Here is a 57,671-nt window from a genome sequence, read left to right on the forward strand (position 1 = left end):
TCCCGGATCGGGACACAGGGGGCCCAGAAGCAGCCCCTGCCCCGCCCACCTGAGAAAGCTCATCGGGCCGGGACAGAGCAGCTCCAGGGAACGCCCCCGCCTCATCCGCCTCGGCGGGCACACCGGAGCGGGACACAGCCGGCCCAGAAGCAGCCCCCGCCCCCTCGGTGGACACCCCAGTGCCAGGCAAGGCGTGTCCAGAGCTTCCCTCCGTCGCACCCTCCTCCCCGCTCACAACCGCACCGCGTCCTTCAGCTCCGCGAAGCGGCGTTCGCCGATGCCGTTGACCTCGCGGAGTTCCTCCACCGAGCGGAAGCCGCCATGCTCCGTGCGGTGGTCGATGATGTGCTGGGCCAGGACGGGGCCGACGCCCGGCAGGGTGTCCAGCTGCTCCAGGCTTGCCGAGTTGAGGCTCACCGGGCCGCCCGGCACGGCGCCCCCGCCCGCACCCGCCCCCTGTGCTCCCGGCGGACCACCGACCACCACCTGCTCACCGTCGATCAGCACCCGGGCCCGGTTGAGCGCCGAGAGATCCGTGCCGGGCTTGGCTCCGCCCGCGGCGCGCAAGGCGTCCGTGACCCTCGAACCGAGGGGCAGCCGGTGCACCCCCGGCTCCCGCACCCGGCCACTGATGTCCACGACGACCATGCCGGCGCCGCCGCTCGGCGCGGCTCCGCCCCCGAGGTCCTCCCCGCCCCCGGCACCTTCACCCACGCCCACGTCCGAGCCGACGGGTGCGGTCGGAGCAGCCCGTACGACATCAGGAGCACTCACCTGCTGAGGGCGGCCCAGCCAGAAATGCTGCAGGGCGAGCACCGCACCGAGCACGAGCAGCACCGCGAGCACGACCACATTGCGCCGCTCCAGACCGCAGCGCGACTGCGCCCACAGCGGCAGCCGCTCACGCAGCGCAAGCCCCCACCGCACACCGCGCGCCTCGCCAGCCTGCGCCTCGCCACTTCGCGCCTCAACGACCCGCGCCTCGCCACCCCGAACTTCGCCGGCCCGAACCTGACCACCCACACTCAGCCCAGAACCAACACCCACCCCACCAACCGCCCTGGACTCCCCAACCGCCCTTGACTCCCCACCCTCCTCGGAGCCCACACCCCCCACCGCGGCCACGGACGACGACGACCCCCGTACGCCTTCGTCCGCGGCCGGTCCCCGTACGCCTCCGTCCGCCGCCCCCCGTACACCTTCGTCCACGGCCGACCCCCGGCGTCGTACCGCCGTGGTCCCGGGAGTGCGCCGCAACTCGCGGGTACGCCTCGCGAGGAGCTCCGCCGCGTCCTGGTCAACCGCCCAGCGGGGAACAGCCGGACCGTCCCACCGCGGCAGCGCGGGCGGATCGCCCCCGGGCTCCGCCGCAGGCTGTGCGAAGAGCCGGGCCGCCCGCAGCCTCAGCTGCTCCGCGGCCACCTGCTCGCGCCGGCGCCGGCGCCGGACACGTCGATGGGCGGCCCGGCCGTCGGACGACGGGCCGCGCCCGGGACCACTGGTCGGAACAGGGCCTGAGGAGCCGTGGACGACTGACGAGTTGCGCGATGAAGAAGACATGCGGCGACCGTAGAGATCACCACCCCAGCAAGTGGATCTTGCTCAATTCCCGTGGATAACTTCCCGGTTGTGGAAAACCCCGCCACCCGTGCGAGTGACCCAGCAGCCCCCACGAGCCCTCAACGAGCGGAAACCACCACACCCAGCAACCCGGGCCCGGTGTGCGCCCCGATCACCGCTCCGACCTCGCTGACGTGCAGCTCCCCGAGCCCGGTGAGCCGCGCCTGCAATCGCTCGGACAGTGCCGCCGCCCGCTCGGGCGCCGCGAGATGGTGCACCGCGATGTCCACCCGCCCCGACCCGGCCCGCTCGGCGGCGATCTCCTCGAGGCGCGCGATGGCCTTCGAGGCGGTCCGCACCTTCTCCAGCAACTCGATCCGCCCGCCGTCGAGTTGCAGCAGCGGCTTCACGGCGAGCGCCGACCCGAGCAGCGCCTGCGCGGCACCGATCCGGCCGCCACGGCGCAGGTAGTCGAGGGTGTCCACGTAGAAGTACGCCGACGTGGACGCGGCCCGCTTCTCCGCGGCCGCCACCGCGTCGTCCACCGTGCCGCCCGCCTCGGCCGTCTCGGCGGCCGACAGGGCGCAGAATCCGAGGGCCATCGCGACCATTCCGGTGTCCACGACCCGTACCGGGACGGGCGCGTCCTTCGCGGCGACGACGGCCGCGTCGTACGTACCGGAGAACTCCGAGGACAGATGGAGCGAGACGATGCCCGTGGCACCGGACTCGGCGACCTTGCGATAGGTCCGCGCGAACGTTTCGGGACTGGGGCGCGAGGTCGTCACCGGGCGGCGCTTCTGCAGCGCCTGGGCCAGGGAGCGCGCGGAGATCTCCGTGCCCTCTTCGAGCGCCTGATCACCGAGGACCACGGTCAGCGGAACAGCGGTGATGCCGTGCCGTTCCATCGCCGGCTGCGGCAGATAGGCCGTTGAATCCGTGACGATCGCGACATGGCGGGACATGAGCTGGAGATTACCTGCCGGGGCCGGAGGGCGGCAGCCCGGCCCTCACCGTACCGGGCCTCGTCCCGCCATCGGCACCGGGCCCACCGGCGTCCTGCCTCACTCCGCCGTGCGGCAGACGCCTCACCCTGCCGTCCAGGCAGACCCTCAGACGTCCGGATTCACCCCACCGTCCAACCAACCAGGCCCTCAGACGTCCGGACTCACCCCACCGTCGAACCAAACCCTCAACCCCGCCCCTCCGGCCGGGCCTCCCGCCGGGGATCCTTCTGCCACGGATACGTGACCTGCGGCGCGGGCGGCTCGATCGCCTGCGGGCCCGCCTCTCCCCGGCCCTCCCCACCCTGACCGGCCCCGCCCCGACCCGCCAGATCCTGGTCGGGCCAGGTCTGCTCGGCCGGTGCGGCAGGCCCGTCGATCAGCGTCGGCTCGGGCCACGAGGGCGGCGCAGGGGCAGGAGTGGGCGTGGGAGCCGGCGTGGGAGCCGGCGCCGAAGCAGGCGACGGCACGGCAGCCCCGGCCTGCTCCCCCGTACGCGAGGAAGCCCCGGCCTGCCCACCCGTACGCGAGGAAGCCCCCGCCCCCGTACCGGAAGAAGCCCCCGCGCCGAAGGACCCCCCCGCCCCATACGAACCCCCCGGCTCCTCCCGAGTCCAATGCCGCAGCGCCCCCGCCTCCACATCGATCTGGGTCCTCAGCGCCTCGAACCCGTCGTCGGCGAACCGCCGCGCCCGGTCCTGCGCCGCGAACCGCAGGGAGTCCGCTGCCTCGGTGATCCGGTCCGTACGCTCCTTCAGCTCGGGGAGCTGCGCGCCGAGGCGGGCCTTGTCCGGCTCGCGCTCGAGGCGCTTGAGGTCGGCGTCCAGCTCCCAGCCGTGCACGCTGAGGCGCTCGAAGAGCCCCACCGACTCCTGCAGAGAGGCGTCTTCGGCGACCGCCGCGTGCAGCGCGTCCTGCGTGGCGCGCATCGAGGTGCGCAGTTTCAGGCGCAGTTGGGCGAGCTCGCCCGCCGGGCCGATCTGCGCGAAGGTCCGCGCCTTGAGCGTGGAGTCCTCCACATGGCGGCGCGCCTGCGTGATCGTGCGGTCGACGCCGCGCTTGGCGGCCTTCACGACCTTCACCGTGACGAACACCCCCAGTGCCACGAACAGCACGAAGAGCACCGCCAGTACGGCGAGTACTTCACCCATGAGGGGCTCCTAAGCATGAGGACGGGGGCTTCCTCCACCGTAAACGCCCAAGGGCAGGCCGAGGGTTCCTGAGAACCCCCAACCTGCCCGTAGGGGACATCCCTAAAGCGGCCGGCAAAAAGGCAACAACCTACGCCGGAACGATGTTCACCAGCTTCGGCGCCCGCACGATCACCTTCCGGATGCCGGCCCCGTCCAGCGCCGCGACGACCTTCTCGTCGGCCAGCGCCAGCGTCTCCAGCTCGCTGTCGGAGATCGTCGGCGGCACCTCCAGGCGCGCCTTGACCTTGCCCTTGATCTGCACGACGCAGGTCACGGCCTCGTCCACCACATACGCGGGGTCGGCGACCGGGAACTCCTGGTACACAACTGAGTCGGTGTGACCCAGCTTGCGCCACAGCTCCTCACCGACGTGCGGGGCCAGCGGCGCGATCATCCGCACCAGCTGGTCGGCGACCGAACGCGACACCGGGCCGCCCACCTTGGTCAGGTGGTTGTTCAGCTCGGTGATCTTGGCGATCGCGGTGTTGAAGCGCAGGCCCTCCAGGTCCTGGCGGACCCCGTCGATGGCCTTGTGCAGCACGCGCAGCGTGGCCTCGTCCGGCTCGGTGTCCGCGACCGTGACCTCGCCCGTCTGCTCATCGACGACATTGCGCCACAGTCGCTGCAGCAGCCGGAACTGGCCGACGACGGCACGCGTGTCCCAGGGCCGCGAGACGTCCAGCGGGCCCATCGCCATCTCGTACAGACGCAGGGTGTCCGCGCCGTACTCGGCGCACATGGCTTCCGGAGTCACCGCGTTCTTCAGGGACTTGCCCATCTTGCCCAGCTCGCGCTTGACCGGCTCGCCCTCGAAGAAGAAGCCGCCGTCGCGCTCCTCGACCTGGTCGGCCTGCACCGGGAAGCCGCGGCTGTCGCGGTACACGTACGCCTGGATCATGCCCTGGTTGAACAGCTTGTGGAACGGCTCCGCGGCCGACACATGACCCAGGTCGAACAGCACCTTGGACCAGAACCGCGCGTACAGCAGGTGCAGTACGGCGTGCTCGGCACCGCCCACGTACAGGTCGACACCACCGTGCGGCTTGGCGTCGCGCGGGCCCATCCAGTAGCGCTCGACGTCGGGGTCGACCAGCTGCTCGGAGTTGTGCGGGTCCAGGTAGCGCATCTCGTACCAGCACGAACCCGCCCAGTTGGGCATGGTGTTGGTCTCGCGGCGGTACGTCCGCACACCCGAGCCGTCGCCCAGGTCCAGCTGGACGTTGACCCAGTCCTCGTTGCGCGACAGCGGCGTCTCCGGGGAGGTGTCCGCGTCGTCCGGGTCGAAGGTGCGCGGCGAGTAGTCCTCGACCTCCGGCAGCTCCAGGGGCAGCATCGACTCGGGCAGCGCGTGCGCGACGCCGTCCTCGTCGTAGACGATCGGGAAGGGCTCGCCCCAGTAGCGCTGCCGGCTGAACAGCCAGTCGCGCAGCCGGAAGTTGACCGTGCCCTCGCCGATGCCGCGCTCGGCCAGCCAGTCGGTGATCTTCGCCTTGGCCTCGACGACGCCCAGGCCGTCCAGGGAGATCGCGTCGTTGGCGGAGTTCACCAGCTTCGCCTCGTACGAGGAGAAGGCGTCGTCCCACGTCGAGGGGTCCTGACCCCGGTCGTCCGAGGGCTCCACGACGCAGCGCATCGGCAGCTCGAAGGCGCGCGCGAACGCGAAGTCACGGGTGTCGTGCGCCGGGACGGCCATGATCGCGCCGGTGCCGTATCCCATCAGGACGTAGTCGGCGATGAAGACCGGGACCTGCTCGCCGCTGACCGGGTTGACCGCGAACGCGCCGGTGAAGACGCCGGTCTTCTCCTTGGCGTCGGCCTGCCGCTCGACATCGGACTTCGAGGCCGCGAACGCGCGGTACTTGGCGACGGCCTCGGCCGGCGTCGCATGCCCGCCGGTCCACACGTCGTGGGTGCCCTCGGGCCACTCGGCGGGGACGATCGAGTCGACCAGCTCGTGCTCGGGGGCCAGCACCATGTAGGTCGCGCCGAACAGCGTGTCCTGGCGGGTGGTGAAGACCGTGATCGCACCGGCGTCGCCGACCGGGAAGTCGACACGCGCGCCCTCGGAGCGGCCGATCCAGTTGCGCTGCTGCAGCTTGATCGCCTCGGGCCAGTCCAGCGCCTCCAGGTCGTCCAGCAGACGGTCCGCGTACGCGGTGATGCGCATGTTCCACTGGCGCAGCTTGGACTTGAAGACCGGGAAGTTGCCGCGCTCGGAGCGTCCGTCGGCGGTGACCTCCTCATTCGCCAGTACGGTGCCCAGGCCGGGGCACCAGTTGACCGGCGCGTCCGAGGCGTACGCCAGGCGGAACCCGCTCAGGACGTCGGCGCGTTCGGCGGCGCTCAGCTCGGTCCAGGCGCGGTCGGTGCCGGGCACGGCGCGCGTGCCGCTCTCGAACTGCGCGACCAGCTCGTCGATCGGGCGGGCCTTCTTCGCCTCCTCGTCGTACCAGGAGTTGAAGATCTGCAGGAAGATCCACTGGGTCCACTTGTAGTAGTCCGGGTCGATCGTGGCGATCGAGCGGCGCTTGTCGTGGCCCAGGCCCAGGCGGCGCAGCTGGGACTTCATGTTCTCCATGGCCGCCTCGGTGGACACCCGCGGGTGCGTACCGGTGGCGACGGCGTGCTGCTCGGCGGGCAGGCCGAAGGCGTCGAAGCCCAGCGTGTGCAGCACGTTGTACCCGGTCATGCGGTGGAACCGGGCGAAGACGTCGGTGGCGATGTAGCCCAGCGGATGACCGACGTGCAGACCCGCACCCGAGGGGTACGGGAACATGTCCATGATGAACTTCTCGGGGCGCCCGGCGATCTCGGCGTCACCGGCCAGTTCGCCCTTGGGGTTGGGTGCCTCGTACGTGCCGTTCTCGTCCCAGAAGTCCTGCCAGCGCGCCTCGATGTCCGCGGCCATCGCCGCGGTGTAGCGGTGCGGGGCTGCGACTTCGGCAGCCGAATTCGTCTCGCTCATGATCCTTAGGGCTCCATCGATCGTCTCTGCCGCGGTTTCGGACTGCGACGTACAGCCGAAATGAAAAAACCCCTCGCACAGGAGGGGACGCCGCGCTGATGCCGGTCCACGAATCGTCAGTGGCCGGTACTGATCAGCGCGGCTCGCTAAGCAGAAGGCGTACGGCACGCATGGCGTCAGGGTACCGCAGGGCCCGAGCCGCCCGCACCGGGCTTATGGGCGACCCCTGTGCTCGGTAAGCACGACCCGTTACGCCCGGTAAGCACCCTCGGCGGCCGAGATGCTCGTCACTTGATAACGAGGCAATAACTCAAACCCCACCGCGCCCGGTGGGCCGCGACCTAGCATGCGGCAGCGGGACTCACTTTCGAACCGTTCGGAGTCATCCCCATGAACCCTCTCACCCCCCATAGCCGCAAGATCCACTCGTTACCCGGTTCACCGGGGCCGGGCCGTGCGGCACGCGGCGCGGCGGTCGGTGCGGTGCTGCTCCTGATACCCGTCGTCGTGACCGTCGGCGGCGACAGCTTCCGCGCCGCGCTCGACTTCACGACCGGGGTGCTCTGCCTCGTCTCGTTGACCTGCAGCATCATCTGGGGCCTGGTCGCATCCGACCGGCTCTTCCTCTCGCCGAAGCAGCGGCTCCTCGCCCAGGGCGTGCACCGGGCGACCGCGATCGCCGCGCTCGGCTTCCTGCTTCTGCACGGCACCGTCAAGCTGGTCCTCGGCCATGTGTCCGCGATCGGTGCCCTCATCCCGTTCGGCCTCGGAGTGAGCGGCACGAACGGACTGATCGGCTTCGGCGCACTCGCCGGACTGCTCATGATCACCACAGGCGTCACCGGCGCCCTCCGCAGCTCCTTCGCCTCGCCTGCCCGGATCGCGGGCCGCTGGCGCGCGCTGCACATGCTGGCCTATCCCGCCTGGTGCTCGGCCCTGGTGCACGGTCTGTACGCGGGGCGTGAGGCGGCTTCCTGGGTCGTGGCGATGTACTGCCTGTGCCTGGCCGGCGTCACCGGCGCCCTCGCACTGCGCGCGGCGCCCCTGTCCGTCAAGCGCAAGGTGGCGCGGGGGGTCTTCGCCCTCCTGGACGCGCAACCCCGCGTCGCACCCGGCTCCACCCCGCGCCGCGGGGGACCGCTGCCCGGTATGGACGCGGCCGAGCCCGACTCGGCGGCCGCGCTGCTCCAACTCCCGCCCCTGCAAGGCGAGTTCACCCCTTCGCGGGAATTCCCCTCCTCGCTGGGAATCGACTCCCCGCAAGCCTTTTCGTCCTCGTACGGGCAGGAGGAGCGTCCCCGCCCCGGTGACGGCATGGCGGCCGCGTACCGCGCGGTCTCCTCGGCGCCCGGCGCCCGCCCGGTGCCGCTCCAGGAGGAGCACGGCGGCCGCTGGCCCGCGCCGTCCCCGCCGCCGCCCGGCGAGGCGGCACGCCCCGCCTCCCCCGCTCCGGCCGCCTCCGCCTCCCCCGCCCCGAGCGGCGAACCCCCGTACTACGCGACCAGCGATCCCTACGACACCGGCTCGACCCCCACGTACGGCTCGGGCCCCATCTCTCCGTACGACACAGGCCAGACACCGCTGTACCAAGCGGAGGCATACCGGCCCGAGGCATACCGCTCCGAGCCTCACAGGCCCGAGGCGTACCGACCCGAGGGATACCGGCCGGAGACGTACGCGGCCCCGGAGGCACCCGCGGAAGTACGGGCCGAGGCACCGACCGAACCCATCCTCTTCGAGGCACCGGCCGAACCCGCCCCCAACCCCTTCGAGGCACCGGCCGCAGGTGAGCCCTGGTCCGCGCCCGGTACCGCGGGAGGCCGTCGTTGAACGCACCCCTGCCCGACGTCCCCGAGGTCCGCGTCGTCGGACTCCCCCAGCTCACCTCGGGGTTCGACCTCGTGGAGCGGCTCGATCTGGCGATGCACCTCAAGGTGCACGGCCCGCTGGAACCCATGGGCGGCGAACGCCTCGCCCAGCTCGCCGACGACGTGATCCTGCGCGGCCGCGGCGGCGCGGGCTTCCCCTTCGCCAGAAAGCTGCGGGCCGTCGCCGATGCCGCGATCAAACGGGGTGTACGTCCGGTGGTGGTCGTCAACGGCAGCGAGGACGAGCCCGCCTGCCGCAAGGACACCGTCCTGATCAACCGCGCCCCGCATCTGATCCTCGACGGTGCCCTGCTCGCGGCCGAGGCACTCGGCGCCCGCACCCTGGTCGTCGGCGTGACCCGGGACTCCACCGAGTCCTCGATGGCCGCCGCGCTCGCCGAACGCGGCCTGTCCAACCGCCGCGGCGCCGCCCTGCGCGCCCGCGTCCAGCGCAACCCCGAGCGCATGGTGACCGGCGAGGCCTCGGCCCTGATCCGTTCCATCGACGGCGGACCCGCGCTGCCGCCGGGCCGCCGGGTGCGCGCCGCCGAGTCCGGTGTCGGCGGCGCGCCGACCCTGCTGTCCAACGCCGAGACCTTCGCCCAGCTCGCGGTCGCCGCCCGGATCGGCCCCTCGCGCTACCGCGGCACGGGCCTGTACGACGAGCCGGGTACCGTGCTGCTCACGCTCTCCGGGGCGGTCTCGCGCCCGATGGTGGTCGAGGTGCCGACGGGCGTCCCCCTCCGTTACGTACTGCAGCTGGCCGGCGCTCCCCCGCTCCCCCAGGGCGTCCTGACCGGCGGCTACCACGGCAGCTGGCTGAACGGGGTGGCCGCGCACGACGCCGTGGTCTCGCGGGCATCGCTCGACGCGCTCGGCGGAGCTCTCGGCGCGGGCGCGATCCTGCCGATCGGACCGGAGACCTGCGCGCTCGGCGAGGGACTGCGCGTCGCCCAGTGGCTGGCCGACGAGAGCGCGGGCCAGTGCGGGCCGTGCCGCCTCGGCCTGCCGGCGGCGGCGAGCGGTCTCGCGGATGTCCTGAACGGCGGCGGACCCGCGGCACTCGAAGCCCTGCGCGAGATCACCCGCGCCGTACAGGGCCGCGGCGCCTGCAAGCACCCCGACGGTTCGGCCCGCTTCATCGGCTCCACGCTCGCGGCGTTCAAGGACGACCTCGCGATGCATGTGCTCAGCGGCGGCTGCGGCCGCGAGATCCGCGGGGTGCTGCCACTGCCCATGCCGGGACGCACCGACCCGGGCACCCCCAGCGGTGAACGCCTGGTCGTCGACTGGACCCTGTGCCAGGGCCACGGCCTGTGCGCCGATGTCGTCCCCGAACTGATCACCCTGGGCCCCGACGGCTTCCCCTCGGTCTCGGACGCGGGCGTCCCCCTGGCCCTGCGCGGCCGCGCGCAGCGCGCGGTCCGCCGCTGCCCCGCCCTCGCCCTCCGCCTGGAACGCTCCACCGACCGCCCCGCCACCCCACCCCAGCGCGCGGCCCTGCCGAGCTCACCGGGCCGCAAGGCCCTGGAGAGCGGTTGGAGTTGAGGCCCGCCCAGGCTCCCTGGCCGACAGCCGGAAACAGCAAAGATCCCCTCCGGACCGTGGTCCGGAGGGGATCTTCTGCGATGTGGAGCTAAGGAGAATTGAACTCCTGACCTCCTGCATGCCATGCAGGCGCTCTACCAACTGAGCTATAGCCCCTTACTGTGTTGTCCGCTTCGGTTTCCCTCGGCGACGTCGACAACAGTACCGGTCACCCCGGTGCTCCACCAAATCGTTTGTCGCGGCCATGATCGAGCGCCGGGTGGAGTGCCCCGCAGCCGGTAACGTCGGGCGGCGTGACCATCCTGGGACGAACCGCCGCGCACACCGACGACGACGTGCAGCAGGACGCCAGACGCCCGCTGCTGCTCGCCGCGTTCGTGTGCCTTGTGTCGTGCACGGCGTTCTGGATCACGCAGCGGCTGGCCGGCGTGACGCTGCTCGACGTGATGGTCTACCGCGCCGAGGGCTGGACGGTCCGCAACGGCGGCGACCTCTACGCGATGCAGGCCACGGTCTCCAACCTCCCCACGACCTACCCGCCCTTCGCCGCCCTCCTGTTCACCCCGCTCACGCTGCTCGGCGTACCGGAGATGCGGACCTTCGCGACCGGCTTCAACCTGCTGCTTGTCGTCGCCCTCGTATATCTGGCGCTACGGCTCATCGGAAAAGAGGTCACGGGGAGCCGCACCAAGCGCCTCGCCTCCGCCCTGTGGATCTCCGCGCTGCTCGTGTGGTGCGAGCCGGTGTGGACGACGCTGCGGTACGGGCAGATCAATCTGCTGCTCGCGGTGTTCGTCCTGTGGGATCTCACCCGCCGCAAGGAGAACCGCTGGGCGGGCATCGGCATCGGGCTCGCAGCCGCGATCAAGCTGACACCGGCCCTGTTCGCCGTGCTCCTCGCGCTCACCGGACTCGTCGTGGCCGTGCGCCGGGTGCGCGCGGGACAGCCCTGGTGGAACGTCCATCTGCGCCGCGCGACCACCGCCACCTGCACGTTCCTCGCCGTCACCGTCGCGTCCGCGGTCGTCCTGCCGTACGACTCGAAGCGTTTCTGGACGGAGATGGTGTTCTCCGCGAGCCGCCCCGGCCAGGCCGAGGACACCGCGAACCAGTCGCTGCGCGGGGTGCTCGCGCGGCTGCTCGGCACCACCGACCCGGGCCTGTGGTGGGCGGTCGCGGCGGCGGTGGTGGCGGTCTTCGGCCTTGCGGTGGCGGTGCGTTCGCTGCTCGGGGACCGTACGGCATGGGCGGTCACCGCCTGCGCGGTGACCGCGCTCCTGATCAGCCCCGTGTCCTGGTCCCACCACTGGGTGTGGATCGTGCCGGTCCTGATCCTGCTGGCCTCGAAGGCCCGCACCCGCGCGCGGAAGGCGGCCACGGCGGCGGTCGCGGTGATCTTCTACTCGTACTCGCTGTGGTGGGTCCCGCACGCCGGCACCAGCACCACGGTGCGGCCCGAACTCGACCAGAACGCGGGCGAGTTCCTGCTCTCCGCCGGTTACGCGCTGGCGGGTCTGGCGTTCCTGGTGTTCCTCGCTCTACGGGTACGAGGCGGCGCGACCGGGACGGCGAAGGTCCCCGCCCAGGCCACCGAACCTCGAAGCGCTCAGGCCGTGGCGAACGAGTAGAAGCGCTTCAGGGTGCAGTGCTCGTCGAGCAGCCGTCCGTAGATCGGCTCGCCCTCCAGCTCACGGTAGGTCTCGATCGGGTCGCCCTTTATGATCAGCGCCCGCGCGCATTCCTCGCACCAGTACTGGTAGTCGGGGTTGACCGGTTCCATGTCGCGGACGATCGGCGTACCGCTGCCGCACCAGTCGCACTTTCTCCTGTGAGCGCCCATGTGTTCCGCTCAGCTCCAGCTGTGGCCGCAGGCCGTGCACACGTAGGAGATCCCGCCGTTGTCGCCGAGCACCTGGGCGACATGGGTGGAACCGCAGGACGGACAGATGAGTGCGACACGGGTCGCGAGGCAGCCCTGGGTCCCGGCCACGCCGAGGAGGTTTTCCTCCTCCTCGAGGCTGCTCCCAGGCATCGCGATTCTCCCTCCCGTGGGACCGCCGTCGTCCCCCGATCCCGGCCCGCTCGATTGTGCCACGGTCGTCCGGATGGGTCAGCGACGTACGCGTACCAGTCCGGACACGGCGCCCAGAAAAGCGGCCGCGGCCAGCGCGAACGCCGTGACGAGGAAGGCGTCCGCCGATCCGGCGGCCGTCACGGCGTCATGACTGAGGAACACCGCACCGAACACGGCGACCCCGGACAGCTGTCCCAGCTGAAGGACGGTCGCGAGCAGCCCGCTGGCGTCCGCCGCGTCCTCGGGCCGCACGGTGGCGAGCGCACGCGTGAACGTGGGGCTGTACGCGACCGACATCCCCGTGCCCACGCAGGCGAAGGCGAGCCACAGGCCGAGACCGCCGTCTCCGCCGTCGCGCAGCGCGAGCCCGAGCACGGCCGAGCCCACGGCGGTCAGCGCGAACCCGCCCGGAACGAGGATCCGCTGCAGCCCCGCCGGCCACGTGCGCCAGGTCAGGCCCACCACGCCGAACAGCACGGCGCCGGGTGCGAAGGTCAGCCCGGTGCGCAGGGCGCTCTGGCCGAGACCGCCCTGCAGATGCAGCGCGAGCACGAACATCAGGCCGGCGTTCCCGGCCATGATCACCGCGATCCGCGCGATCGCGAGACCCATCCCGGGCACCTTGAGCACCCGCTCGGCGATCAGCGGTGCGCCGCCGCGCCGGGCGAGCTTCCTCTCGTACGTCATGAAGAGGACGAACAGCACGGCGGCGGCGAGCAGCGAGAGCCAGGACCACAGCGGCCAGTCCTGTTCCTGGCCGAGCACCAGGGGCACGGTGAACAGCGAGACGGCCGCGGCGAGCAGCAGCAGGCCGGGCAGGTCGAAGCCGCGGGCGCGGACCGGCTTCGCGTCGGCGGGCAGCACGCGTGGGGCGAGCGCGAGGAGGGCCAGGCCGACGGGCACGTTGACGAGGAAGGCGGGACGCCAGCTCGCACCGAACAAGTCGGCGCTGACCAGCACGCCTCCGAGCACCTGACCGGCCGCGGCGCCGCCCGCGAGGACCGCCGCGTACACCCCGAGCGCGCGGGCCCGCGCCTCGCCCGTGAATGTGCGCTGGATCAGGCTGAGCACCTGCGGGATCATCACGGCCGCGCCCGCGCCCTGCACCAGGCGGAAGGCGATCAACTGGCCGGTGTCCTGGGCCAGTCCGCAGGCCAGCGAGGCGGCCGTGAACAGCGCGAGCCCGGCCATGTACATCCGCCGGTGCCCGAAGCGGTCCCCGAGCCGCGCTCCGGTGATCAGGAGGACGGCGTACGAGATGGTGTAACCGGCCACGATCAGCTGGAGGGCCGCACCGCTCGCGCCGAGCTCGGTGCGGATCGTGGGGGCGGCGACATTGACGATGAAGACATCGAGCAGGGCCATGAACTGCGCCGCGAGCACCAGGGCGAGGATCCGGCCGGGACGTGCCGGAGGACGGTTGTCGGTGGCTGCCGCTTTACTTGACTGTGCGGTGGTCGTCGTCATGGCTTCGAGCCTGACGAGGATGCGGTACCGGTAACGAGAGCCCGCTGATACGGGTACTGACAGCACCTGGCAGACCTGGCCCGCCGGCTCGACCATGGGGGACGTGACGACTTTGGCAACGGAACACAGGACGGGCCGCAGACGCCCGGAGCTGGCCGCCTTCCTGCGCAGCCGGCGGGCCCGGGTGACGCCCGCCGATGTCGGCATGCCGCCGGGCCTGCGCCGCCGCACCCCGGGGCTGCGCCGCGAGGAGGTCGCCCAGCTCTCCGGGGTCGGCGTGACCTGGTACACGTGGCTGGAGCAGGGCCGCCCCATCAACGCGTCTGGCCAGGTCCTCGACGCGATCGCCCGCACCCTGCGCCTTGACCGCTCGGAGCGCGAGCATCTGTACCACCTGGCCGAGGTGCCGCAGGCGCCCGACGCCGAGGATCCGTCGGGCGTGCTGCCCGAGGTCGGCCCCGAGCTCCAGGGCATCCTCGACGCGCTCGATCCGCGTCCTGCGGTGATCTACAACGCGCGCTACGACATCCTCGCGTCGAATGCCGCGTACCGGGATCTGTTCTTCGTCCAGGAGATGGCCTCCTCGGGACGGCGCAATGTGCTGTGGGCGCTGTGCACGGTCGACGAGGCCAGCTGCCCGCTGGTGTTCCGCGAGGTCGAACTGCCGCGGATGGTGGCCCAGTTGCGCGGTGCGTACGGCCGCCATGTCGGCGAGCCGGAGTGGGAGTCGTACGTACGGGACCTCTCGGCCGCGAGCGACACCTTCGCCCGGCTGTGGGCGAGCGGCGACGTGGTCCGTCCTGGCCCGCATGTGAAGACCTTCCGGCACGAGGCGGTGGGCGAGATACGGATGACGTCGGTGTCCCTGTCCATCAACGGCATGCCGGACTGCCGCATCGTCACGTACACCCCGGCGGACGACCTCAGCGAGCGCCGCCTGGCGGGCGTACGGGACCGGTGCCATCCGCTGGGCTGAGGAACTCCCGTAACGCAGAAATCCCGCCCTCTGACGAGGACGGGATTTCCGTGACGTGGAGCTAAGGAGAATTGAACTCCTGACCTCCTGCATGCCATGCAGGCGCTCTACCAACTGAGCTATAGCCCCTTGCGTTCTTCCCGCTCGGCGGGCGAACAAGAAGAACTTTAGCCTGCGACCGGCCGGAAAGTGAAATCCGGGTCCCAGGCCCCTGACCAGCAGGTCTCAGGTGTCGTCGCCGAGCACCGGCTCCGGCAGCGTGCCCGCGTTGTGCTCGAGCAGACGCCAGCCGCGCGCGCCCTCGCCGAGGACCGACCAGCAGCAGTTGGAGAGACCGCCGAGGCCTTCCCAGAGGTACGAGTCCAGGCCGAGCAGCCGCCCGATCGTGGTGCGGATCGTGCCGCCGTGGCTGACCACCACGAGCGTGCCGCCGTCGGGCAGCTTGTCGGCGTGCCGGAGCACGACCGGGGCGGCACGGTCGGCGACCTCGGTCTCCAGCTCGCCACCGCCGCGGCGCACGGGCTCGCCGCGCTTCCACGCCGCGTACTCCTCGCCGTACGAGGCGAGGATCTCCTCGTGCGTGAGGCCCTGCCAGGCGCCCGCGTAGGTCTCCCGCAGGGCTTCCTCGTGGGTGACCTCGAGGCCGGTGAGCGCCGCGAGCCGGTCCGCGGTGGCGGCGGCCCTGCTCAGGTCGGACGCGATGATCGCGTCCGGCTTGAGCGAGGCGAGCAGCCGGGCGGCCCTGGCCGCCTGGGCGACGCCCTCATCGGTGAGCTCGATGTCCGTGGAGCCCTGGAAGCGGCGCTCCAGGTTCCAGGACGTCTGACCGTGCCGCCACAGGATGATGCGGCGGCCACGGCCCGCTGACGAGTTGAGGAACGCCTGGACCGTCACCGCAGGTCTCCGGCGGGCTCCTCGGCCGCGTGCTCGGCGCCCTTGCCGCGGGTGGCCTTGGCGTCCTCGGGCAGGTCGAGCTCGGGGCAGTCCTTCCACAGGCGCTCGAGCGCGTAGTAGACGCGCTCCTCGCTGTGCTGGACGTGCACGACGATGTCGACGTAGTCGAGCAGGATCCAGCGCGCGTCGCGGTCGCCCTCACGGCGTACCGGCTTGGCGCCGAGCTCCTTGCTGAGCTTCTCCTCGATCTCGTCGCAGATCGACTTGACCTGGCGGTCGTTGGGAGCCGAGGCGAGAAGGAAGGCGTCCGTGATCGACAGCACGTCGCTGACGTCGTAGGCGATGATGTCGTGCGCGAGCTTGTCTGCGGCCGCCTGGGCGGCGACATTGATGAGCTCGATGGAACGGTCTGTCGCGGTCACTGCTTGGCTTTCCGTCGGCGGTCAGGGTTGTGTCGTCCAAAAACCCGGAACCCGGGCGTGTTGCCCTACCAGGGTCTCACGTACCGCCGACCGGGCCCCAGACGATTACCGGAGCCCCAGAGCTGAAGCGGGATACCGCCGCGGGAAAGCGGGGCGCCGCCTGTCGAAGGCGACGCCCCTGCGACCTACTCCGCCTTGTAATCGGAGCCGAGCACCACTCCGATATCGGCGTTCCCGCCGACCTTGCCCTTCTTGACCGCGCCCGCCGGAAGCCCGAGCGTCTTCGCGACCTCCGCGGCCTCCGCCTTGCGGGTCTCGTCGGCGTAGGTGATCTGCGAGGCCGAGCCGGGGCGCGTGTTGCCGGTGAGGACCGTCCAGCCGCCGTTGACCAGGTCGACGCGGGCGTTCTCGACGGCCTGCTTGCTGCCGGAGACCTGGATACGGACCGCGGCGTCCGCATCGGGGCTCTTGACCGTGCCGCCGAGCAGCTTCTCGACCACGCTGTCGGTGGCCTGCGTGCTGAGCGTGCCGTCCTGCTGCACGGGCAGTACGGCGCTGTCGTAGTCGCCGCCCTTGGCCCGCTCGGAGAGCCGGGCGAGGAAGGCGCCCAGGTCCTTCTCGGTGAGCGGCGGCTCGATGATCTGGCCGAGCATCTCGATGGTGGTGGTCGCGGCCTTCGGGTCGGTCGACAGCTTGCGGAGCACGCCCTGCATGACCGCGCCGAAACGGGTCAGCTGGGCCGTCTCGCTCTCGCCGGGTGCCCGGTATGTGGCGTACGCGACGGCCATCGGGCCGCTGAGCGTCTGGTCCTCGCCCTTGGTGACCAGCGGCGAGGTGCCCTTCTTCTTGGCCTTGGGGTCCGGCACATTCGCGTTGGTGTCGATGTCGATGTTGCCGACGCTGTCGACCAGAGTGCTCAGGAACGGGGTGTCGAGCCGCCAGCTGCCCTCGATCCGCGTGCCGAGCAGCCCGTCCACCGCCTCGCGCGTACCGCTGGAGCCGTCGTCGTCCACGGACTTGCCGAGCGTGGTCGCCTGACCGTCCTCGTCGGTCACCGCGAGCGAGTTGGGCAGCAGGACCGTGGCGCCCCGCTCGGTGGTGGTGTTGTCGACGAGCAGCGCGGTCGAGGTGCCCTTGCCGTTGGTGTTGTGCAGATGCACGACGATGACGTCGCGCTTCTGGGGGCCGGTCGCGGCCGGGTCGTCCTCGGCCGCGCCGGAGAGGAACGGCAGCTTGCCCTCGTACCAGAGGTAGCCGAACCCGCCGACGAGCACCAGCGCGAGCGCGACCACGAGTGCGGTCATCCGGTTGCGGCCGCGGCGCTTGGCCTCCTCGCGGCGCTCGGTGCGCGACTCGGTGAACTTCAGCCAGTCGATGACGTCCTCGGACTCCTCATCGGGTTCCTCGATGAAGGAGAACTGCTCCGTGTGGAACTCACGGTCCGGCGCCCGCGCCGGCTCCTCGGGCCTGTGCTGCTGCGGCACCCAGGCGGCCGGCTCCTCGACCCGCGTGTACTGGCCCGTGTCGGCGGCCTGGTACTGCCCGGTGTCGCCGACGGCCGTGAACTGTCCGGTGTCGCCGACGGGCGCGAACTGCCCGGTGTCCGAGGGGATCCGCGGCTGCTGTCCGGTGCCGGCGCTCTGCCCATAGGGGTCGTACGGGGCCTGCTGCTCGTTCCCGTACGAGGTGCCGGATCCGTAAGTGTCCGTACCGTACGAGGAGTTGTCCTGATATGCACCGTTCGAGCCGTACTGGTCGTAGCCGTATCCCTGCTGCTGGGGAACACCGCCGCCGTACGTGTCGTACCCGCTCTGCGGACTGTGCTGGGGCGCGACAGGCTGATAGACCGGCTGGCCGTACTCGTCGTAGCCGACGATCTCGTACTGCTGACCCGCGTGCTGCTGCCCCGCGTAAGGGTCGTACTGTCGGTCGTTCACCGGGTGCCCCTCTTAGCTCATTCGCCGCGGTAGAGCTCGCGCTTGTCGATGTATCGCACCACGCCGTCCGGCACCAGATACCAGACGGGATCCCCCTTGGCGACCCGCTCACGGCAGTCCGTGGAGGAGATCGCGAGAGCGGGGACCTCCACGAGGGAGACCGAGCCATCCGGAAGGCCGGGGTCCGCCAGCGTATGCCCTGGCCGGGTCACCCCGATGAAGTGGGCGAGGGAGAAGGTCTCCTCGGCGTTCTGCCAGGTGAGGATCTGGCCCAGCGCGTCGGCGCCGGTGATGAAGAAGAGATCCGCCTCGGGATTGAGCTCCCGCAGATCGCGCAGGGTGTCCTTGGTGTACGTGGGACCGCCGCGGTCGATGTCGATACGGCTCACGGAGAACTGCGGGTTCTCGGCCGTGGCGATGACCGTCATCAGATAGCGGTCCTCGGCCGGCGAGACCTGCTTGTGGCTCTTCTGCCACGGCTCCCCGGTCGGTACGAACACGACCTCGTCCAGCTGGAACCGCGCGGCCACCTCGCTGGCGGCCACCAGGTGCCCGTGGTGGATCGGGTCGAAGGTGCCGCCCATGACGCCGAGTCGGCGCTTGCCGTCACCGGGTGCGCCACGGCGGGCGGGGCCGGTAGGCCTGTCCTGCTCTCCCATGCGAGCAGACCCTACCGGCCCGTGCGAGCGGCCCGGTCCCTGCAGTGCGGCCGGTTCAGCGGTCGCGGTTGAAACGCGTGGTGATCCAGAGCAGAAGCAGCAGCACGAACAGCGCGCCGCCGCCCGTCAGGTAGGCGTTGAGGCTCTCGTGCTCGCCGCCGTGCTCGCCGCCCTCGGCGGCGAGGGTGGCCAGCTGGGCTGCGGTGGCGGTAAGGCTCATTCTCGACAGGACCAATCCGGGTGGGAACGGGGGTTGAGACTTCGCGCACATCGTACGGGGGCGCCTCGGCGGCGATCACGCCGACTCGGGCGTACGGGGTCGGCGGAGTCAGGCGTACGGGGTCATACGGGTGGGGCCGGCCGCTCACACGTCGTTTCCGGCCGGGCCGCTCACTCGTCGTCTCCACGCCCGTATCCGCGCAGCAGGAACCAGGCGACGAGGACCGCGCCGACGAGCGAGGCCGCGAGCACGATCCGCACGGTGTTGCCAGGGCCCTGTTCCGCGGCGTGGGCTGCGGCGAGCAGGGAGACGGCGGGGTGCAGGGGATCCATTGCGCGCATTGCTCCTTACGTGGCGATACGCCACCCAAGCTATCCCCCGCGCCGCAGGCCCCCGAGTCCGGGTCGGGTGCGCGATGGAACCCTGCCCGTAGGCTTGGCGTTCCTAAGGGGGGGCGAGAGAACTCGCACTGTGCGCGTCACGCGCGGAACTTATGGGGGCCGTGAATGCCTGAGAGCACTGACAGCGGAAATCACGAGAGCCACGAGAATCTGCCGGGCCGCAATCGCCGGCGCTTCCCCGGGATCTCCTCCCGGACGTACGAGCACCCGGCGGACCGCTCGGCCCTGGTGGCCCTGCGCAAGCTCACCGGCTTCGACACCGTCTTCAAGGCGCTGAGCGCGCTGCTTCCCGAGCGCAGCCTGCGGCTGCTGTTCCTCTCGGACTCGGTGCGTGTGAGCGACCAGCAGTTCGCGCATCTCAACGTCATGCTGCGTGACGCCTGTTACATCCTGGACCTGGAGAAGGTCCCGCCGATGTACGTCACGCAGAACCCCGTGCCGAATGCGATGTGCATCGGTCTCGACGAGCCGATCATCGTGGTGACCACGGGCCTCGTGGAGCTGCTCGACGAGGAGGAGATGCGGGCGGTCGTCGGCCACGAGGTGGGCCATGCGCTCTCCGGCCACGCGGTGTACCGCACGATCCTGCTGTTCCTGACCAACCTCGCCCTCAGGGTCGCCTGGATCCCGCTGGGCAATGTCGCGATCATGGCGATCGTGACCGCGCTGCGCGAGTGGTTCCGCAAGTCGGAGCTGTCCGCGGACCGTGCGGGTCTGCTCGTCGGCCAGGACCTCAAGGCCTCGATGCGCGGCCTGATGAAGATCGCGGGCGGCAATCATCTGCACGAGATGAACGTGGACGCGTTCCTGGAGCAGGCCGAGGAGTACGAGGCGGGCGGCGATCTGCGCGACTCCGTGCTGAAGATCATGAACGTGCTGCCGCGCACGCACCCCTTCACCACCGTGCGTGCCGCCGAGCTGAAGAAGTGGGCCGAGTCCCGCGACTACCAGCGGATCATGGACGGCCACTACCCGCGGCGCGACGAGGACAAGGACACCTCGGTCTCCGATTCCTTCCGCCAGTCGGCCTCCTCGTATGCGAGCGATGTGCGCAACTCCAAGGACCCGCTGATGAAGCTGGTCTCGGACATCGCGGGCGGCGCGGGCGACTTGGGCGGCCGGGTGCGCAGGGGCTTCGGCGGGTTCGGCGGCTCGGGCAGCTCCGGCTCGGGCAGTTCGGGCTCAGGCGGCTCCGGTGGGGGCAACACCCCTGAGGACGGCGGCGGTTCGGGACGCGACGGAAGCGACGGGGACGACAGGGGCGACGCGAAGTAGCGGCGGCCGGGCCGGCGCCTGCTCAGCCAGGCGCCGGCTCCGTCCTCCGCTCGGTGTCCCGCACGCTGCCGCGCCCGGTGTCCCGCTCCGCGATCCTCGCGTACACGATCACCCTGCGGCCTCGGTCCACCGTGTCCGAGAGGCGTACGAACTCGCCTGCGAGGGCTTGCCATTTGGCGCGGTCGCCCGCCGACTTCAGGGAGGGCGGACCGGGGTCGGTGACGACCACGATGCGCCGGGCGTCCCGTATCGCCTCCGTGACGGCCCCGGGTGCGGCTTCGATCCCCTTCAACGTGCCGGAGTCCACCGGCCCTTGCGCCATGGCCAGATCCCTCATACCGGCGAACTCGCGCGGTGACACGAGCGCGGTGTCCCTGCGGGCCGCGGGTATGTAGAGCACCCCGTCCGCACCGGCCCCCGCCTCGGCCACGTGGCGGGCCGCGGCCAGGACGTCGTCGACCCGGCTGTCCGCCGTCCGCAGGTCCGCCGCCTGCGGCAGCATCACGAGGAGTGCCGCGCACGCGGTGACACCGACGAAGCCGCCGGATCGCGCACGGAAGCGGGCAGCGAGGGTCACCACCAGCGCTGCGACGAGCAACGCGAGACCCGCGTACGAATAGAGAACATAGCGCGTCACGTGCAGGGGCTTGACGGCCGAGACGGCCAGCAGACCGAGCTGCGGCACCGCGTACAAGGGGAAGGCGAGGGCGCCGAGGCCGACCGTCACCTCCCGCGCCTCGCCTCGTGAGTCCGCGGCCGTGCGCGCGACCGGAAGCAGCGCGCAGAGCGCGGCCGCGGCCGCGGTGCCGGTCACGGCGAGGACCGTCGGCAGGCCGAGCGGATCGATCCAGGCGACCTGGGCCGCCTGTTTCCTGCTGAGGAGGACGAGCGGCAGGGCGCCGGCCACGGCGGCCCCGGCGGCCGTGGCCCAGCGCGACCACTGCCGCCTGCCGGGGCGGACGCACACGAGTGTGAGGGCGTGGGCGGCCACGGTGAACAGGGCCAGCCAGTTGAGCAGGGCCGCCGCCAGGAGGGCGGCCGCGTACCCGGCCCACCGCCGGCGGCCGGGCCACTGCAGTGCGTGCACAAGGAGCGTGGTCGAGAGCACCACGAAGAAGAGGACACCTGCGTACGGGCGGTCTTCCTGTGCCAGTTCCTGGACGGCCGGGACCATGGCGAGGGCGAGCCCGGCCGCGGTGCCGGCCGGGCGTCCGCAGAGCCGGGCGGCGAGCCGGGCGGTGAGGGCGCAGGCCCCGGCGGCCGCGATGACCGACGGCAGCCGCAAGGTGAGCAGACTGTCGCCGAACAGCGCGAAGTTGACGTGCATCACCGCGTAGTAGAGGCCGTGGACGAGGTCCACCTGCCCGAGCAGGTGGAGGATCTCGCCCGGCGAGCGGTGCGCCGCCTGCCAGGTCGCCGCCTCGTCCCGCCACATGCTGTGCTCCCGCTCGATCCCCCACAGACCCAAGGAGAGGGAGAAGAGCACGGGCCACAGGGCGACCCCGTACGCACCCCGGACGTCCACGCGCAGGAGGTGCAGACGACGGGCCGGGACCTTCAGTTGACCTACGGCAGGGCGCGCCGAAGCAGCACCCACGGCAGCTGACACAGCAGGGATCCGTAACTGTCGGGAGTGATGAGTTCGGCGAGATGCCGCGCGGATACGCCGGTGCGGCCGGGGCGACTGCTAGCGGCGGCGTCCCGGCGGGCGCGGCAGGAGCAGGGCGGCCGCGATCAGCGCGACCGCGGCCGTGGCACGCCAGCGGGCGGCCGCGCCGTCCCACTGCGCCCCGTCGTCGGGTGTCGCGAAGAAGGCGGCCTCCTGGGGCAGGAACGTCAGCGCGACCACGATGACGAGGAGACCGGCGGCCACGAGACCTCCGCCCTGCCCCACGGTGAACCGCAGGCCCGCGAGCCCGAGCGCCACGGCCACCAGCGTCAGGGCCAGGGCCTCCACGGAGAGGTCAGCGGTGGGAAACGCGGGGCGCAGCTCCGCCGTCACCGCCTGTCGTACGAGCAGCACATCGAGGAGCCAGAAGGCCGCGAGGGCCGGCAGCACGACGGCCAGGCGCACCGACCGGCGCAGCCACCACGGCGAGGGGCAGGCGGTCGTGGTGGCCGCCGCCGGATCGTCCAGGGCGAAGGCCACGGCCAGCGCCGTGAGTACGGCGGCGAGTTGCAGCAGTACGGAGCCTGCGGCGAGGTCGAGGCCGAGCGAGAAGACCGCCGGCACCGCGCACATCAGCGTGGCCAGGGCTGCCGCGCACAGCAGAGGCAGGACCCGTGCGGCCCTCAACTCATGACGGGCCAGGTCCGCCGAGGGCCGTGCGGGGCGTCCCGGTGCGGCGCCACCGCCGACCGCGGGAGTCACCTGGGGCTGCACATCGAGTCCTTCCCGTATCCGTCCGGCTGCTCCGGCACGTCGAGCCCGAGCAGCCGCGCGGCCTCGGCCGAGCTCGTGTCCTTGGCGGTGAGCTCCGCCCAGTGGGCCTTCGCCTTGGCGCCCACGTCGGCGGCCGGCAGGTTGAGCAGCCGGAACGCGAGGTCGATGTCGCTCTGTTCCGTCTCCACGGTCGTGACGGTGCCGAATCCGATCAGTCCGCCGAAGCTGCGGTCGATCCTCGACCGCAGGGCCTCGGCGGTCCCCGGTGCGGCCTGGCCGGCGAGCCACAGCGTGAGCACGCTCCGGCCGCCGCAGAGCAGGGCGTCCTGCGGTCCCGACCGGGCCGGTTCCCCTGTCACGACGCGGGCCGCGAACGCCGTCGCGAAGCCACCCGTGGCATCGCGCCCTAGATCGGATCCGTCGCCCCACGCCGTGCCGACCGCGACGGCCCCGGATGTGCCGGCCTTCCGGTCGTCCTCGGCCCAGGCGTCGATCGGCGCGGTCGTCTGGCCGAGGCTCGACTCGGATACGGGGGTGATGTGCTGGCGCACCGTATAGCGCGGATCGCGTGCGTCACCGGGCACCCAGCGCAGAATGCCCTCGGACACGCGCGCCCACTCCTTGTGCCGGTCGAGGAACTCCGGGAAGGCGCAGTAGGTCAACTCCCCTTCCTTCACGCATGTTTGACCCTCCGACGGCGCGTCGAGCGCGCGCTGCCGCGCGGCGGCAAGCGAGTCGGGGGCGGGCCGGGCGTTCAGCACACCGGCCACGGCGACGCCGGCGAGGGATACGGCGAGCAGCACGCGCACCGACGCCGCCTTGAGTCCGGCCCGCAGCAGCGCCGCGGTCGCACAGGCCAGGGCAAGCAGCAGCAGGTACAGCAGATGCTGCCCGGCGGGCCGGTGCAGCAGCCCCGAGGGCAGCGCGGCGTGCAGCTCGTCCTCGACGGCGATCAGGCCCCACCAGCGCCAGGACTCGAACGGGAAGAGCGCGCCGACGACGGTGACGATCGCGAGGCAGGCGAGGGCGATGGGTCCGGCCGCCACCGACCTGGTGATCAGCCCGAGCAGGACGGCCAGGGTGCCTGCGACGAGCACCGCGGCGGGCCCCGCGGCGAGTTCGGCGGGCGACGGGCTGCCCGCGGCCCCGGGCTGCGCGGCCAGCCAGCCGATCCGGGCGCCGGCGAGCACCGCGGTGAGCAGCGCGGCCGGGAGCACGGCGAGCAGCAGCGCCGCGGCCCGCTGCCACGGCAGCAGGACGAGCGAGAGGAACCAGCCCTCCGTACCGTCGCGGGCCGGCCGGATCGCCGCCAGGTGCACGGCGAGGAAGGTCCCCGCGGCGATCAGGAGTAGCTGGCTCTGCACCAGCCGGTCCTCGTCGTGGAGGACCGGGAAGCCCGAACTGCCCGCCACGACCGACTCGTAGACCCACAACGCCACGCAGAGCAGCAGTGATCCGAGGAAGGCCGGGTGGCGCAGGAGGCGGCGGCCTTCGGTGAGGGCCAGGGCCCGCACTCCGGCGCCGGTGCCGGGCGGAGCGGGCGGGGCGGTGCGGGCCCGCTCCGGCTGCTGGATCGTGCTCATCGCGTGCCGCCTTCCGGCCGCGTGCCGGCCTCGGGCTCCGGCCACATGCCGCTCTCCGCGGCGGAGTTGAGCAGCAGATAGCCGTCCTCGAGCGTGGCGTCGGCGGTCTGGGCCCCGGGCGGCGGCGCTCCGATGTTGCGGAACAGACCGGTGCCCGTACGCCAGCCGGCTACCGCGCGCGGTTCGCGCTCCGGGCTGAACCAGACGCGTCCGTCGGCCAGTTCACCGAGCCCTCGCGCGGAGCCGTCGTACCGTACGCGCCCCGCGGCGAGCACGACGACGCGGTGGCACAGGGCGCTGACGTCCTCGGTCTGGTGGGTGGAGAGCAGCACGGTGCGGCCCTCGCCGAGCTCGGCGACCAGCTCGCGGAAGCGCAGCCGCTGCTCGGGGTCGAGGCCGACCGTGGGTTCGTCCAGGATCAGCAGCTCGGGGTCGCCGATCAACGCCGAGGCGAGGGCGACGCGTTGGCGCATACCGCCGGAGAGCGCCTTGAGCTTCTTGCCGCGTACCTCGCTCAGACCCACCGCGTCGAGCACCCGCCGCACCTCTTCGTGGCGTGCCGCCCGGTCGGTGTGCTCCTTGAGGATGGCCACGTAGTCGACGAACTCGAAGGCGGTGAAGTGCCGGTGGAAGCCCGGCGCCTGGGGCAGATAGCCCAGCCTGCGGCGGATCTCCTGGCGCGAACGCGGCTCGAGCGGATCCCGGCCGAACACGCTGAGGCTGCCGTCCGAGGGCACGAGGACGGTGGCGAGCGCACGCAGCAGGGTGGTCTTGCCCGCGCCGTTGGGGCCGAGCAGGCCGGTGACCCCCGTGCCGAGGCTGAGCGTCACCCCGTCGAGTGCGACGGTCCTGCGGTAGCGCACGGTCAGGCCGGTCACCTGGACCATCGCCTCGCCGGCTGCTGCTGACGGCACGGGTGCGGCCTCGGTGGTCGTCTCGGGATTCATACCTGGATGCCCTTCTGGAAGTCGAAACCCGCCCGCAGGGCCATCAGGGCCACAACGGCGGCGAGCAGCAGCGCCGCGAGGACGGACTGTCCGGCAGCGGAGAACAGCACCTCGGAGCGGAACGTGAGCACGAGGGCGGTCAGCCACGCGGCGCCGGCGAGCGCGGGGGCGGTGACGGGTCCGCAGCGCGGCATGAGCACCAGGCTCAGCGCGGTGGTCAGGCCCATCGGCAGAAGCCAGCCGAAGGCGGCGGGGCCCAGGCGCGGCAGGATCAGCGAGGCGAGCGCCGCGAGCACGGCGCTGCTCAGCAGGACCGCGGTGGCCCGCAGCAGCACGGGCCTGAACACGCTGGGCGCGGCGGCCTGCCCGATCTCGTACGCGGGGTCGAAGCGCCGGCTCGACGAGATGGCCACTCCGAGGGCGGGCAGCAGCGGCGCGAGGGCGACGAAGGTGAACGGCGAGCGGGCGTCCGGCTCGAGGAGCCGCGCGGTGAGCGCGGTGCACAGCAGGGTGAGCAGGACGCCGACGAGCCAGGTGGACCGCAGCGCGGGGGTCGCGGACAGGACGCGCGCCATGTGGTCCGGCACGCGCAGGGCGAGCAGGCACCGTTCGAGCCGGCCCGGTACGGGCAGGTCGAGCGCGTGGTCGAGACGGTGCCAGAGCCGGTCGATCTGCCGGCTCCCGGTGTGGGCAGCGAGCTGCGCCCGGCAGGGTGCGCAGGTGTCGAGGTGCGGTTCGAGTCGCTGCCGGTCCTGCGGCGGCAGGCTGCCTTGTGCGTACCGGTTCAGGACCTCTGCCGAGGCGTGCTGCGGGCCGTACGTCATTCCTGTCACCTGCGGGTCGTTCACGATTCCTGCCACCCCCTTCCTCGCTGGGCCGGGTTTCCCCGGTGGGTCGGTTGCCGGGCGGGTGGGTCCGCCCGGTCCAGTTCCTCGCGCAGCCGCCGGCGGGCCCGCACGGCCCGCGTCTTGACGGTGCCTTCGGGCAACTGCAGCCGCTTCGCGGCCTGTTGCGTGGTCAGGCCTTCGAGCACGGTGGCCTGGACCACGGCGCGCAGGTCCGGCGGCAGCCGGTCGAGCGCGGCGTGCACCCTGCCGAACTCGCCTTCGTCGAGGGCCTGTTCCACGGCCGAGCGGCGCGGCAGGAAGCGCAGCCCGGCCAGCGTCTGCCGGATCCGGTGCTGTGCGGCCCTGCTGCGGGCGGCATCGACCGTACGGCGCGAGGCGATCCGCCAGAGCCAGCCGGCGAAGTCCCGCACCTCGGGCTGACGCCCTTCGCTGCAGGCGCGCCACACGGCGAGGAACGACTCCTGGACGATGTCGTCGAGCTGGGCGGCATCGGCGCACCGGTACCGCAACCGCGCGACGAGCCACGGCGCATAGCGCCGGTACAGGCACTCGAACGCGGCGCGGTCGCTTTCGCACAGCGCGGCCAGCAACGCGGCATCCGAGGGCGCCTCCCCCGCCGACTCGGCATCCGCGGGTTCCTCCCCCGCCATCTGACTCACACCTCTTCGTCGGACCGGACCCCGCCGACGGTTCACCCCCCGCATGTGATCTACCTCACTTCACTCGAACTCCCGAAGTGGGGCCATGGAACTCCGCTCTCTCCTTCACGCCCTCACACCTCTGCACCCGCGAACTACGCATCACCACAGGTGGATCACCGGACCACTCCCCTCACAAGAGCGAACACGGACGGACAACAGACGGCTCCACTCAGTCGCTCAGCGCCCTTAATCGGCCGATTTATCCCCTCTATTCAGAGGAAAGTCCTCCTCATGACCTGACCCGGCCATGTCAGCACTCCACAAGGAGATTGATTTGCGAACCATTACGCGCGGTCTGGCGATAGCCGGCGCCGTGACCGCTCTCGGCTTCGGCGCCACGGGCACGGCGTCCGCCGAAACTTCGGCCGGGGCACCCGCACGCGGGTCCATACCCGCCCCCAACGCGACGGCCCCGGACAGTGGCGCCGGTGTCCTCGCGGCTCCGCCGAGCTGCGTGCGGTCCTGGACCACGACCAACTACGCATATGCGAAGAGCAGCTGTTCGGGCTCGTACACGATCAAGTTCGTCTGGTCGTACGGACGCGACAGCTTCACGATCCGCCCGGGCGAGCAGTGGCACCACGCGCGCCCGAGCTCGATCTCCGGCTTCGACGGGCTGCAGCTGTGCTGACGCCTCCTCTGCCGGAGAACGACAACCACTGAGGACGTACGTGCGGCTTCCCGAACTCGACCTTCGGGAAGCCGCACTTTCCTCAGAGTAGTGCGCGTCGGCGCAGCCCTCACCGCCGCGGCGGCGTGGGCTGCGCCGACGCGGCCAGCGCTCCGCACAGTGCCGTCGGCCCGCCCGTGGCGTACGGGTCCGTGCCGGCCGGGCCGCCGGACGCGGCGCTCTGCCCGGCGAGCAGCGGCCGCAGCCGGTCCGCCGAGTCGGCGCCGCAGGACAGCGGTCCCGCCTGCAGGTAGGAGAGGGTCAACTCCACCTGCCCGACGCGCAGATTGTCCTTGTCGAAACGGAAGTGCAGCTCCCGCCGTACGGTGAAAAGCGAAACCCGCGAGTCGTCACCGGCGACCGGGCGCAGGGCGTAGACGAACGTGTGGTGCGAGGTCACCTCCAGGGTGTCCGCGCTCGTCTCCGCAGCCTTCAGCGTCCCGTTGACCCGCACCTCGTCGCCCGCGAGCGCGACCTTGGCCGGATCGAAGCGCACCAGCCAGCCGCTGGGCGCGTGCCGGCCGTCGGCGGCGGGCCGGTCGAGGCCGGCGTCGAACTGCTGGAGCTGGTCGGGGTCGATCAGGCGGCGCACCGGCCGTATCTCCGCACCGGTGAGCACGGCGGGGTCGAGCGAGGAGGCCACGAGATAGTTCTTCGCCACGTCGAGGGCGGACCTGACCTGGTCGGCGGAGAAGTGCGCGGTGCGGTACACGGCGGGGAACGGCATCCCGGACGCGCCCGCGCCGAACTCGGCCGCCGGGCTGTTCTCGAACAGCTCCGCCGCGCTCTTGCCACCGGGCACGGGTCCCTGCGGCGACAGCGGGATCACGGTCATCCGCAGCGGGTCGGCCGGCCTGGACTCGGGCTGGGAGTAGGGCTGCCGTACGCCCATGTAGATCGCCACGGCGAAGGCGACCGCGATCAAGACGATCATCACCAGGGCCTGCAGCGAGAGCCGCCGGTGGGCGGCGGCATGCGGGGTCACCACGCGTTTGCGCACCGCGGGTGCGTGGTCGGTGATCCGCTCCCGCGCGGAGTTCTCCTGCAAGCGGGCAGCACGGATGAACGACTCGTCGAAGACTACGGAACGGAACTCTTCCTCGCTCCCACCGGGAACGCCCTCGGGTGTGCCCTCAGGTGGGTCTCCAGGCCCGGCCATACCTTCAGAGTAGGTTTCCGGAGCCTCGGGTAAACGCCCTGGTACGCGTCAACTTTTCGCAAGGACACCGGTGTTGGCGCGCGGACGCCCCATCGGGGGGGTGGTCGTACAGGGAACTGTCAGGGTGTGACCGGATTCGCCGACACAGCCGGAGCCTCGTAGTCCGCGGACGCCGAGGGCGCCTGCTCGACCCCGGTGGTCGGGGGCGGCGTACGGTCCTGGCGGCTCGGCGACGAGGCTCCCCGGTAGACCGCGCTGAACGCGAGCGCCACCATGCCGATGCCCATCAGGAGCGCGAGCAGCCAGGCCACGGGCCGGTGCCAGCGCGAGTGGCCCTTGCGGGCGATGCGGTCCTCGACCAAGTCCTGTTCATGGCCGCCGGGTTGGGATTCTTCATGGCGGTACGAGGCTTCGTCGCCGTACCGGGAACGGCGGGCGCGCGTCTCGTATCCGTCGTAGAACTCGTCCCCTTCGTCCTCACCGCCGGCTCCCAGGGCTCTGGCCCGGTGCGCCTCGGCCTCGGCGCGCGCCTGGGCGGCGGAGAGCAGCCGCTCGACCGCGGTCGGCTCATGTATCCGCGCGGCCCGTACGAAGTCCTCGTCGAAGACCACGGAGGCGAACTCTTCGTCCGCACCCCCGTGGTCGTGGTCGTCGTCGGGCTCCCAGCCGTCCGGAAACGGCATGCCCCCCACGTCCTCCGGCACCCGTCCAGAGTAGACCTGAGGGGTCAATTTGGGCAGACGGTAAGGAAATTCGACCGGGGCCTCAAACGGAAGCCCCGGCCCCATGTATGCCCATCAGCCCCACGTACGACCGTCAGCCCCGCGTGTGCCCGTCGCCCGTCACGATGTACTTCGTCGACGTCAGCTCCGGAAGGCCCATCGGGCCGCGGGCGTGCAGCTTCTGCGTGGAGATGCCGATCTCGGCGCCGAAGCCGAACTGGCCGCCGTCGGTGAACCGCGTCGAGGCGTTCACGGCGACCGTCGTGGAGTCCACCAGCTGTGTGAAGCGGCGGGCGGCCTGCTGCGAGGTGGTGACAATGGCCTCGGTGTGCCCGGAGGTCCACAGCCGGATGTGCTCGACGGCCTTGTCCAGCGAGTCCACCACGGCGGCCGCGATGTCGTACGAGAGGTACTCGGTCTCCCAGTCCTCGGGCGTCGCGGGCACCACGGTGGCCTTGGACCCGTCGGCGTACGACAGGATCCGCTCGTCGGCGTGCACGGTCACCCCGGCCTCGGCGAGCGCGTCGAGGGCGCGCGGCACGAAGGCCTCGGCGATGTCCTGGTGCACGAGGAGGGTCTCGGCGGCGTTGCAGACGCTGGGGCGCTGAGCCTTGGAGTTGATCAAGATGTCCACGGCCATGTCGAGGTCGGCGTCGGCGTCCACGTACACATGGCAGTTGCCGGTGCCGGTCTCGATCACGGGGACGGTGGACTGCTCGACGACGGTCTTGATCAGCGAGGCTCCGCCGCGCGGGATGAGTACGTCGACCAGACCGCGCGCCCGCATCAACTCCTGTACGGAGTCACGGGATTCACCCGGCACGAGCTGGACGGCGTCCGCGGGCAGGCCCGCTCCCCCGACGGCATCGCGAAGCACCCGTACGAGCGCGGTGTTGGAGGCGTACGCGGAGGACGAGCCGCGCAGGAGCACCGCGTTGCCGGACTTGAGGCACAGGGCGGCGGCGTCGACGGTCACGTTGGGCCGGGCCTCGTAGATGATGCCGACGACGCCGAGCGGGACGCGGACCTGGCGCAGGTCGATCCCGTTGGGCAGCGTGGAGCCGCGCACGACCTCGCCGACCGGGTCGGGCAGGGCCACGACGTCGCGGACGTCGGAGGCGATGGCCCGCACGCGCTCGGGGGTCAGGGTGAGCCGGTCGACGATGGACTCGCTGGTGCCGGCCTCGCGGGCCTTGGCGATGTCCTCGGCGTTGGCCTCGACGATCTCCCGCGTACGGACTTCGAGTGCGTCCGCGATGGCGAGCAGCGCGTCGTCCTTGACGGAGCGCGGCAGCGGCGCGATCTCGGCGGCCGCACCGCGGGCGCGGTAGGCGGCCTGCACGACCGGCGAGAGGTTGTCATACGGGGCGGAGAGCGGCGAGGTCATGCTTCGCAGGGTAATGCGGCGGACGGGGTTGTCCGTGCCGTATCCCAGTCCCCGAGACGGCTCAAAACGGGTGCACGCCGACCGGGGTGGCCGGCGGCGGACCGTAGCCCTCCGCGATGCGCTGGTGGTACGTGTCCCGGTCGATGACCTCGAGGCCCACGATCTCCCAGGGCGGCAGCTGCGCGCTCTGGCGGTGCTCGCCCCACAGACGCAGGGCGACGGCGGCGGCGTCGTGCAGGTCGCGGGCCTCTTCCCAGTAGCGGATCTCGGCGTGGTCCGCGGCGTACCGGCTGGTCAGGAGAAAGGGGTGGTCGTGGGCCAGCTGCTCGAGCGCGCGCCGGATGTCGGCGAGGGGGGCGTCGGGTCCCGAGACGCTCAGCGTGACATGCCACAGACGGGGCTGGTCCGCTGGCTGCTGATGTGTCTCCCCGGCCACGACACTTGTCAGTGCCACTCGTCTCACCGGACGGCCTCCTGTCAAGTGCGTGTGGTGCGGACTACTAGCAACAAAGTTGACCAGGCAAAGACGTCGCGCGTGACGGTTTTACGAAGGTCCCTCGGTGAAGGCATCCGATTTCGGCCGGTTCGACTGACCGTTCGTACGCTCGTCCAAAAGCCGGGCGCTCGACCGTACAACCGCCGGACACCCGCCCGTACAGCCGCCGGCGCTCAGCCGTGCAGCAGCACCAGATCGTCCCGGTGCACGACCTCGCGCTCGTACGCGGGACCGAGCTCCTTGGCCAGCTCCCGCGTGGAGCGGCCGAGCAGCTGGGGGATCTCCTTGGCGTCGAAGTTGACCAGGCCGCGGGCGACCGCGCGCCCCTCGGTGTCCTTGAGCTCCACCGGATCACCTGCGGAGAACTCGCCCTCGACGTCCTTGATCCCGGCGGGCAGCAGCGAGGTGCGGCGCTCGGTGACCGCGCGGACCGCGCCGTCGTCGAGGATCAGCGAGCCCTGCGGGGTCGAGGCGTGCTGCAGCCACAGGAGCCGGTCGGCGCTGCGCCGGCCGGTGCGGTGGAACAGGGTGCCGGTGTCGCGCCCGGCCAGCGCGTCCGCCGCGTGCACCGCGGAGGTGAGCACCACGGGGATGCCCGCGGCGGCGGCGATCCGGGCTGCCTCGACCTTGGTGACCATGCCGCCGGTGCCGACGCCGGCCTTGCCCGCGCTGCCGATCTTCACATGGGCGATGTCCTCGGGACCGCGCACCTCGGCGACCCGGGAGGTGCCTGGCTTGCTGGGATCACCGTCGTACAGACCGTCCACGTCCGACAGGAGGACCAGGAGATCCGCTCGTACGAGATGGGCGACGAGCGCCGCGAGCCGGTCGTTGTCACCGAAGCGGATCTCGTCGGTGGCGATGGTGTCGTTCTCGTTGACGATCGGCAGCGCGCCCATGGTGAGCAGCTGGTCGAGGGTGCGCGAGGCGTTGCGGTGGTGGGCGCGGCGCGCCATGTCGTCGCTGGTGAGCAGGACCTGCCCGGCCCGTACGCCGTAGCGCGCGAAGGACGCGGTGTAGCGGGCCATGAGCAGCCCCTGACCGACACTGGCCGCGGCCTGCTGGCGGGCCAGGTCGCGCGGGCGGCGGCGCAGGCCGAGCGGGGCGAGACCGGCCGCGATGGCACCCGAGGAGACCAGGACGATCTCCTTCTCGCCGCCGCTGCGGACCTTGGCGAGCACGTCCACGAGGGCGTCCACGCGGTCCGCGTCCAAGCCTCCGGAGGCCGTGGTCAGCGACGAGGAGCCGACCTTGACCACGATCCGGTGCGCCTGCGCCACTCGCTGCCTCGCGCCTGCCGATCCTGCTGCGCCCACTGCGTACGACCCCATCGTGTTGATCTGTCTGCCTTCGGCAATCTACGCGAGCCGGTCGCCTGCCTGCCGCCGAATTCCGGGGGGTGAGACTCCTGTACGTCTACGCAGAGTGCAGTGCCGGTTCTCCACACAAGAGGTGTAAGCGAGGGACGAGATTCCGGTTACAGCCTTCTCACAGGCCCTTCACGGGTGTGCCATGACCAAAGGATGTCCATTCCATAGCGTGAAGGTGAAAGTCCTGCCATAACCCGGACCCCAAACCGGCGTTGACCAGCTGCCCGATCCCTTGCCGACCCCCCACTCCTGTCGGTGCGGACCCTCGAGCTGCACTGGAGTTCACTTGCGTTCACTCACCCCCCTCAAGAAGCAGGTCGTGAAGCTGTCCGCCGTCGCCGTCGTGGCGGCGTCGCTCGCAGCTCAGGTCATAGGCGCCCTGCTGCCCAACGTCCCGCTGCTCATCACGGCGGCGGCCACCGGTCTCGCGGCCGAGGCCGTGCTGCACCTGTGGCAGAAGGACGTGCTCTACGCAGTCGCCAAGACCCACGCGAATGTCACGGTCCGCCAGGTACTGCGTGATTTCCTGCTCGTCGCCGGCCTGCTCAGCATGGATCTGCGGCCGCCCGAGGCCGTCTACCTGCCGCTCCTGTTCGGCCTCCTGCTCTTCTACGGTCTGCACTTCGCCACCCAGGCCGCATCGGTCCTGGTCCGCCGCAGCCGTACGCTCCCGGTCCTGACCCGCAACATCGACACCTCGGGACTGCGGCTGAGCGCCGCACCGCCCTCCCTGCTCCTTCGCAACCCCGGCGCGCGCCTGCTGCTCTTCGGCCTGCCCGCGACCGCCGGTCTGACGGCCGCCGCGGCCGATGCCGCACCCGGGCTCGCGGCCTGGGGGGTCTCCCTGTCCGTCGGCATCGCGGCCGTGGGCCTCGGCGAGCTCCTGGTGCGCCTGCCGCGGCGCAAGCGGCCCGCGGACACCGAGGCCGCGCTCGAATGGTTCGAGAACTGGCTTGCCGAGTACCGTCCCACGGTCGGCATGTACTTCTCGGGCGGCAGCTCCTCCGCGTACCAGGCGAACATGTGGCTCGAGCCGCTGGCCGCCCTGGAGGGCCGGCCGCTGATCGTGCTGCGCGAGCGGTTCATGATGCAGAAGATCGGGGCCACCGACATCCCCATCGTGTGCCTCCCCAAGGTCGCCGACCTGATGCGCCTCGAGCACTCCACCCTCAAGGTCCTGATCCACCCGGCGAACTCCGGCAAGACCTCCCAGATCCTGCGGATCCCCACGATCAAGCACGCGTTCGTCAACCACGGCGAGAGCGACAAGCTCTCCTCGTGCAATCCGTACGCGAAGGCCTACGACGAGGTGTGGGTGGCCGGACCGGCGGCGCGGGAGCGGTACGCCCTCGCGGACGTGGGCATCGAGGACCGCGACATCGTCGAGATCGGCCGGCCGCAGCTGGACGCGATCAAGCCGTACTCCGGGCCGCCCACGGGCGAGTTCACCACGGTCCTGTACGCGCCCACCTGGGAGGGCTGGGACGGCAACCCGGGCAACACCTCGGTGGTGCTCGCCGGTGAGAACATCGTGCGCGAGCTGCTCGCGGACCCCGGTGTCCGCCTGCTCTACAAGCCGCACCCGCTGACCGGTTCGGTCGACCCGCGTGCGGGCGCCGCGGACCAGCGCATGCGCGAGATGATCCGCGCCGCGAACCAGGCGCGCCGGATCGCCCCGGCCGCCCCCTCGGCCGAACTGGAGCTCCGCAGCGCCGAGTTGGCGGCCCTGAGCACGAACTCCTTCCGGTCCGGCGCCGACGCCATGGAGCGGATGATCCTGCAGACGGCGCCCGAGCCGGGACGTTCGGCGGCCGTGGCCGAGGCCGAGGCGCGCTGGCACGAGGCCTACTGGGCCTCGCTCCCCGCGGGCGAGCACCAGATCATCACGGACGCGCGCCCCACGCTGTACGCCTGCTTCGACATCACCGACGTCCTGGTCAGCGATGTGTCCAGCGTGGTGTCCGACTACCTCTCCAGCGGCAAGCCCTACGCCGTGGCGAACACCTCGGGCCTGGACGAGGCGGCCTTCCGCGCGGCCTTCCCGACCGTACGGGCAGCCGCGATCCTGCCCCCGGACGGTACGGGCGTCGCGGCGCTCCTGGAGTCGGTGCGCCACCCCGAGAAGGACGAACTCGCGCCCGCCCGGGCCGAGTTGAAGGCCCACCTGCTCGGACCCTCGGACCCGCCCTCCGTCGTCCGTTTCAACGCTGCGGCCCAGGCCCTGTGCGCCGAGGCCGACGCGCACCGGGCGCGGATGGCGGCCCGCAATGCCGACGCGATCCCGGCGCAGCGCACCGGCGAGGACGCCGAGCGTGCGCAGCGTGCCGTGGAGGCAGGGCACGCGGCGGAGGAGCAGCAGCTGGAGACGCTGGCGGACTGACAGCCCGCAGCTGCGCCCGTGCCCCCTGCCGGCAGTACGGCCGGGGGCACGGGCGGTTCGGCCGTCAGGTGCGGTTCAGGCCGCCAGCTGCTTGGGCGCCTCGTCCACAGGGGGCGCGGGCGGCGCGGCGGCCCGCACGGCCGGGACGCTCACGGGACGCGCGGGCCGGCGCACGGTACGCCGCAGCACGGCCCCGGCGCTGCGGCGCAGGCCCCGGACGATGCGGGCGCGGCTGCTCGTGGGCCACTGGATCCGGTCGGCCGGCACCATTTCCTTCGTCGTCACCGCGTAGTAGCGGTCGGGCACGCCGGCGTCACCGTCACGGAAGTGCGGATAGCCCAGATACGTCCGCCCATCGCGGCCGCCGAACACCTCCGGGGTCCTCTTGTCCCGCAGGAACTCCAGCACATCGCACAGCAGATCCTCGCGCCCTTCGGCCACGAGGTGCAGCCGCAGCCGCTCGTGGACCTTCATCCGGCGCGAGACGCCCTCGGACCAGTACGCGTCGAGCAGCGGCTCGGCCAGCTCCAGCTTGTGCCGGCGGACCTCGGCGCTCTGCTTGAGGAAACCGGGCCCGAACTGCGGAAGCAGCGTGATCAGGAAGGGACGGATCATGAGCGAGTCACGCCGGGAGCCGGCGGGCACATGCTCCTCGATGAGCTTCATCAGGGCGCGCGCCGAGTCGAACCGCAGGGTGTAGCTGCCGCTCTTCGTCACGTGCACGCCGTCGGTGCGTCCGACGAGGTGGTAGCAGACGTAGTCGGCGACGACCGAGACACCGTCGGCGCGGAGGTAGGCCTCCATCGTGAACAGCGCGTCCTCGCCGGTCTTCAGGGACTCGTCGAAGCGCATGCCGTGGCGTACGAGCAGTTCGCGGCGGAACAGCTTCTGGGCGCTGAGCGTGAACTTGATGTTCGACGAGAACACGTCGGTGCGGTCGAGGGACCGGCGCCACATCGACTTGGGCGCACCGCGGTTGACCCCGACGACCTTGCCGAGCACCACATCGGTCCCGTTCCGGTCGCCCATCGCGACCATGCGCTCCAGCGCCTCGGGGCCGAAGTAGTCGTCGGCGTCCAGGAAGAACACGTAGCGGCCGCGGGCCTCGGCGAGTCCCACATTGCGCGGACCGCTCGGCCCGCCGGAGTTCTCCTGGTGAATGACCCGGGTCGGAATCGGGGAAGCCGCCGCGAACTCGTCGAGATATGCGCCGGTGCCGTCGGTGGACCCGTCGTCGACGGCGACGATCTCCATGCGGTCCGCACCCAGCGTCTGGGCCTCGACGGACTTGAGGCAGTCCACCAGGTACGGCATTGCCTGGTAGGCACCGACAACAATGGTTACGTCCGGTTCCGGCACAGACTTCCCCTGTTCGCTGAACTTGCGGTCATATGTTCAGACCTCGTAGGGACCGTCCGCGTTCCTCCAGGATCTACGTTTTCCTCGTGAGCCTGCTCACAGAAAAGTCCGGCCCCCCAGCGCCGAGCTGGGGAACCGGACTCTTTCCGGAGGGATCGGCCGCGCGTGCGCGGGACGGGGTCAGGCGGGTACCTGACCGTCCTTCTGCTCCGTCACGGCCCGCTGCCCGGGGATGCCGTGCAGCTCGCCCGACATCGCGGCCAGCTGCCTCTCGTTGCGGACCTGGGAGCCCGCGGCCAGGGTCTTGACCGCCGCGTTGAAGCGGTCGATCGACGGCGGGGAGTCGGGGCCGAGCAGATACTCCCTGAGCTCGCGACGGGCGTCCGCCAGCGGATCGGCGGCGTCGTCACGGATCGCGGCGAGCAGGTCGCCGAGCCCGGCCGCCCCGTTGTCGAGGATCACGGCGGCGCGCACCGCGGTGTTGCGCCGCTTGAACTCCTCCTCGCCCAGTTCCGCGGAGTCGGTCACCGCATAGGGCTTGCCGCTCGCGATGAAGTCGGACACCACGCTGGAGATGTCCGAGACCATGCCGTCCGCCTCGTTGAAGCAGTCGTACAGGCGCGGCTCGGCACCCGTGACGATCTTGTGCTCCCAGACCGGAAGAGTGCGCCAGTACGCCTCGTTCCACTCCTGCTTCAGCTTCCTGAGCTCGGCCTCGCGCTGCGGGTCGGCGACGCCGTCACGGGAGGCGACCGCCTCGTCCTTGTCGTCGTCGGTCCCCGTGCCCAGCGCGGCAAGCCGCGCCTCGACCCGGCCGAGCTCGGCGCGGGCCCGCTCCTGGGCCGCGGTGTCCACCGTCCACCGGGGGTCCGCGGCGCGGTCCGCGGCGGCCTTCTCCACCATCGCGGAGATGCGCTGGTGCGCGGTGGCCGCCTGACGGCTGCGGGTGCCGGTGAAGGGGTGCGGCTTGTAGACCACACGGACCGGCGGCTCGGCGGACAGCAGACCGCGCACGATGTTCTCACCGGCGAGGATCAGCGAGGTGTTGCCGGGGTTGTCGTCCCAGCCCTCCCAGGTGGGGGCGTAGAGCACCGTCGGGCAGTCGCCCTCGGACTCCGGCTGCCAGGCGCCCTGTGCGGTCCTGATCGGCGCCAGCTGCGGGCGGCCCACCTCGACGATGTCCTGGTCGAGCACGCCGACGTCGGCGATGGCGTAGCGGTCGCGGCCGGCCCGGCCCGCCGTCCACACCTCGTCGTAGACCTTGCTGTACGGGTTGACGCTGGCGAGCTTGTCGCTGTCGCCGTGGCCGATGAACACGTGCTTCATCGTCGGTACGCGAAGCAGATGGATGTTCTTGCCGACATTGGCCGCGTAGAGCGCCACGCGCACCGTGGACAGGTCCATGTTCATCAGGTGCACACCGCCCGGCACGCAGATGACCGGCACGGAGGTCGGGGCGAGGTTCTGCAGGATGACCCGCTCGCGCAGGATGATCAGCGGGCGGGTGTCCAGGTTCTCCATGGTCTCGAGCCACATGTTGACCTGGTACGCGGAGTCCTTGGAGCCCGAGAAGTACAGCACGGTCTCCGGCCGGTACTCGCGCAGCCAGTCGTCGACGCGGTCCAGGACGGTGTTCGCCGACGGGGGGATCTTCGATCCGCGCAGGAAGGTGGACAGCACGGCGGTGTACGCGAAGGCGAACACGAACGTGACCGCGGTACCGATCGCCCCGTAGACGAGCGACTCGGTCACCGCCGAGACGAGCAGACCGATGAACGCCGCAAGGTCGAGGTGGAGCACCTTGCGGGCGGAGGAGTTGAGCAGCCACGCCGGCGGCGCGTCCGGGATCCGGATCCGGGAGAGGTCCACGTTCCGGGTGACGACGGGCAGCCTGCGGCGGTTGTTGATGAGCGTGACCAGTGCGCCGTGCAGCGCCTGGAACGCGTAGAAGAACAGGAAGCAGGCGATCGCCAGATAGACCGGACCGTCACCCAGGTCCATCCTGACAAGCAGCAGGACGAGGGTGAGTTCACGCAGCAGGAAGCGGATGGACAGGCCCGCGCGCACCTTGGTGAGGCGGTTGATCAGGTAACTGCCGCGCTGGTGCAGGTAGTGGTCCGCCACGTAGGTGACCGCGGCCGCCACCACGAACCCTTCCAGGCTCGGCAGCAGCGCGAACAGCACCAGGAGGGCATGGCCCAGGCCCATGAGGGCCGCGGCGACCAGTTCGGAGAAGCTGCCCACCCTGGCTACGCGGATGGCGGTGGAAATCACGGAACGTACTCCTGAGGGCTTGTGTCCGTCTTGCTCGTGAACGGGGCGCTTGCCGCATCCCGCGTGCCTGACGTGGGCAGGCCCTTGAAGCACCGATCGTGGCACTTCAAGGGCCCGTGTGACACGTCCGGCGGTGCTACAGGTCTTCCTGGCGGTCGAGGACGGCGGCGAGCGCCGCCTCGAAGCCCGACGCAGTGGCGGCGCCACGGGTCGGGTCCTGCTGGCGTACGTCGATGACGTGGCCCGTCATGGCGGAGACGAGCACGTCGAGGGAGGCGCGGGCGACCGCGTCCGAGGTGAGCAGGGTGCCGGCCGGCTCCTGCCCGAAGGCCTGGGTGCGCATCGGAGTCGCCGTGCGTTCCGGGTTGATGCAGTTGACGCGGATGCCGTCGCCGGCCCACTCGTCGGAGAGGGCCTGGGTCAGGTTGACCATGGCCGCCTTGGTGGACGAGTAGAGGCTGTACTCGGCACGGCCGCGCGTGTAGCTGCTGGACGTGAACAGGAGCAGCTGGCCGTTGGTCTCGGACAGGTACTTGTACGAGGAGCGCGCGATCTGCACCGGCGCGAGGTAGTTGACCTTCAGCGCTTCCTCGATGGTGGCGTTGTCCGCCTCGTCGAGGCGGCCGATGCGCAGCACGCCGGCCGTGTTGATCACGTAGTCGATACGGCCGGTCTCGGAGTACGCCTGCGACAGCGCGTCGTCCACGTGCTCCGGGTTCTCGACGTGGGTGCCGGTGCTGGAGCGGCCGAAGGGGAAGACCTTCGCGCCGTAGCCCTCGGCCACCTTCGCGATGTCCGCGCCGATGCCGTACGAGCCGCCGAAGACCACGAGGGTCTTGCCGGTGAGCAGGCCGCGGTAGGCCTCCTCGTCCGCCTGCTGGGGCGCGGCCGTCGAGGCGAGCTGGAAGAGCTTGTCCGCGATGAAGACGTCTACCGGCTGGGTCACCTTCATGTTGTACTCGTCACCCGCCACGACGTGGATCGGCACGTCCGGCAGGTAGCGCAGTACGACCGAGCAGTCGTCGGTGGCCTGGAAGTTCGGGTCGCCCGCCGCGATCTCGTAGGCCTTGCGGATGGTGGAGAGCTTGAAGGCCTGCGGCGTCTGACCGCGGCGCAGCCGGGAGCGGTCCGGGACGTCGGTGATGAACTCGCCGTCCTCGCCGTGGGTCCGCGTGACGATGATCGTGTCCGCCGAGGGGATCGCCACGTCGACCGCCTGGTAGCGCTCGAGGGCGGTCACGCAGTCGCTGATCACACGCTGCGACAGGAGCGGGCGCACGGCGTCGTGGAAGAGGACGTTGCGGTCCTCGCCCTCGGCCAGGCCCTCGCCGAGTGCGGCGATGGCGCGCTCGGTGGTCTCGTTGCGGGTCTCGCCGCCTTCGATGATCTTCGTGACCTTGGTCAGGCCGGCCTTGGCCACGATCTTCTCGACGTCGGACACATAGCCCGGGGCCATCAGGACGATGATGTCGTCGATGGACTCCGCCTGCTCGAAGATGGTCAGGGTGTGCTCGATGACCGCCTTGCCGGCAACCTTCAGCAGCTGCTTGGGGATGGCCAGGCCAACCCTCTGACCCGTACCGCCTGCCAGGATCACGGCAGTGGTGCGGGTTTTGACTATGTGCTCGGACACGGGCTACCTACCTCGGGGCGACAGGAGACCAAGAGATGCTCTCACTCCGGGTTTACGCCTTGCAAGGCGATGGCCATCGGCGCACCGGCCGACCGCAACCCCTTGTTCACCTTGTTTTCAAGGGATTCAACAGCTATTCGGCCATGACCTGACGTGACGAACTCCACCTTTCGGACATTCACTATTGTGATCCCGCCCACAGCCAGTGACCAGGGCCGGAAGTCCCGGCCCCGGTCCGGCGCCGCCGCCGTCAGGCTTCCCTCCGCGCTCCGGGCACTCCGGCCGCCACAGGGAAGCGGACCGGCGGGCGCGAAGGCGGTTCCTTCTGCAACACGGCGGCCGGGAACGCGAACTTCCGCATCGAGGCCGCCGCGACGGACGGTGAGCAAGTGGTTTCCGCGAAGGGAGCCGACCATTTCCTCGTGCGAGTAATCCGTCTTCGACGGACCCCGCATACGGTGGAAGGTCTCCATATCCCTGTCTCCACCGGCGGAAATGGATGTGCCGACGAATTCGGTGCCGATCACCGCCGAATCCGGTTCGCGAAGTCACGCTTCAGATCACCGATCATGGCGAGATGGCAGTCACCCGAGAGCACCACGGGATTTCGTATACGAGCGAATTCCGCGCTCACGATCTGCGAGGCGATCAGGCTCCGGCGGGCCGGCAAGCGGTGCGGGCAGAACCGAGGCACCGAGGGCCGCACCTGCGGTGACCGGAAGACGACGCCGGCGCATTGCCCCAGGCCCCGCGTTCGCTTCGCCCATCGGACAACTTCCTTTCCTGCATGGCCTTTTGGGCCCCGGGAGGCTTCCTCCCGGGACGCACCACCGCCTGGACGGAATCCATCACGCCCATGACAGTTCCCGGAGCAGCGAAACACTCGGACCGGCAGCTGAACGCGCCCGTCCTGAAGGGGTGAAGGAACTCGCGGCGGGAGAACCGGCGAATCGACTTCCAAGCCGGGACCGGCCGAACTCCGTCAGGCGGCAAGTCCCATCTCGCCCGATGGTGTCCGCCGCTGCACATACCGCCCGAGCACCCCCACCGTCGCGACCTCGCAGCCGAGCAGCAGCCGCTCCACGAGACCGATGAGCTCACGGCCGCCGGGTCCCGCCGAGCAGGCCATCCCGACGGCACCCGCCAGCGCGGCCCAGGCCAGGATCCGCAGCAGCCGCGCGGTGCCCTGCGCGTACGGGACGCCGCGCAGGCGCCGGCTCAGGAGCAGTGCGGCGGCGGGCAGGGCGACGAAGGCCGCGACGGAGGCGTAGCGGTGCACGTACGCCGGTCCGCTCAGCTCGGTGGTCAGCGGATCGGTCGGCACCAGGGCGGCGACGAGGAGCCCGGCGCCCCACACAGCGAGTAGGACGGACGGCAGTCCCCGTACGGGAACACCGCGCGCCCTCGCCGCGGCGAGCAGCACCAGGGAGACCAGGCCGAGCAGGCCCATCGTGGTCTCGATCGGGCCCCCGCGGTCCAGCGCGGCGAAGTCGCTGACGGTCAGCTCCAGCGGGCTGAGCCCGGGATCGTTGACGGACGGCGCCCACAGCGCCGCGGTCACGGCGAGGACGACGGCGGTCCATACGACGGGGGCGAGCAGGTGGCTGTGCCGACGAGACGCGATCATGCCCCGATCGTCGCGCCGGGCGGCCCTGGGGCACATCGGGGACTGCCCCCGACGTCCCCCTGATCCCGTCGCTGCGGGCAGTCGTGCCGCAGGGCGGCACGGGTGGGCGCAGCACCCACGGATACGCACACCGGCGCGGCCCGGTCAGGCGACCCGCCTCCAGACGCAAGAAGCGGGCGGACCGAGTCCGAAAACGACCCGGTCCGCCCACTGCGTAGGGACTAGAACGCCTCGAAGTCGTCGAACTCCGCCTGCGCCTCATCCCGAGCCGCCTGCTTGTCCGACCGCCGCTGGGCCGCGGGCCGGGGCGCGTCGAAGCGGTGGTCCTCACCACGCCGCCCCAGCATCTCCGCACCGCTCATCATGGAGGGCTCGAAGTCGAAGACGACCGCGTTGTCCTCGGGGCCGATCGCCACGGCGTCGCCCGCCCGGGCGCCCGCCTTCATCAGCTGGTCCTCGACACCGAGGCGGTTGAGGCGGTCGGCCAGGTAGCCGACGGCCTCGTCGTTGTTGAAGTCGGTCTGGCGGATCCAGCGCTCCGGCTTCTCGCCGCGCACGCGGTAGACCGGCTCGCCCTCGACCTCCTCGCGCTTCACGGTGAAGCCCGAGTCGTCCACGGCCTTCGGCCGGATCACGATCCGCGTGGCCTCCTCGACGGGCTTGGCGGCACGGGCCTCGGCGACCACCTCGGCCAGCGCGAAGGACAGCTCCTTCAGACCCGTACGCGCGACGGCGGACACCTCGAAGACGCGGTAGCCGCGGGCCTCCAGGTCCGGGCGGACCATGTCGGCGAGGTCCTTGCCGTCCGGGATGTCGATCTTGTTGAGGACGACCATGCGGGGCCGGTCGTCGAGCCCGCCGTACTGCTTGAGCTCCTCCTCGATGATGTCGAGGTCGGAGACCGGGTCGCGCTCGGACTCGAGCGTGGCGGTGTCCAGGACGTGCACGAGCACCGAGCAGCGCTCGACGTGCCGCAGGAACTCCAGGCCCAGGCCCTTGCCCTGGCTGGCGCCCGGGATCAGACCGGGCACGTCGGCGATGGTGTAGACGGTCGAACCGGCCGTCACCACACCGAGGTTGGGCACCAGGGTGGTGAAGGGGTAGTCGGCGATCTTCGGCTTGGCGGCGGAGAGCACCGAGATCAGCGAGGACTTGCCGGCGCTCGGGTAGCCGACGAGCGCGACATCCGCGACCGTCTTGAGCTCGAGCACGATGTCGCCGGCATCGCCGGGCTCGCCGAGCAGCGCGAAGCCGGGGGCCTTGCGGCGCGCGGACGCGAGCGCGGCGTTGCCGAGGCCGCCGCGGCCGCCCTGGGCAGCGACGTAGGAGGTGCCGTGGCCGACGAGGTCGGCGAGGACATTGCCCTGCTTGTCGAGGACGACGGTGCCGTCCGGCACGAGCAGGACGAGGTCCTGGCCCTCCTTGCCGGTCCGGTGGTCGCCGGCGCCCGGCTGGCCGTTGGTGGCCTTGCGGTGCGGGCTGTGGTGGTACTCGAGCAGCGTGGTCACGGACTGGTCGACCGTGAGGATCACATCGCCGCCACGGCCGCCGTTGCCGCCGTCCGGGCCGCCGAGCGGCTTGAACTTCTCCCGGTGTACGGAGGCACAGCCGTGGCCCCCGCTACCCGCGGCGATGTGCAGCTCGACGCGGTCCACGAAGGTGGTCATGGTTCAGTGCCTCCAGATACGTACGGAATGTCTTAGCTCTAACACGTCAAAGGCGGACCTGCTTCCCACCAGGGGAAGGAGGCCCGCCTTCGACAGTTCGCTCTATGAGTCCTGATCGCTCAGGCGCTCTACGGTGCGCTGATTGCTCAGGCAGCCGGAACGATGTTCACGACCTTGCGGCCACGGTGGGTGCCGAACTGCACCGCACCGGCCTGCAGGGCGAACAGGGTGTCGTCGCCACCGCGACCGACGCCCGTGCCCGGGTGGAAGTGGGTGCCGCGCTGGCGGACCAGGATCTCACCGGCGTTGACGACCTGACCGCCGAAGCGCTTCACGCCGAGCCGCTGAGCATTGGAATCGCGACCGTTCCGAGTGGACGATGCGCCCTTCTTGTGTGCCATCTCTCCTCAGTCCCTTACTTCGCAGCCGTGGGGATCTCAGTGACCTTGATCGCCGTGTACTGCTGGCGGTGGCCCTGACGACGGCGGTAGCCGGTCTTGTTCTTGTAGCGAAGGATGTCGATCTTCGCGCCCTTGTGGTGGTCCACGATCTCAGCCTGGACCTTGATGCCGGCCAGCACCCACGGGTCGCTGGTCACGGACTCGCCGTCGACCAGCAGCAGGGTCGAGAGCTCGACCGTGTCGCCGACCTTGGCAGTGGAAATCTTGTCAACCTCAACGATGTCGCCCACAGCAACCTTGTGCTGGCGACCACCGCTGCGCACGATGGCGTACACGCGGATCTCACTCTCTCTGACTCGAAGCGGGTCCTCGCAGTCCAGCCGCCCGCCAGGCGGACGGCCTCCCCCGGGGAAACGAGACCGGGAGGCTTCCGGCGCCCTTCATGAAGCTGAAGGACGGGAAGGAAAAGGGTTTACGAGGTCATGGCGCGCAAGGAACACGCCGACGGTCTAGGTTACGGTCCGCCGGTCAGGGGGTCAAACCGGGCCCTGGCGAGGGCCCGGCCCGGCCACCTCAGCTGACGAACTCGCTCTTGTAGAAGACACTGGCGTCCAGGATGTTCTCCGGGCTCGCCTGGGTCTTCGACGAATATCCGAAGGCCAGCCGCGGCGCTCCCCCGGACATCCAGATCGCGATCCCCTGCGCCTCACGGCCCGGCAGCGACTCGCCCGCCTGGGTGAGGAACTTCTCGTCGTACGAGCTGCCGGTCTTGTTCATATCGAGTCTGACGAGGTACGAGGGCCTGCTGGGACCGCCGAAGTAGAGGTAGGCGTACTGGCCGCAGAGCGTGATGCCCTGGAACAGATCGCTGTCGCTCAGCCCGAGCTCGGCATTGGTCGGGATCGCACGTTCCGCGAGGCGATACCCGTCGCTCAGCCTGCCGGCCTTCGCGTCCGCCATGTCGAACACCACGATGCGCCACACCCGGTCCGCGGGCTCCTGGGTCGCGTAGCGGATGAGAAGCCGGTTCGTGTATGGGTCGATCGCCGGACGCGGGAGCTTGGCGAAGCTGGAGATGGTCGGCGTGCGGTCCTGGATCGACGGGTCGGTCTTCTCAAGGACCTGCCCGTTGACGAACCGGAAACGCGAGAGCCTCTCACCCGCTCCGTTGTCGTTGGAGTCGTATCCCTCCAGCCAGAGATACGGAGCCGATCCGGCCCCCACGGGCTCCACGCCCACCGACGAGCCGTGGCCGAAGCCGTGCACGGTCATCGACCCCAGCTTCTTCCCCGACAGATCGGTCCGGGTGATCCACAGGTCGCCGTTGTGTCCGGCGAGCGTGCCGATCCGGTGCTGCACGAAGTAGATGTTCTGGTTGACGTTGTCGTAGGCGAACGACTGCATCGCCCAGTTCTGCTCCTGGAGCGTGGCCCGCCAGACCGGGTTGCCCCCGGCGCCCGGCAGATTGAAGTGCTTGGACGCGGGCAACGCGGCGTTCGCCGTCCCCATGCCGCCCCACGACACCGCGGAACCCACCGCGGCCACGGCTGTCAGCCGGGCGCCGGCTCTGAGCAGCCGGCGCCGGCTCGGCCCGTCACTCTGCTCACCGTCGGAATCCGCCTTGCGCACGTACACCCACCCCGTTCGACATCATCTGCATACCTGCTGGTCAAGGCACCCGGGATACCCGCTGGTCAGGGCATCCGGGACAGCGGGACCGAGAAGAGCACCCGCTCGGGGATGACCTTGTCCCGCCAACCGCTCACGGTCTCGTCCACCCAGTCGTTCTTGGGATCGTCGTCCTTCACACGGCTGGCCGCCCACTCGGTCTGGCTCCACACGGTCTTCGTGCTCCACCAAAGGGAGAGTCCTTGCGATTTCGCGGCCCAGCACGCCGTGGGTGCATTGGCCTCGTGCCCCGAGCAGCTCGTCGTGGTGACACCGTCCGCGTCTCGCCGCTGGTAGACACCCCACTGACCGATTCCGCCCCGATGTCTCGGCAGGTACCAGGACCTCTTCCCCGTCGCCGGGTCCAGATACGAGAGGCTCCCCTGCGCTCCGGCCATGTCCGCCTGGAACATCTCCGTGACGTTGGCGAAGCCGGAGGAGTCCGTCACCAGCGGCATCCCGTCGGCCGAGGGCGGGGCCAGCCGGTAGCTCCACAGCTTGCCCAGCTTGGGAGTGCCCGAGGGGTGGTACTCGTTCAGAACGATGCGGTCCGGCGTGGCACTGCGATCGAGGGAGACATGCGCGGCGCAGGTGATCCCCGTATCCGTTCCGCACTTGGCACTCAGCCCGTACGAGCCGATGGCCGGCATGACGTACTGATAGCCGTGGGCCGAGTAGCCGCCGGAGACCCGGCCGATCACGTCGCTGTTCACGGTGGCCTGGAGGATGTGCCGCATCGAGAAGACGTACAGCGCGTTGGTACTGGGGTCTTCGCCCTTGGCCGTGACGATCAGCTTGTCCCCGAACCAGACCATGCCTCCTACCTGCACACCGGCTTTGGCGAAGTTGGCACCGCCTTCGGTCGGGATGACGAGGAGCACCCAGCGGTACCGGAAGTTTGCCGGGTCGCTTGCGTCGATGAACGCCACGCGCGCCAAATGCTGGCCGTGGGGGTCGGCCTCGGCCATGTTCGAGTAGTTCTGGAACACCGAGTCGTTGGACTTCCAGCCCGAGAGAATGACCTTGCTGGTGCCCCACATGCCGTCATTGTCGGCGTCACCTGAGGAGGTCACCCCCTGTGGCAGCCAGCGTTGTGTGTAATCGTCGCCGGAGTCCCAGCAATAGCCGGAAGCCGGAAGCGGGTTGACCGGCAGCGCCTTGATCTCGTCCGGGAGACAGCTGCCACCCGAACGGGCAGGTCTCATAGGGTGATTGGCGCTCGCCAGCACCTCCGCCACACCGACGTTGGGGAGCCGCGAGTCGAGCTCCGCAAGGGTGGTGGCGGAGACTCTGCGCTCCTTCAGCCTGAGCTCGGCCGCCTCGGCAGGGCTGTTGAGGGGCGTGACATTGGCCGGTACGTCCGCTGCCTGCACGGATCCGGAGGCCATCAGCCCCGTCACCATGGCCAGCGCGGCCGCTCCTGATAACCAGCGACGAAGAGCGCCGCGTCTTTCCCGCATGGGATCGCCTCCGGGTTCGCACGTGAACAAACGACAGTTCCCGGACCGGGTCCACCGGTCCGGGAACTGGAGGTGCACAGATGTCAGCCGACGACCGCTTCGATCCGGCGGCGGATCGGCGTGAACGCCGAACGCGGGCGGCGCAGATTGCGGGCCCTGATCAGGGCCGGCCAGAAGTCCGCGCCGAGCAGGGTCTCGCCCGGGATCGCGTTCTTCCGCTGCAGGACCTCCTCCGGGACGTCCTGCGGGTCATCGGCCCGGAACTCCCCGATGATCTTGTCGTAGTTGTCCTTCAGGACGGTGTTGGCCGGGTCCGCCCCGAACACCGCGACGACACCGGTCGGCTTCGTGTCGAGCTCCACCACGACCAGGTCGGGACGGTAGCGCCGCAGCACCTGCACGACACGGAACACATCGCCGGTCCACATGCTGGTGTGGCGGTCACGGGCCGCCTCGTCGACGTTGCGCGGCAGCATGTCGTCGAGGACGATCACGCTCGACCAGCGCGAGTGCTTCTCGACGTTCATGAAGTCACGCAGCGCGAACTCGAAAAGATGCATGCCGTCGATGAACGACATGTCGAGACGCGGCTCGCCGCCGAAAAGGTTCAGCGGGTCGCGGCGGGCGAGTGCGCGGAACGGATTGCGTCCGTTGCGCAGGTGGAGCAACGGGTCCTTGCGCTCGAAGAAGGAGTCGCTGGTCGCTTTGACCAGGTGCACATCGCAGCTGACTTCGGATGTCACCTTGAATGCGGGATCGATGGCGACCGTGGGAACTCGGGACAGCCTCAGACTCCGGCCGTCGTTGACGCCTATCTCGAGATAATTTCGGGGGCGGTAAACCTTGTGCAGCTGACGGAGAAAACCGTGCCGATCCACGTAAAAGGCGCCCTTCACTGGCAGTTGACGGGAAACCGATCCCCGGAAGCTAGCCGGGAGTTGACCGGGGAGTAAACACTTACCTGTTGGTAACTTCGGCCTTGTGAAGGCTCGCACGATAGGCGACGCAGTCCTCGTGCCGAGGCAGCAGGCCCTGAGCCGCGGCGTCGGCCAGCGAGGGAGCGGCGGCGTCCTTCTCGGACAGCAACAGCGGTACATCCAGGGGCCATTCGATCCCGAGATCGGGATCGAGGGGATGGATGCCGTGCTCCCGCCCGGGCGCGTAGCCCTCGGAGCAGAGGTATACGACCGTCGCGTCGTCGGTCAGTGCCAGGAAGGCATGGCCGAGCCCTTCGGACAAATAGAGGGACGCATGCGTTTCGTCATCGAGCCTGACCAGCTCCCACTGACCGTATGTCGCGGAGCCGACCCGTATGTCCACTACGGCGTCGAGCACGGCGCCGCGTACGCATTTCACGTATTTGGCCTGGCTCGGCGGCACATCGGCGAAGTGGATACCGCGCAGGGTGCCGCGGCGGGAAACGGAGCAGTTGGCCTGGGCCAGGGACAGTCCGTGCCCGGAACTCGCCAGGAAGTCCGACCCGCGGAACCACTCGTGAAAGCTGCCGCGTTCGTCCGGAAACATCCGGGGTTCGTGGACCCATGCGCCTTCGATGGAGAGGGGTTTCATGAGGAAGCGGTACCTCCGGTCAGGATGCGAAAACGCGCTTGATCTTCCGGGCGACTTTCCGCCACGTGGAGTGGGGTGAGCCGCCGAACCTGTCCGCCACCCTGTGCATGTTCGCGCCGATGTCGAGGGCGAGCCGGCCGTCCTTCGTCCAGTAGGGGACGGTCTGGATCCGCTCGCGCCGCGACCGCCCTCCGCCGCAGGGCAGCCGGGCACTGGCCGGGCCGCCCTCGATACGGGCCATCCGCTCGATCCCGAGCAACTGGACGTTCACATGCACGTCATAAAGACCCTTCGGGAGCCGACCGCCGCATGCGGCGGTGTCGGGGTCGATACGGACGGTGCCCTCGATCTCCACGGTCCCGTCGTCGGCGACGACCAGCTTCGATTCGACGTCCGCGAACCACGCCTGGGCCTTGCCGCGCTGACGGAGCTGGAAGTCCACGGTCGCGCGGTTCTCGATGTCCTCGAAGGTCCACTCGGGCCCGCCGTCGACCCCGTGCACGAGGGCGAGATCGAGGCCGTACCCGTCGTCCACCTTCCTGACCTTGACCGTGGCACCGTCCTCGTACCGCAGCCGGGCGCGGAACGGCGCGACGAGGACACCCTGCCGCCAGCGGGCCGGTTCGGCGAACTCGGTCTCGCCGACGACATCGCGGAAGCGCAGGGCCACCTTGCGCAGGTCCTCGACCCGGTCGGCCTCCATCAGTTCGGCGCGGAAGCGCCACAGCGGCGGCAGCCCTTCGCGGACCGAATCCGTGTACTCCTCGACCGCCACCTTGCGGGCCGCCCGGTAGTGCTCCATGAGGAAGGCGTCACCGCGCAGGAAGCCGGGGGTGGCGCAGTTGCGCAGCACCTCGACCCGGTAGTTGCGCCTCAGGAAGGCGTCGCGCACCGGTCCCGGTGCCGTGTTGGCCTTGACGATCTGCGCCGCTTTGGCGAGCCACGGGTAGTAGTCGGCCGGCTCGGTCCTGCCCTTGCTGTTGTTGTCGCCGTCGTCGCGCTTGCTCCAGTCGTAGCAGACGACATCGCCGACGACAGCGATGCTCTTGGCGAGCGGAAAGGCCTTCGCGAGGAACATCTGGTCCTCCAGGCGGCAGCGCCCTTCCTGGAAGGTGATGTCGTTGTCGAGCAGGAACTGCCGCCGGAACATCTTGTGCGGGGTCAGCGTCTCGTACAGCTCGGCGAACTCCGGCCCGACGCCTTCGACGGACTCGCGGAACAGGCGGATGGGGCCGCGCATGTTGCCCTTCACCTTGCCCACGACGATGTCGGCCTGGCTGCGCACCGCACGGTCGTACATGACTTCCAGGGCCTTCGGGCCCAGGGCGTCGTCCTGGTCGACGAAGTGCACGTACTCACCACGCGCGTTGGCGACACCGACGTTACGAGGACGCCCGGGCCAGCCCGAGTTGGGTATGGAGAAGACCCGGAAGTTCTCGGTCTTCTCGGCCAGGTCCTGGAGCCGTTCCTCGGAATCGTCGGTCGACCCGTCGTTGACGAAGATCACCTCGAGCTCGTCCTGCGGCAGCGACTGCTTCAGGATCGAGTTGATCGGGCGGTCGATGTACGACCCCGCGTTGTAGACCGGGATGATGACGCTGACCTTCACGGTCATGAATTCCCCTCCTGGGGCTCTGCGAGCAGCACGGGCATCGCGGAGCCGAGCCCTTCGGACCAGTCGCGTATCGGTTCGATGCCGGCCTGCCGCCAGCGGTCATGGGCGAGGACGCTGTACGCGGGCCGGGGCGCCGGGCGGGCGAACGCGGCGCTCGTGGTCGGGCGGACCCGGTCCGGATCGGCGCCGAGCAGCCGGAAGATCTCCTGAGCGAAGCCGCACCACGTGGTCTCGCCGCCGCTGGTGCCGTGATAGACCCCGGCCGGAGCGGTGCCCGCCAGTGCGCCCTGTCCCAGCCGGACGAGCCGGTCGGCCAGGTCCACGGTCCACGTGGGCTGCCCCCGCTGGTCGTCGACCACGTCGAGGGTGTCCTTGACGGATTCGAGCTTGATCATCGTACGGACGAAGTTGCCGCCGCCGGCGCCGTACAGCCAGGCGGTACGGACCACGAAGCCGCTGTCGGGAAGCGTCGTGAGGACCGCCTGTTCGCCGGCCAGCTTGGTGCGGCCGTACGCGCTGCGGGGTGCGGTCGGAGCGTCCTCGGCGTACGGCCGCACGGCGTCCCCGGAGAAGACGTAGTCCGTGGACACCTGCATCAGTACGGCGTCGAACTCGCGGCAGGCGAGGGCCAGTTGGCGCGGCCCTTCACCATTGACGCGCAGCGCGTCGCTCTCCTTGCTCTCCGCGTCGTCCACCGCGGTCCAGGCCGCGCAGTTGACCACGACGGCCGGACGGTGGCGATCGAACGCCGCACGGACCCGGGCCGGGTCGGAGATGTCCAGGCTCCTGCGGTCGAGAGCGACGGCGGGGATTCCGGCCGCCGCGAGCCGGGCCAGGACGTCCCGCGCGAGCATCCCGCCCGCGCCCGTCACCAGCCAGCCGCGTATGCCGCTCACAGCGCCGCACGCTCCTTGAGCGGCTCCCACCAGGCACGGTTGTCGCGGTACCACTGCACCGTTTCCGCCAGGCCGGTGGCGAAGTCCTTGCGCGGCACGTAGCCCAGCTCCTCGCGGATCTTGGTGCAGTCGACCGAGTAGCGCCGGTCGTGTCCCTTGCGGTCCTCGACGTACTCGACGCTCTCCCAGGAGGCGTCGCACGCGTCGAGGAGCAGCTGGGTGAGCTCCTTGTTGGAGAGCTCGGTGCCGCCGCCGATGTTGTAGACCTCCCCCGCGCGGCCGCCCGTGCGCACCAGCTCGATGCCCTGCACATGGTCGTCGATGTGCAGCCAGTCGCGGACATTGCCGCCGTCGCCGTACAGCGGCACCTTCTTGCCGTCGAGCAGGTTGGTGATGAACAGCGGGATGACCTTCTCGGGGAAGTGATGGTGCCCGTAGTTGTTGGAGCAGCGGGTCACCCGTACGTCGAGACCGTGGGTGCGGTGGTACGACAGCGCGATCAGGTCGCTGGACGCCTTCGCCGAGGAATAGGGCGAGTTGGGCTCGAGCGGGTGGGTCTCGGGCCAGGAGCCCTCGTCGATCGAGCCGTACACCTCGTCGGTGGAGATGTGCACGAAGGTCTTGATGCCGGCCCGGTGGGCGGCGTCGATGAGGGTGTGGGTGCCCACGACGTTCGTACGGACGAACTCGGCGCCGCCGTCGATGGAACGGTCGACGTGCGACTCGGCGGCGAAGTGCACCACCTCGTCGTGCTCGGCCATCAGCCTGCCGACCAGCGCGGGATCGCAGATGTCGCCCTGGACGAAGGAGAACTCCGGATGCGCGCGCACCTGGTCGAGGTTGGCCGGGTTGCCCGCGTACGTCAGCTTGTCCAGGACCGTGATCGCCACGTTCCCGGGGCCGTGCGGGCCGAGCAGCGTACGGACGTAGTGGGAGCCGATGAAGCCGGCGCCGCCGGTCACGAGGATCCGGGTCGCAGCGCCGTCTGATGCCTTGCTGGTCATGAAGAGATCTGCACCTTGCTGTGATCACCGAGCACGAGCCGGTGGGCGGACGGATTGCGCGGAGCGGGTGTCACCTCGACATCGCGCCCGATCAACGAGGCCTCCACCCGGCGTACGCCGGTCACCGAGGAGCCGGAGAGCACGATCGAGTACTCGATCTCGCTGTCCTCTATCCGGCAGTCCTCGGACACGGAGGTGAACGGGCCGATGTACGCGTCGCTGATCACGGATCCCGCGCCGATCACCACGGGCCCGACGATCCGGCTGCCGGTGACCTTCGCGCCCTCCTCGACGCGCACCCGCCCGATGATCTCGGTCTCGTCGTCGACGCTGCCGGCCTGCAGCGGCTCCAGGGTCTCCAGGACGGACCGGTTGACCTCCAGCATGTCGGTGACGTTGCCGGTGTCCTTCCAGTAGCCCGAGATCGTCGTGGAGCGCACATCGCGCTTGCCGTCGATCAGCCACTGGATGGCGTGCGTGATCTCCAGCTCGCCGCGCCAGGAAGGCTTGATGGCACGTACGGCCTCGTGGATGGCCGGGGTGAACAGGTACACACCGACGAGCGCGAGATCGCTCTTCGGCTTCTTCGGCTTCTCTTCGAGCCCCACGACCGAACCGTCGCCGCCGAGCTCCGCGACGCCGAACGAGGTGGGGTTGGGCACCTTGGTCAGCAGGATCTGCGCATCGGGCCGCTCGGCGCGGAACTCGTCGACCAGGGCGGTGATGCCTCCGACGATGAAGTTGTCGCCCAGGTACATGACGAAATCCTCGTCACCGAGGAATTCCTGGGCGATGCGCACCGCATGGGCGAGGCCGAGGGGCGCGTCCTGCGGGATGTAGGTGACCTCGAGACCGAACCGCGAGCCGTCTCCCACGGCCGCTCGGATCTCGTCGGCGGTGTCCCCGACGACGATGCCGACCTCGGTGACACCGGCATCGGCGATCGCTTCCAGGCCGTAGAAGAGAACCGGCTTGTTGGCCACGGGAACGAGCTGCTTGGCCGAGGTGTGGGTGATGGGGCGCAGGCGTGTGCCAGCTCCCCCGGACAGCACAAGCGCCTTCACGTATGGCCCCCCATACATCGGAAGTGACGGGGATCCGGACATCGCAAGTGACGAGGGCCCGATCCCCATGGTGTCTGAACTCACAGTCACGCTTGGGCCCTTACCTTAGCCTCACTGCAGGGCCGAGATTCAGATGCTTCGGCCGATGATTCCTCGGCTCGTCCCTTTCCCGGGGCCCGTCGGCTGCCGCGTAAGCTCATCGGCCGAGGACGTAGAGGGAAAGGCCAGAAGCCAGTGAACTACCGGGTCCAGCCCACCGCCCAGGTCGACGAGAGTGCCGAGATCGGAGCCGGCAGCAGCATTTGGGAGCTCGCCCAGATTCGTGAGGGCGCCCGCCTCGGCGAGGGTTGCGTCGTCGGCCGAGGTGCCTATGTGGGCACGGGCGTGCGGATCGGCAACAACGTCAAGCTGCAGAACTACGCCCTCGTATACGAACCGGCCGAGCTGGCCGACGGTGTCTTCGTCGGTCCCGCGGTCGTCTTCACCAACGACCACAACCCGCGCTCCGTGGACCCCGACGGCAAGCAGAAGCGCGGCGGCGACTGGGAGGCCGTCGGCGTCAAGGTCGCCGAGGGCGCCTCGATCGGTGCCCGCTCGGTGTGCGTCGCCCCCGTCCACATCGGCCGCTGGGCCATGGTCGCCGCGGGCGCCGTGGTGACGCGGGACGTCCCGGACTTCGCCCTGGTGGTCGGCGTACCGGCCCGGCAGGTCGGCTGGGTGGGACGGGCCGGGGTCAAGCTCGTCGAGAGCGGGACCGGGGTCTGGGAATGCCCGCAGACGGGTGCGGTGTACGAGGAGAAGGACGGGGTGCTGACGGAGCGCGTGGCTTAGTGGCCGATTCCTCGTTACCGACGCCGAGGAAGTCTTGCGTTTCCTTGGCGTCACTCCGATTCGAGGGATTTACCCCGCTTTTGACCATCACGCATGCGTCACATTCGGGCCTCCGCCTGCTTTTGCTTTCGCATCCCCGCTTAGCATGACGCGAAACCTGACTGTCCCGGCCGGAAACCGGAACTTCACCCGCCACGCAGCACAACGGAAGACAAGCACCCTGTGAAGGTCATCAGCATCGTCGGCGCCCGCCCTCAACTCGTGAAACTCGCGCCCATAGCGGCCGCGTTCGCCGAAACCGAGCACGAGCACCGCATCGTTCATACCGGGCAGCACTACGACGCCGATCTCTCGGACGTCTTCTTCTCCGGCCTCGGCATACCCGACCCCGACGTCCATCTCGGCGTCGGTTCCGGAAGCCACGGTGTGCAGACCGGTGCCGTGCTCTCCGCTCTCGACCCGGTCTTCGAAGCCGAGCGGCCCGACTGGGTGCTCGTGTACGGAGACACCAACTCGACGGTCGCGGGCGCCCTGTCGGCCGTGAAGATGCACCTGCCGGTGGCGCATCTGGAGGCCGGTCTGCGGTCGTTCAACCGGCGGATGCCCGAGGAGCACAACCGGGTCCTCACCGACCACTGTGCCGATCTGCTGCTCGCTCCCACCGAAGAAGCCATGCGGCACCTCGCCCATGAAGGGCTCGCCGCACGATCCGCCCTCGCCGGTGACGTGATGGTCGACATCTGTCTGCGCATCCGCGATGCGGTGCTGGCCGGAGAGCACCCTGCTCCCGCGCTGCCCGAGGGCATCGACCGAACGCAGCCGTTCCTGCTCGCCACCCTGCACCGCCCCGACAACACCGACGATCCGGAGCGGCTCGACGCCCTTGTCGGCGCTCTGGCGGGCCTGCCCGTCCCGGTGGCTCTGCTCGCCCACCCGCGTCTGGTCGCCCGAGCCGAGGAACACGGCATCGAACTGGCCCGGGGCGCGATCCAGGTCGGCCGCCCGCTGCCGTACGCCGGCCTGGTGGCCGCTGTCCTCGCCTCCGCGGGTGTGGTCACCGACTCGGGTGGCCTGCAGAAGGAGGCGTTCCTCCTTGAGCGCATCTGCACGACGGTGCGGCCCGAGACCGAGTGGATCGAGACGGTCCGCGCCGGCTGGAACACGCTGGTGCCCGATCCGCACGAGCTGTCCGACGTCAAGTGGGCGGAAACGGTGCTCCGTCCCTCCCCGGCCGACGACCCCGGCAAGCCGTACGGCGACGGCCGGGCGGCGCACAACGTGGTGCGGCTGCTCGAGGAATGGCAGGACAGTCCGCAGCACGCGAAGCGCGCTCGATGAGCTGTCTCGTGGACGCCAACTGTCTGCCGCTGTCGCCCGCAGCCCGCAATCGTCGAAGGGACACGTAACTCAGATGAGCTCCGTCGGCTCACGCCCGCATCTCATATATCTCGCCATCGGCTTCCCGCCGGCCGCCAAGAGTTGCGCGTACCGCATGCGGGAGACCGCCAACCAGTTCTGCAACGAGGGCTGGGACGTCACCGTCGTCACCATCGCCCGTGAGGCGTGGGAAGCGGACTACGGACTCGACCTCACCCTCCTGGAGGGCGTGGACCCGCGCATCCGCGTCATCGAACTGCCTCTGTTCCGCGAGGACCTGGAAACCGACATCCGGCTCTTCGACGAGGACCGCGCGCTCAGGCCCAACGCCTGGAACGCCGAACTCCGGCGCCGTCAGGTCGAGATCTTCCCCGAACCGTGTTTCGGCCCGTGGAAGGACGACCTCGAGGAAGCCGTTCTGCGGATTCACCGGGAGACCCCGGCCGACCTGCTGCTCACCACGTGCACTCCGTATGTGAACCTGGCCCCCGCCTGGCGGCTGTGGCAAGAGGCCAAGGTGCCGTACGCCGTGGACTTCCGCGACGGCTGGTCCATCGACGTGGTCGACGGCGTGGAGGCCTTCGCCCGTGACTCCGCGGAGAGCCACTGGGAGCAGAAGGTCCTGGGACAGGCGCTGTGCCTGACGGTCGTCAACGACCCGATCGCCGAGCACTACCGCGCCCGCTACCCCTCTCTGGCCGACCGTGTCCACGTGGTGCGCAACGGCTACGACAAGGACAGCGCTCCGGGCTATGTCGACAGCACCCACGCCGACGACGGCCTCGTATTCGGCTACCTCGGCACGGTCAACTTCACCGTGAAGCAGCTGCAGACCGTCCTGGACGCCTGGCGCGCGGCACGCGAGCAGGAGCCCCTCCTGAAGAACGCGCGCTTCGAGCTGCGTGGCCACATCGGCTCGGGCGCCAGCCGGGAGGCCAACAAGCACACTGAGATCCTCAAGCAGGCCGAGGTCGACGACGTGTTCTTCGGCGGCCCGGCGGCCAAGGCCGACATCGCGTCGCTCTATGCCGGCTGGGATGCGATGGTGCTGATCCTGATCGGCGGCAAGTACGTCACCTCCGGCAAGGTGTACGAGTACATGGCGACCGGACTTCCGATCGTCTCGGCACACGCCGTCGAACACGACGCCTCCAACGTGCTGCGGGACCACCCCCTGTGGACCGGAGCGGTCGGTCTCGACAGCAAGGCGCTTGCCGACTCCTTCATCCGGGCGGCTCACATGGCAGTGGAGACGACCGCCGAGGAGCACAAGGCCGCGGTGGCTCATGCCGACCAGTTCAGCCGCGAGAAGCTCATGGCCGCGGGCGTACGGATCATTCTCGAGGAGTACGCGACCCGATACGCCGGAAAGTCCGCAGTCATCGAAGGATCGACCCCGTGACCGAAGTACTGATCATCGCTTCCAGCCGCCCCCAGTTCAGCGTTCTCGCCGACGCGATATCCAAGTTCGAAGCCCTGGGCGCCCGCGTGCATCTTGCGGGCACCTTCCATTTGTCGGCTGTCTCCGAGCAGATGGACGGTCTCGGTCTGGACGCCGCCGCCGTGCACCAGCTGCCGCGTGGTCTGGGGCATCGCAATCAGGCGATACGCCGCCAGGCGGCCAAGGGGCCGCGCGGTCTCCAGGTGTGGCTGCAGGCTCAGCGCGACCCGTGGCTGCGGGCCCGGGCCCGCAGCGCCGATCTTCTGGTCGCCCTGGACCAGAACGCCGTGTACACGGTGTGGCGGCTGGCACAGCGCCACCCTGCGGCCGAGGCCAGGTTCGGCCTGGCACCGGCGCTGCGTGCGCTGCAGAAGATCCAGTCCCAGCCGGACGACGGCCGGACCGCCCGTCGCGAGAACACCCTTCCGCCCCTGGGCGTGGTCGGCCGCGACATCCGCCGCGGAGTCACCTCCGTTCCCTCCCTCCTCATGCGTACGGCGACCTCACGCCGCGTGATGAGAACCACCCTCGGGGCGCGCCTGTGGCGAACCGCGAGCACCGCTCCCGGTCTCCCGCCGGCCGCGCGTGCCGCCACGGCCCGTTATGTCGCCGAGGGCATGCAGCTGGCCGGCCGGAACGAGGGCGCATCACTGGCACTCAGGAACGCCGCTGCGAA

The 57,671-nt window shown here is 70.3% G+C and carries 51 protein-coding genes and 2 tRNA genes (1 of these 53 cut by a window edge); 11 read left to right on the forward strand and 42 right to left on the reverse strand.

Annotated elements, in window-relative coordinates; translation table 11 throughout:
- Positions 1 to 231: 231 nt before the first annotated feature.
- The 4 genes from H9Y04_RS47820 to leuS form a co-directional block, all read right to left on the reverse strand.
- Complete coding sequence (locus H9Y04_RS47820; RefSeq protein ID WP_308801119.1) at positions 232 to 927, reverse strand: ComEA family DNA-binding protein; 696 nt, start codon at positions 925 to 927, stop codon at positions 232 to 234.
- A 752-nt stretch (positions 928 to 1,679) separates the two neighbouring features.
- Entirely contained in the window at positions 1,680 to 2,525 is an 846-nt protein-coding gene (locus H9Y04_RS27295) for a DegV family protein (protein WP_187816697.1), read from the reverse strand.
- A 227-nt stretch (positions 2,526 to 2,752) separates the two neighbouring features.
- A complete protein-coding gene (locus H9Y04_RS46960) occupies positions 2,753 to 3,715 on the reverse strand; it encodes a hypothetical protein (RefSeq protein ID WP_236071488.1) in 963 nt (320 codons plus the stop codon).
- A 130-nt stretch (positions 3,716 to 3,845) separates the two neighbouring features.
- Positions 3,846 to 6,722, reverse strand: a complete 2,877-nt coding sequence (gene leuS, locus H9Y04_RS27305) for a leucine--tRNA ligase (protein ID WP_187816698.1) — start codon at positions 6,720 to 6,722, stop codon at positions 3,846 to 3,848.
- 390 nt (positions 6,723 to 7,112) lie between these two features.
- Between leuS and H9Y04_RS27310 the strand changes: the two genes are divergently transcribed.
- The gene (locus H9Y04_RS27310) at positions 7,113 to 8,552 is read left to right on the forward strand and encodes a hypothetical protein (RefSeq protein ID WP_236071490.1); all 1,440 of its coding nucleotides are present in this window, start codon (positions 7,113 to 7,115) and stop codon (positions 8,550 to 8,552) included.
- A complete protein-coding gene (locus H9Y04_RS27315) occupies positions 8,549 to 10,138 on the forward strand; it encodes an NADH-quinone oxidoreductase subunit NuoF family protein (RefSeq protein ID WP_187816699.1) in 1,590 nt (529 codons plus the stop codon). Before H9Y04_RS27310 ends, H9Y04_RS27315 begins: the two co-directional genes overlap by 4 nt.
- 83 nt (positions 10,139 to 10,221) lie before the next feature.
- Here H9Y04_RS27315 and H9Y04_RS27320 read toward each other — a convergent pair.
- Positions 10,222 to 10,294, reverse strand: a tRNA-Ala gene (locus tag H9Y04_RS27320).
- Positions 10,295 to 10,473: 179 nt separating this feature from the next.
- Between H9Y04_RS27320 and H9Y04_RS27325 the strand changes: the two genes are divergently transcribed.
- Positions 10,474 to 11,766: a glycosyltransferase 87 family protein gene (locus H9Y04_RS27325; RefSeq protein ID WP_308801128.1), complete on the forward strand. Its 1,293-nt coding sequence runs from the start codon at positions 10,474 to 10,476 to the stop codon at positions 11,764 to 11,766.
- Here the strand turns inward: H9Y04_RS27325 and H9Y04_RS27330 are convergent.
- The 3 genes from H9Y04_RS27330 to H9Y04_RS27340 all read right to left on the reverse strand — a co-directional run bounded on the left by H9Y04_RS27330 (position 11,745) and on the right by H9Y04_RS27340 (position 13,679).
- On the reverse strand, positions 11,745 to 11,978 hold the full coding sequence (locus H9Y04_RS27330) for a hypothetical protein (protein WP_016643127.1): 234 nt from the start codon (positions 11,976 to 11,978) through the stop codon (positions 11,745 to 11,747). The two genes, H9Y04_RS27325 and H9Y04_RS27330, sit on opposite strands and share 22 nt — an antisense overlap.
- 9 nt (positions 11,979 to 11,987) lie before the next feature.
- Positions 11,988 to 12,170, reverse strand: a complete 183-nt coding sequence (locus H9Y04_RS27335) for a hypothetical protein (protein WP_187816701.1) — start codon at positions 12,168 to 12,170, stop codon at positions 11,988 to 11,990.
- 78 nt (positions 12,171 to 12,248) lie between these two features.
- Complete coding sequence (locus H9Y04_RS27340; protein WP_187816702.1) at positions 12,249 to 13,679, reverse strand: MFS transporter; 1,431 nt, start codon at positions 13,677 to 13,679, stop codon at positions 12,249 to 12,251.
- A 94-nt stretch (positions 13,680 to 13,773) separates the two neighbouring features.
- On the opposite strand from H9Y04_RS27340, the gene H9Y04_RS27345 reads away from it, so the two are divergent.
- Positions 13,774 to 14,655: a helix-turn-helix transcriptional regulator gene (locus tag H9Y04_RS27345; RefSeq protein ID WP_187816703.1), complete on the forward strand. Its 882-nt coding sequence runs from the start codon at positions 13,774 to 13,776 to the stop codon at positions 14,653 to 14,655.
- Between the two features lie 56 nt (positions 14,656 to 14,711).
- Here H9Y04_RS27345 and H9Y04_RS27350 read toward each other — a convergent pair.
- The 7 genes from H9Y04_RS27350 to H9Y04_RS27380 all read right to left on the reverse strand — a co-directional run bounded on the left by H9Y04_RS27350 (position 14,712) and on the right by H9Y04_RS27380 (position 19,119).
- Positions 14,712 to 14,784: transfer RNA gene (locus H9Y04_RS27350), tRNA-Ala, on the reverse strand.
- A gap of 96 nt (positions 14,785 to 14,880) precedes the next feature.
- Positions 14,881 to 15,549, reverse strand: a complete 669-nt coding sequence (locus H9Y04_RS27355) for a histidine phosphatase family protein (protein ID WP_308801120.1) — start codon at positions 15,547 to 15,549, stop codon at positions 14,881 to 14,883.
- On the reverse strand, positions 15,546 to 15,971 hold the full coding sequence (gene rsfS / locus H9Y04_RS27360; RefSeq protein ID WP_187816705.1) for a ribosome silencing factor: 426 nt from the start codon (positions 15,969 to 15,971) through the stop codon (positions 15,546 to 15,548). The genes H9Y04_RS27355 and rsfS overlap by 4 nt, the downstream gene beginning before the upstream one ends.
- A gap of 185 nt (positions 15,972 to 16,156) precedes the next feature.
- Positions 16,157 to 17,908 (reverse strand): LCP family protein, encoded by a 1,752-nt coding sequence (locus tag H9Y04_RS27365; RefSeq protein ID WP_187816706.1) that lies wholly within the window; start codon positions 17,906 to 17,908, stop codon positions 16,157 to 16,159.
- 17 nt (positions 17,909 to 17,925) lie between these two features.
- Complete coding sequence (gene nadD, locus H9Y04_RS27370) at positions 17,926 to 18,567, reverse strand: nicotinate-nucleotide adenylyltransferase (RefSeq protein WP_187816707.1); 642 nt, start codon at positions 18,565 to 18,567, stop codon at positions 17,926 to 17,928.
- Between the two features lie 55 nt (positions 18,568 to 18,622).
- Positions 18,623 to 18,787 carry a hypothetical protein gene (locus H9Y04_RS27375; protein ID WP_187816708.1) on the reverse strand — a complete coding sequence of 55 codons (165 nt, stop codon included), beginning with the start codon at positions 18,785 to 18,787 and terminating at the stop codon, positions 18,623 to 18,625.
- 170 nt (positions 18,788 to 18,957) lie between these two features.
- Positions 18,958 to 19,119: a hypothetical protein gene (locus H9Y04_RS27380; RefSeq protein WP_187816709.1), complete on the reverse strand. Its 162-nt coding sequence runs from the start codon at positions 19,117 to 19,119 to the stop codon at positions 18,958 to 18,960.
- A 174-nt stretch (positions 19,120 to 19,293) separates the two neighbouring features.
- On the opposite strand from H9Y04_RS27380, the gene H9Y04_RS27385 reads away from it, so the two are divergent.
- Positions 19,294 to 20,463 carry a M48 family metallopeptidase gene (locus tag H9Y04_RS27385; protein WP_187816710.1) on the forward strand — a complete coding sequence of 390 codons (1,170 nt, stop codon included), beginning with the start codon at positions 19,294 to 19,296 and terminating at the stop codon, positions 20,461 to 20,463.
- A 22-nt stretch (positions 20,464 to 20,485) separates the two neighbouring features.
- Here H9Y04_RS27385 and H9Y04_RS27390 read toward each other — a convergent pair whose 3' ends face one another.
- The 6 genes from H9Y04_RS27390 to H9Y04_RS27415 all read right to left on the reverse strand — a co-directional run bounded on the left by H9Y04_RS27390 (position 20,486) and on the right by H9Y04_RS27415 (position 26,874).
- A complete protein-coding gene (locus H9Y04_RS27390) occupies positions 20,486 to 22,072 on the reverse strand; it encodes a glycosyltransferase family 39 protein (protein ID WP_308801121.1) in 1,587 nt (528 codons plus the stop codon).
- Positions 22,073 to 22,150: 78 nt separating this feature from the next.
- A complete protein-coding gene (locus tag H9Y04_RS27395; RefSeq protein WP_187816711.1) occupies positions 22,151 to 22,846 on the reverse strand; it encodes a hypothetical protein in 696 nt (231 codons plus the stop codon).
- Positions 22,831 to 24,429 carry an ABC transporter permease gene (locus tag H9Y04_RS27400; protein WP_187816712.1) on the reverse strand — a complete coding sequence of 533 codons (1,599 nt, stop codon included), beginning with the start codon at positions 24,427 to 24,429 and terminating at the stop codon, positions 22,831 to 22,833. The genes H9Y04_RS27395 and H9Y04_RS27400 overlap by 16 nt, the downstream gene beginning before the upstream one ends.
- A complete protein-coding gene (locus H9Y04_RS27405; protein ID WP_187816805.1) occupies positions 24,426 to 25,316 on the reverse strand; it encodes an ABC transporter ATP-binding protein in 891 nt (296 codons plus the stop codon). Before H9Y04_RS27405 ends, H9Y04_RS27400 begins: the two co-directional genes overlap by 4 nt.
- A 56-nt stretch (positions 25,317 to 25,372) precedes the next feature.
- Positions 25,373 to 26,236, reverse strand: a complete 864-nt coding sequence (locus H9Y04_RS27410; RefSeq protein ID WP_308801122.1) for an anti-sigma factor family protein — start codon at positions 26,234 to 26,236, stop codon at positions 25,373 to 25,375.
- Entirely contained in the window at positions 26,221 to 26,874 is a 654-nt protein-coding gene (locus H9Y04_RS27415) for an RNA polymerase sigma factor (RefSeq protein ID WP_187816713.1), read from the reverse strand. The genes H9Y04_RS27410 and H9Y04_RS27415 overlap by 16 nt, the downstream gene beginning before the upstream one ends.
- A 325-nt stretch (positions 26,875 to 27,199) precedes the next feature.
- Between H9Y04_RS27415 and H9Y04_RS27420 the strand changes: the two genes are divergently transcribed.
- Entirely contained in the window at positions 27,200 to 27,556 is a 357-nt protein-coding gene (locus tag H9Y04_RS27420; RefSeq protein WP_187816714.1) for an alpha-amylase inhibitor, read from the forward strand.
- Positions 27,557 to 27,665: 109 nt separating this feature from the next.
- Here the strand turns inward: H9Y04_RS27420 and H9Y04_RS27425 are convergent, their stop codons facing one another.
- The 5 genes from H9Y04_RS27425 to proB all read right to left on the reverse strand — a co-directional run bounded on the left by H9Y04_RS27425 (position 27,666) and on the right by proB (position 32,639).
- Positions 27,666 to 28,754, reverse strand: coding sequence for an SCO2583 family membrane protein (locus H9Y04_RS27425; protein WP_187816715.1), 1,089 nt, complete (start codon positions 28,752 to 28,754; stop codon positions 27,666 to 27,668).
- A 119-nt stretch (positions 28,755 to 28,873) separates the two neighbouring features.
- Positions 28,874 to 29,458, reverse strand: coding sequence for an SCO2584 family spore wall biosynthesis protein (locus tag H9Y04_RS27430; RefSeq protein ID WP_498067168.1), 585 nt, complete (start codon positions 29,456 to 29,458; stop codon positions 28,874 to 28,876).
- Between the two features lie 112 nt (positions 29,459 to 29,570).
- The gene (locus tag H9Y04_RS27435; RefSeq protein ID WP_187816717.1) at positions 29,571 to 30,863 is read right to left on the reverse strand and encodes a glutamate-5-semialdehyde dehydrogenase; all 1,293 of its coding nucleotides are present in this window, start codon (positions 30,861 to 30,863) and stop codon (positions 29,571 to 29,573) included.
- Positions 30,864 to 30,924: 61 nt separating this feature from the next.
- The gene (locus tag H9Y04_RS27440) at positions 30,925 to 31,326 is read right to left on the reverse strand and encodes a DUF8830 family protein (protein ID WP_308801123.1); all 402 of its coding nucleotides are present in this window, start codon (positions 31,324 to 31,326) and stop codon (positions 30,925 to 30,927) included.
- Positions 31,327 to 31,532: 206 nt separating this feature from the next.
- The gene (proB, locus tag H9Y04_RS27445) at positions 31,533 to 32,639 is read right to left on the reverse strand and encodes a glutamate 5-kinase (RefSeq protein ID WP_187816719.1); all 1,107 of its coding nucleotides are present in this window, start codon (positions 32,637 to 32,639) and stop codon (positions 31,533 to 31,535) included.
- A 376-nt stretch (positions 32,640 to 33,015) separates the two neighbouring features.
- Between proB and H9Y04_RS27450 the strand changes: the two genes are divergently transcribed.
- Positions 33,016 to 35,109, forward strand: a complete 2,094-nt coding sequence (locus H9Y04_RS27450; RefSeq protein WP_187816720.1) for a hypothetical protein — start codon at positions 33,016 to 33,018, stop codon at positions 35,107 to 35,109.
- 75 nt (positions 35,110 to 35,184) lie between these two features.
- Here H9Y04_RS27450 and H9Y04_RS27455 read toward each other — a convergent pair whose 3' ends face one another.
- From H9Y04_RS27455 to H9Y04_RS27530, 16 genes are all read right to left on the reverse strand, one after another.
- Positions 35,185 to 36,423, reverse strand: a complete 1,239-nt coding sequence (locus H9Y04_RS27455) for a glycosyltransferase family 2 protein (RefSeq protein ID WP_187816721.1) — start codon at positions 36,421 to 36,423, stop codon at positions 35,185 to 35,187.
- A gap of 225 nt (positions 36,424 to 36,648) precedes the next feature.
- A complete protein-coding gene (locus H9Y04_RS27460; RefSeq protein WP_308801124.1) occupies positions 36,649 to 38,742 on the reverse strand; it encodes a hypothetical protein in 2,094 nt (697 codons plus the stop codon).
- Positions 38,743 to 38,878: 136 nt separating this feature from the next.
- A complete protein-coding gene (locus H9Y04_RS27465) occupies positions 38,879 to 40,375 on the reverse strand; it encodes a bifunctional cytidylyltransferase/SDR family oxidoreductase (RefSeq protein ID WP_187816722.1) in 1,497 nt (498 codons plus the stop codon).
- Between the two features lie 41 nt (positions 40,376 to 40,416).
- Entirely contained in the window at positions 40,417 to 40,902 is a 486-nt protein-coding gene (locus H9Y04_RS27470; protein ID WP_187816723.1) for a hypothetical protein, read from the reverse strand.
- Between the two features lie 455 nt (positions 40,903 to 41,357).
- Positions 41,358 to 42,002: a DUF998 domain-containing protein gene (locus tag H9Y04_RS27475; RefSeq protein WP_187816724.1), complete on the reverse strand. Its 645-nt coding sequence runs from the start codon at positions 42,000 to 42,002 to the stop codon at positions 41,358 to 41,360.
- Positions 42,003 to 42,223: 221 nt separating this feature from the next.
- Entirely contained in the window at positions 42,224 to 43,669 is a 1,446-nt protein-coding gene (obgE, locus tag H9Y04_RS27480; RefSeq protein WP_187816725.1) for a GTPase ObgE, read from the reverse strand.
- A 146-nt stretch (positions 43,670 to 43,815) separates the two neighbouring features.
- Entirely contained in the window at positions 43,816 to 44,070 is a 255-nt protein-coding gene (gene rpmA, locus H9Y04_RS27485) for a 50S ribosomal protein L27 (protein ID WP_093613107.1), read from the reverse strand.
- 14 nt (positions 44,071 to 44,084) lie between these two features.
- Entirely contained in the window at positions 44,085 to 44,405 is a 321-nt protein-coding gene (gene rplU / locus H9Y04_RS27490) for a 50S ribosomal protein L21 (protein ID WP_187816726.1), read from the reverse strand.
- A gap of 238 nt (positions 44,406 to 44,643) precedes the next feature.
- On the reverse strand, positions 44,644 to 45,699 hold the full coding sequence (locus H9Y04_RS27495; RefSeq protein ID WP_308801125.1) for a phage baseplate protein: 1,056 nt from the start codon (positions 45,697 to 45,699) through the stop codon (positions 44,644 to 44,646).
- 65 nt (positions 45,700 to 45,764) lie between these two features.
- Positions 45,765 to 47,198 carry a hypothetical protein gene (locus H9Y04_RS27500; RefSeq protein ID WP_187816727.1) on the reverse strand — a complete coding sequence of 478 codons (1,434 nt, stop codon included), beginning with the start codon at positions 47,196 to 47,198 and terminating at the stop codon, positions 45,765 to 45,767.
- Between the two features lie 83 nt (positions 47,199 to 47,281).
- Complete coding sequence (locus tag H9Y04_RS27505) at positions 47,282 to 48,076, reverse strand: class I SAM-dependent methyltransferase (protein ID WP_187816728.1); 795 nt, start codon at positions 48,074 to 48,076, stop codon at positions 47,282 to 47,284.
- Between the two features lie 79 nt (positions 48,077 to 48,155).
- A complete protein-coding gene (gene rfbC / locus H9Y04_RS27510) occupies positions 48,156 to 48,767 on the reverse strand; it encodes a dTDP-4-dehydrorhamnose 3,5-epimerase (protein ID WP_187816729.1) in 612 nt (203 codons plus the stop codon).
- A gap of 19 nt (positions 48,768 to 48,786) precedes the next feature.
- Positions 48,787 to 50,382, reverse strand: coding sequence for a glycosyltransferase family 2 protein (locus tag H9Y04_RS27515; RefSeq protein ID WP_187816730.1), 1,596 nt, complete (start codon positions 50,380 to 50,382; stop codon positions 48,787 to 48,789).
- The gene (gene rfbD / locus H9Y04_RS27520) at positions 50,379 to 51,278 is read right to left on the reverse strand and encodes a dTDP-4-dehydrorhamnose reductase (RefSeq protein ID WP_187816731.1); all 900 of its coding nucleotides are present in this window, start codon (positions 51,276 to 51,278) and stop codon (positions 50,379 to 50,381) included. The genes H9Y04_RS27515 and rfbD overlap by 4 nt, the downstream gene beginning before the upstream one ends.
- On the reverse strand, positions 51,275 to 52,282 hold the full coding sequence (rfbB, locus tag H9Y04_RS27525; protein ID WP_187816732.1) for a dTDP-glucose 4,6-dehydratase: 1,008 nt from the start codon (positions 52,280 to 52,282) through the stop codon (positions 51,275 to 51,277). The genes rfbD and rfbB overlap by 4 nt, the downstream gene beginning before the upstream one ends.
- Entirely contained in the window at positions 52,279 to 53,346 is a 1,068-nt protein-coding gene (locus H9Y04_RS27530) for a glucose-1-phosphate thymidylyltransferase (RefSeq protein WP_187816733.1), read from the reverse strand. Before H9Y04_RS27530 ends, rfbB begins: the two co-directional genes overlap by 4 nt.
- Before the next feature lie 234 nt (positions 53,347 to 53,580).
- On the opposite strand from H9Y04_RS27530, the gene H9Y04_RS27535 reads away from it, so the two are divergent.
- The 4 genes from H9Y04_RS27535 to H9Y04_RS27550 all read left to right on the forward strand — a co-directional run.
- Positions 53,581 to 54,177 carry an acyltransferase gene (locus tag H9Y04_RS27535; RefSeq protein WP_187816734.1) on the forward strand — a complete coding sequence of 199 codons (597 nt, stop codon included), beginning with the start codon at positions 53,581 to 53,583 and terminating at the stop codon, positions 54,175 to 54,177.
- Between the two features lie 222 nt (positions 54,178 to 54,399).
- Complete coding sequence (gene wecB / locus H9Y04_RS27540; protein WP_187816735.1) at positions 54,400 to 55,515, forward strand: non-hydrolyzing UDP-N-acetylglucosamine 2-epimerase; 1,116 nt, start codon at positions 54,400 to 54,402, stop codon at positions 55,513 to 55,515.
- Positions 55,516 to 55,669: 154 nt separating this feature from the next.
- Entirely contained in the window at positions 55,670 to 56,956 is a 1,287-nt protein-coding gene (locus tag H9Y04_RS27545; RefSeq protein WP_187816809.1) for a glycosyltransferase, read from the forward strand.
- On the forward strand, positions 56,953 to 57,671 hold the beginning of the coding sequence (locus H9Y04_RS27550; protein ID WP_187816736.1) for a glycosyltransferase family protein. It continues 1,432 nt past the right edge of the window; 719 of the gene's 2,151 nt are visible here — the first part of the coding sequence; the start codon lies at positions 56,953 to 56,955; its stop codon lies beyond the right edge, outside the window. Before H9Y04_RS27545 ends, H9Y04_RS27550 begins: the two co-directional genes overlap by 4 nt.

Origin of the sequence: Streptomyces polyasparticus (assembly GCF_014493765.1) — a bacterium.
Lineage (GTDB): Bacteria > Actinomycetota > Actinomycetes > Streptomycetales > Streptomycetaceae > Streptomyces > Streptomyces polyasparticus.

What these genes read in the sequence shown, in the direction of transcription:
- H9Y04_RS27435 (WP_187816717.1), bottom strand. Translation starts at nt 30,863, where the DNA reads ATGACCTCGCCGCTCTCCGCCCCGTATGACAACCTCTCGCCGGTCGTG.
- H9Y04_RS27425 (WP_187816715.1), bottom strand. Translation starts at nt 28,754, where the DNA reads ATGGCCGGGCCTGGAGACCCACCTGAGGGCACACCCGAGGGCGTTCCC.
- H9Y04_RS27345 (WP_187816703.1), top strand. Translation starts at nt 13,774, where the DNA reads ATGGGGGACGTGACGACTTTGGCAACGGAACACAGGACGGGCCGCAGA.
- H9Y04_RS27475 (WP_187816724.1), bottom strand. Translation starts at nt 42,002, where the DNA reads ATGATCGCGTCTCGTCGGCACAGCCACCTGCTCGCCCCCGTCGTATGG.
- H9Y04_RS46960 (WP_236071488.1), bottom strand. Translation starts at nt 3,715, where the DNA reads ATGGGTGAAGTACTCGCCGTACTGGCGGTGCTCTTCGTGCTGTTCGTG.
- H9Y04_RS27455 (WP_187816721.1), bottom strand. Translation starts at nt 36,423, where the DNA reads ATGCCGTACCTGGTGGACTGCCTCAAGTCCGTCGAGGCCCAGACGCTG.
- H9Y04_RS27385 (WP_187816710.1), top strand. Translation starts at nt 19,294, where the DNA reads ATGCCTGAGAGCACTGACAGCGGAAATCACGAGAGCCACGAGAATCTG.
- rfbB (WP_187816732.1), bottom strand. Translation starts at nt 52,282, where the DNA reads ATGACCAGCAAGGCATCAGACGGCGCTGCGACCCGGATCCTCGTGACC.
- H9Y04_RS27405 (WP_187816805.1), bottom strand. Translation starts at nt 25,316, where the DNA reads ATGGTCCAGGTGACCGGCCTGACCGTGCGCTACCGCAGGACCGTCGCA.
- rpmA (WP_093613107.1), bottom strand. Translation starts at nt 44,070, where the DNA reads ATGGCACACAAGAAGGGCGCATCGTCCACTCGGAACGGTCGCGATTCC.
- obgE (WP_187816725.1), bottom strand. Translation starts at nt 43,669, where the DNA reads ATGACCACCTTCGTGGACCGCGTCGAGCTGCACATCGCCGCGGGTAGC.
- H9Y04_RS27515 (WP_187816730.1), bottom strand. Translation starts at nt 50,382, where the DNA reads ATGACCGTGAAGGTCAGCGTCATCATCCCGGTCTACAACGCGGGGTCG.
- rfbC (WP_187816729.1), bottom strand. Translation starts at nt 48,767, where the DNA reads ATGAAACCCCTCTCCATCGAAGGCGCATGGGTCCACGAACCCCGGATG.
- H9Y04_RS27500 (WP_187816727.1), bottom strand. Translation starts at nt 47,198, where the DNA reads ATGCGGGAAAGACGCGGCGCTCTTCGTCGCTGGTTATCAGGAGCGGCC.
- nadD (WP_187816707.1), bottom strand. Translation starts at nt 18,567, where the DNA reads ATGGGAGAGCAGGACAGGCCTACCGGCCCCGCCCGCCGTGGCGCACCC.
- H9Y04_RS27335 (WP_187816701.1), bottom strand. Translation starts at nt 12,170, where the DNA reads ATGCCTGGGAGCAGCCTCGAGGAGGAGGAAAACCTCCTCGGCGTGGCC.
- H9Y04_RS27310 (WP_236071490.1), top strand. Translation starts at nt 7,113, where the DNA reads ATGAACCCTCTCACCCCCCATAGCCGCAAGATCCACTCGTTACCCGGT.
- H9Y04_RS27340 (WP_187816702.1), bottom strand. Translation starts at nt 13,679, where the DNA reads ATGACGACGACCACCGCACAGTCAAGTAAAGCGGCAGCCACCGACAAC.
- leuS (WP_187816698.1), bottom strand. Translation starts at nt 6,722, where the DNA reads ATGAGCGAGACGAATTCGGCTGCCGAAGTCGCAGCCCCGCACCGCTAC.
- H9Y04_RS27375 (WP_187816708.1), bottom strand. Translation starts at nt 18,787, where the DNA reads ATGAGCCTTACCGCCACCGCAGCCCAGCTGGCCACCCTCGCCGCCGAG.
- H9Y04_RS27295 (WP_187816697.1), bottom strand. Translation starts at nt 2,525, where the DNA reads ATGTCCCGCCATGTCGCGATCGTCACGGATTCAACGGCCTATCTGCCG.
- H9Y04_RS27380 (WP_187816709.1), bottom strand. Translation starts at nt 19,119, where the DNA reads ATGGATCCCCTGCACCCCGCCGTCTCCCTGCTCGCCGCAGCCCACGCC.
- H9Y04_RS27400 (WP_187816712.1), bottom strand. Translation starts at nt 24,429, where the DNA reads ATGAGCACGATCCAGCAGCCGGAGCGGGCCCGCACCGCCCCGCCCGCT.
- H9Y04_RS27545 (WP_187816809.1), top strand. Translation starts at nt 55,670, where the DNA reads ATGCGGGAGACCGCCAACCAGTTCTGCAACGAGGGCTGGGACGTCACC.
- H9Y04_RS27415 (WP_187816713.1), bottom strand. Translation starts at nt 26,874, where the DNA reads ATGGCGGGGGAGGAACCCGCGGATGCCGAGTCGGCGGGGGAGGCGCCC.
- H9Y04_RS27330 (WP_016643127.1), bottom strand. Translation starts at nt 11,978, where the DNA reads ATGGGCGCTCACAGGAGAAAGTGCGACTGGTGCGGCAGCGGTACGCCG.